Annotated in this window: 49 protein-coding genes, 1 tRNA gene and 5 pseudogenes (2 of these 55 cut by a window edge); 25 read left to right on the forward strand and 30 right to left on the reverse strand. The window is 48.3% G+C overall.

Translation table 11 applies throughout. From position 1 onward, the window contains the following. Positions 1–195 carry the 3' end of a 3-isopropylmalate dehydratase small subunit gene (locus C1A10_RS11080; protein WP_101910320.1) on the forward strand. It extends 300 nt beyond the left edge of the window, so the window shows 195 of its 495 coding nt (coding positions 301–495); its start codon lies beyond the left edge, outside the window; the stop codon is at positions 193–195. An 85-nt stretch (positions 196–280) separates the two neighbouring features. Then, complete coding sequence (locus tag C1A10_RS11085) at positions 281–1,237, forward strand: D-2-hydroxyacid dehydrogenase (RefSeq protein ID WP_101910321.1); 957 nt, start codon at positions 281–283, stop codon at positions 1,235–1,237. Positions 1,238–2,153: 916 nt separating this feature from the next. On the opposite strand, the gene C1A10_RS11090 is transcribed toward C1A10_RS11085, so the two are convergent. From C1A10_RS11090 to C1A10_RS11115, 6 genes are all read right to left on the reverse strand, one after another. After that, positions 2,154–3,110: an AEC family transporter gene (locus C1A10_RS11090; protein ID WP_101910322.1), complete on the reverse strand. Its 957-nt coding sequence runs from the start codon at positions 3,108–3,110 to the stop codon at positions 2,154–2,156. Positions 3,111–3,127: 17 nt separating this feature from the next. Continuing rightward, complete coding sequence (locus tag C1A10_RS11095) at positions 3,128–3,721, reverse strand: class II aldolase/adducin family protein (RefSeq protein WP_101910323.1); 594 nt, start codon at positions 3,719–3,721, stop codon at positions 3,128–3,130. Then, entirely contained in the window at positions 3,718–4,956 is a 1,239-nt protein-coding gene (gene otnK, locus C1A10_RS11100; protein WP_341456909.1) for a 3-oxo-tetronate kinase, read from the reverse strand. Before otnK ends, C1A10_RS11095 begins: the two co-directional genes overlap by 4 nt. 31 nt (positions 4,957–4,987) lie before the next feature. After that, positions 4,988–5,977 carry a zinc-dependent alcohol dehydrogenase gene (locus tag C1A10_RS11105; protein WP_101910324.1) on the reverse strand — a complete coding sequence of 330 codons (990 nt, stop codon included), beginning with the start codon at positions 5,975–5,977 and terminating at the stop codon, positions 4,988–4,990. A gap of 75 nt (positions 5,978–6,052) precedes the next feature. Then, the gene (locus C1A10_RS11110; RefSeq protein ID WP_101910325.1) at positions 6,053–7,378 is read right to left on the reverse strand and encodes a GntP family permease; all 1,326 of its coding nucleotides are present in this window, start codon (positions 7,376–7,378) and stop codon (positions 6,053–6,055) included. 298 nt (positions 7,379–7,676) lie between these two features. Then, positions 7,677–9,608 carry a sigma 54-interacting transcriptional regulator gene (locus C1A10_RS11115; RefSeq protein ID WP_101910326.1) on the reverse strand — a complete coding sequence of 644 codons (1,932 nt, stop codon included), beginning with the start codon at positions 9,606–9,608 and terminating at the stop codon, positions 7,677–7,679. A 256-nt stretch (positions 9,609–9,864) separates the two neighbouring features. On the opposite strand from C1A10_RS11115, the gene C1A10_RS11120 reads away from it, so the two are divergent. Continuing rightward, complete coding sequence (locus tag C1A10_RS11120) at positions 9,865–11,268, forward strand: NAD(P)H-dependent oxidoreductase (RefSeq protein ID WP_101910327.1); 1,404 nt, start codon at positions 9,865–9,867, stop codon at positions 11,266–11,268. 86 nt (positions 11,269–11,354) lie between these two features. Here the strand turns inward: C1A10_RS11120 and C1A10_RS18505 are convergent. The 18 genes and pseudogenes from C1A10_RS18505 to C1A10_RS11205 form a co-directional block, all read right to left on the reverse strand. After that, a tRNA-OTHER gene (locus C1A10_RS18505) sits at positions 11,355–11,494 on the reverse strand. A 95-nt stretch (positions 11,495–11,589) separates the two neighbouring features. Further along, complete coding sequence (locus C1A10_RS11125) at positions 11,590–12,366, reverse strand: IclR family transcriptional regulator (RefSeq protein ID WP_101910328.1); 777 nt, start codon at positions 12,364–12,366, stop codon at positions 11,590–11,592. 239 nt (positions 12,367–12,605) lie between these two features. Then, the gene (locus C1A10_RS11130; RefSeq protein WP_101910329.1) at positions 12,606–13,604 is read right to left on the reverse strand and encodes a 2-dehydro-3-deoxygalactonokinase; all 999 of its coding nucleotides are present in this window, start codon (positions 13,602–13,604) and stop codon (positions 12,606–12,608) included. A gap of 19 nt (positions 13,605–13,623) precedes the next feature. Continuing rightward, the gene (locus tag C1A10_RS11135) at positions 13,624–14,274 is read right to left on the reverse strand and encodes a bifunctional 4-hydroxy-2-oxoglutarate aldolase/2-dehydro-3-deoxy-phosphogluconate aldolase (protein ID WP_101910330.1); all 651 of its coding nucleotides are present in this window, start codon (positions 14,272–14,274) and stop codon (positions 13,624–13,626) included. Between the two features lie 27 nt (positions 14,275–14,301). After that, positions 14,302–14,766 carry a NanQ anomerase/TabA/YiaL family protein gene (locus C1A10_RS11140; RefSeq protein ID WP_101910331.1) on the reverse strand — a complete coding sequence of 155 codons (465 nt, stop codon included), beginning with the start codon at positions 14,764–14,766 and terminating at the stop codon, positions 14,302–14,304. Next, positions 14,763–15,713, reverse strand: a complete 951-nt coding sequence (locus tag C1A10_RS11145; RefSeq protein WP_101910332.1) for a dihydrodipicolinate synthase family protein — start codon at positions 15,711–15,713, stop codon at positions 14,763–14,765. Before C1A10_RS11145 ends, C1A10_RS11140 begins: the two co-directional genes overlap by 4 nt. A 15-nt stretch (positions 15,714–15,728) precedes the next feature. Further along, positions 15,729–16,892 (reverse strand): mandelate racemase/muconate lactonizing enzyme family protein, encoded by a 1,164-nt coding sequence (locus tag C1A10_RS11150; protein WP_101910333.1) that lies wholly within the window; start codon positions 16,890–16,892, stop codon positions 15,729–15,731. Further along, positions 16,889–18,832 carry a TRAP transporter permease gene (locus C1A10_RS11155; RefSeq protein ID WP_101910334.1) on the reverse strand — a complete coding sequence of 648 codons (1,944 nt, stop codon included), beginning with the start codon at positions 18,830–18,832 and terminating at the stop codon, positions 16,889–16,891. Before C1A10_RS11155 ends, C1A10_RS11150 begins: the two co-directional genes overlap by 4 nt. 82 nt (positions 18,833–18,914) lie before the next feature. Further along, complete coding sequence (locus C1A10_RS11160; protein WP_101910335.1) at positions 18,915–19,967, reverse strand: TAXI family TRAP transporter solute-binding subunit; 1,053 nt, start codon at positions 19,965–19,967, stop codon at positions 18,915–18,917. 477 nt (positions 19,968–20,444) lie between these two features. Next, positions 20,445–20,648, reverse strand: coding sequence for a hypothetical protein (locus tag C1A10_RS11165; protein WP_101910336.1), 204 nt, complete (start codon positions 20,646–20,648; stop codon positions 20,445–20,447). 94 nt (positions 20,649–20,742) lie between these two features. Further along, positions 20,743–21,091: pseudogene (locus C1A10_RS11170) on the reverse strand (transposase); the annotation flags it as partial. 363 nt (positions 21,092–21,454) lie between these two features. Next, positions 21,455–22,351: a dihydrodipicolinate synthase family protein gene (locus tag C1A10_RS11175; RefSeq protein ID WP_101910338.1), complete on the reverse strand. Its 897-nt coding sequence runs from the start codon at positions 22,349–22,351 to the stop codon at positions 21,455–21,457. 266 nt (positions 22,352–22,617) lie between these two features. Then, entirely contained in the window at positions 22,618–23,346 is a 729-nt protein-coding gene (locus C1A10_RS11180) for an RraA family protein (protein WP_101910339.1), read from the reverse strand. A 199-nt stretch (positions 23,347–23,545) separates the two neighbouring features. Next, positions 23,546–24,310, reverse strand: coding sequence for an HpcH/HpaI aldolase family protein (locus C1A10_RS11185; protein ID WP_101910340.1), 765 nt, complete (start codon positions 24,308–24,310; stop codon positions 23,546–23,548). Between the two features lie 6 nt (positions 24,311–24,316). Further along, positions 24,317–24,985 (reverse strand): RraA family protein, encoded by a 669-nt coding sequence (locus C1A10_RS11190; RefSeq protein ID WP_180951102.1) that lies wholly within the window; start codon positions 24,983–24,985, stop codon positions 24,317–24,319. A gap of 13 nt (positions 24,986–24,998) precedes the next feature. Continuing rightward, complete coding sequence (locus C1A10_RS11195) at positions 24,999–26,522, reverse strand: tripartite tricarboxylate transporter permease (RefSeq protein ID WP_101910342.1); 1,524 nt, start codon at positions 26,520–26,522, stop codon at positions 24,999–25,001. Between the two features lie 15 nt (positions 26,523–26,537). Continuing rightward, positions 26,538–27,032 (reverse strand): tripartite tricarboxylate transporter TctB family protein, encoded by a 495-nt coding sequence (locus C1A10_RS11200; protein WP_180951103.1) that lies wholly within the window; start codon positions 27,030–27,032, stop codon positions 26,538–26,540. 93 nt (positions 27,033–27,125) lie between these two features. Further along, positions 27,126–28,178: a tripartite tricarboxylate transporter substrate binding protein gene (locus C1A10_RS11205; protein ID WP_180951104.1), complete on the reverse strand. Its 1,053-nt coding sequence runs from the start codon at positions 28,176–28,178 to the stop codon at positions 27,126–27,128. A gap of 476 nt (positions 28,179–28,654) precedes the next feature. Between C1A10_RS11205 and garR (C1A10_RS11210) the strand changes: the two genes are divergently transcribed. From garR (C1A10_RS11210) to C1A10_RS11220, 3 genes are all read left to right on the forward strand, one after another. Continuing rightward, positions 28,655–29,539 carry a 2-hydroxy-3-oxopropionate reductase gene (gene garR / locus C1A10_RS11210; protein WP_101910345.1) on the forward strand — a complete coding sequence of 295 codons (885 nt, stop codon included), beginning with the start codon at positions 28,655–28,657 and terminating at the stop codon, positions 29,537–29,539. Positions 29,540–29,718: 179 nt separating this feature from the next. Continuing rightward, a complete protein-coding gene (locus C1A10_RS11215; protein WP_101910346.1) occupies positions 29,719–31,647 on the forward strand; it encodes a sigma 54-interacting transcriptional regulator in 1,929 nt (642 codons plus the stop codon). Positions 31,648–31,763: 116 nt separating this feature from the next. Then, the gene (locus C1A10_RS11220; RefSeq protein ID WP_101910347.1) at positions 31,764–32,720 is read left to right on the forward strand and encodes a D-2-hydroxyacid dehydrogenase; all 957 of its coding nucleotides are present in this window, start codon (positions 31,764–31,766) and stop codon (positions 32,718–32,720) included. 235 nt (positions 32,721–32,955) lie between these two features. Here the strand turns inward: C1A10_RS11220 and C1A10_RS18985 are convergent. From C1A10_RS18985 to C1A10_RS11230, 3 genes and pseudogenes are all read right to left on the reverse strand, one after another. Further along, positions 32,956–33,092 (reverse strand): annotated as a pseudogene (locus C1A10_RS18985) (transposase); the annotation flags it as partial. Between the two features lie 62 nt (positions 33,093–33,154). Further along, entirely contained in the window at positions 33,155–35,065 is a 1,911-nt protein-coding gene (locus tag C1A10_RS11225) for a sigma 54-interacting transcriptional regulator (RefSeq protein ID WP_180951105.1), read from the reverse strand. A 594-nt stretch (positions 35,066–35,659) separates the two neighbouring features. Beyond that, positions 35,660–36,835: an enolase C-terminal domain-like protein gene (locus tag C1A10_RS11230; RefSeq protein WP_101910349.1), complete on the reverse strand. Its 1,176-nt coding sequence runs from the start codon at positions 36,833–36,835 to the stop codon at positions 35,660–35,662. A 402-nt stretch (positions 36,836–37,237) separates the two neighbouring features. Here C1A10_RS11230 and C1A10_RS11235 point away from each other — a divergent pair, with 402 nt between their 5' ends. The 9 genes and pseudogenes from C1A10_RS11235 to C1A10_RS11275 all read left to right on the forward strand — a co-directional run. Beyond that, positions 37,238–38,260, forward strand: a complete 1,023-nt coding sequence (locus tag C1A10_RS11235; protein WP_180951106.1) for a tripartite tricarboxylate transporter substrate binding protein — start codon at positions 37,238–37,240, stop codon at positions 38,258–38,260. 101 nt (positions 38,261–38,361) lie between these two features. Beyond that, positions 38,362–38,850, forward strand: a complete 489-nt coding sequence (locus tag C1A10_RS11240) for a tripartite tricarboxylate transporter TctB family protein (RefSeq protein ID WP_101910351.1) — start codon at positions 38,362–38,364, stop codon at positions 38,848–38,850. A 21-nt stretch (positions 38,851–38,871) separates the two neighbouring features. Beyond that, positions 38,872–40,371, forward strand: coding sequence for a tripartite tricarboxylate transporter permease (locus C1A10_RS11245; protein WP_101910352.1), 1,500 nt, complete (start codon positions 38,872–38,874; stop codon positions 40,369–40,371). Positions 40,372–40,397: 26 nt separating this feature from the next. After that, positions 40,398–41,291 (forward strand): dihydrodipicolinate synthase family protein, encoded by an 894-nt coding sequence (locus C1A10_RS11250; RefSeq protein WP_101910353.1) that lies wholly within the window; start codon positions 40,398–40,400, stop codon positions 41,289–41,291. A gap of 55 nt (positions 41,292–41,346) precedes the next feature. Continuing rightward, positions 41,347–42,231, forward strand: a complete 885-nt coding sequence (gene garR, locus C1A10_RS11255) for a 2-hydroxy-3-oxopropionate reductase (protein ID WP_101910354.1) — start codon at positions 41,347–41,349, stop codon at positions 42,229–42,231. Between the two features lie 36 nt (positions 42,232–42,267). Further along, entirely contained in the window at positions 42,268–42,555 is a 288-nt protein-coding gene (locus C1A10_RS11260; protein ID WP_101910355.1) for a UxaA family hydrolase, read from the forward strand. 66 nt (positions 42,556–42,621) lie between these two features. Continuing rightward, positions 42,622–43,782: a UxaA family hydrolase gene (locus C1A10_RS11265; RefSeq protein WP_101910356.1), complete on the forward strand. Its 1,161-nt coding sequence runs from the start codon at positions 42,622–42,624 to the stop codon at positions 43,780–43,782. A 164-nt stretch (positions 43,783–43,946) separates the two neighbouring features. After that, on the forward strand, positions 43,947–44,843 hold the full coding sequence (locus C1A10_RS11270; protein WP_101910357.1) for a sugar phosphate isomerase/epimerase family protein: 897 nt from the start codon (positions 43,947–43,949) through the stop codon (positions 44,841–44,843). Between the two features lie 246 nt (positions 44,844–45,089). After that, positions 45,090–45,401 (forward strand): annotated as a pseudogene (locus tag C1A10_RS11275) (NAD(P)-dependent oxidoreductase); the annotation flags it as partial. Between the two features lie 502 nt (positions 45,402–45,903). Here C1A10_RS11275 and C1A10_RS11280 read toward each other — a convergent pair. Next, complete coding sequence (locus C1A10_RS11280) at positions 45,904–46,950, reverse strand: AraC family transcriptional regulator (protein WP_101910358.1); 1,047 nt, start codon at positions 46,948–46,950, stop codon at positions 45,904–45,906. Between the two features lie 290 nt (positions 46,951–47,240). Between C1A10_RS11280 and dgoD the strand changes: the two genes are divergently transcribed. From dgoD to C1A10_RS18775, 5 genes and pseudogenes are all read left to right on the forward strand, one after another. Further along, on the forward strand, positions 47,241–48,431 hold the full coding sequence (dgoD, locus tag C1A10_RS11285; protein ID WP_101910359.1) for a galactonate dehydratase: 1,191 nt from the start codon (positions 47,241–47,243) through the stop codon (positions 48,429–48,431). A 34-nt stretch (positions 48,432–48,465) separates the two neighbouring features. Next, a complete protein-coding gene (locus C1A10_RS11290) occupies positions 48,466–49,485 on the forward strand; it encodes a TRAP transporter substrate-binding protein (protein ID WP_101910360.1) in 1,020 nt (339 codons plus the stop codon). Continuing rightward, the gene (locus C1A10_RS11295) at positions 49,478–49,969 is read left to right on the forward strand and encodes a TRAP transporter small permease (RefSeq protein ID WP_180951107.1); all 492 of its coding nucleotides are present in this window, start codon (positions 49,478–49,480) and stop codon (positions 49,967–49,969) included. The genes C1A10_RS11290 and C1A10_RS11295 overlap by 8 nt, the downstream gene beginning before the upstream one ends. Then, entirely contained in the window at positions 49,969–51,243 is a 1,275-nt protein-coding gene (locus tag C1A10_RS11300; RefSeq protein ID WP_101910362.1) for a TRAP transporter large permease, read from the forward strand. The genes C1A10_RS11295 and C1A10_RS11300 overlap by 1 nt, the downstream gene beginning before the upstream one ends. A 271-nt stretch (positions 51,244–51,514) precedes the next feature. Continuing rightward, a pseudogene (locus C1A10_RS18775) lies at positions 51,515–52,294 on the forward strand (IS256 family transposase). Positions 52,295–52,539: 245 nt separating this feature from the next. Here C1A10_RS18775 and C1A10_RS11320 read toward each other — a convergent pair. Beyond that, a complete protein-coding gene (locus tag C1A10_RS11320; protein ID WP_145997730.1) occupies positions 52,540–52,866 on the reverse strand; it encodes a hypothetical protein in 327 nt (108 codons plus the stop codon). 306 nt (positions 52,867–53,172) lie between these two features. On the opposite strand from C1A10_RS11320, the gene C1A10_RS11325 reads away from it, so the two are divergent. The 4 genes and pseudogenes from C1A10_RS11325 (at position 53,173) to C1A10_RS11335 (ending at position 56,804) form a co-directional block, all read left to right on the forward strand. Beyond that, positions 53,173–53,442, forward strand: a complete 270-nt coding sequence (locus C1A10_RS11325; protein ID WP_101910367.1) for a hypothetical protein — start codon at positions 53,173–53,175, stop codon at positions 53,440–53,442. A 139-nt stretch (positions 53,443–53,581) separates the two neighbouring features. After that, positions 53,582–53,728: a hypothetical protein gene (locus tag C1A10_RS18510; RefSeq protein WP_180951109.1), complete on the forward strand. Its 147-nt coding sequence runs from the start codon at positions 53,582–53,584 to the stop codon at positions 53,726–53,728. A 32-nt stretch (positions 53,729–53,760) separates the two neighbouring features. Further along, positions 53,761–55,293, forward strand: coding sequence for a recombinase family protein (locus C1A10_RS11330; protein WP_101910368.1), 1,533 nt, complete (start codon positions 53,761–53,763; stop codon positions 55,291–55,293). A gap of 603 nt (positions 55,294–55,896) precedes the next feature. Then, positions 55,897–56,804, forward strand: a pseudogene (locus C1A10_RS11335) (MFS transporter). Between the two features lie 109 nt (positions 56,805–56,913). Here the strand turns inward: C1A10_RS11335 and C1A10_RS11340 are convergent. Continuing rightward, positions 56,914–57,249, reverse strand: coding sequence for a type 2 periplasmic-binding domain-containing protein (locus C1A10_RS11340; RefSeq protein ID WP_145997731.1), 336 nt, complete (start codon positions 57,247–57,249; stop codon positions 56,914–56,916). On the opposite strand from C1A10_RS11340, the gene C1A10_RS11345 reads away from it, so the two are divergent. Beyond that, positions 57,227–57,671, forward strand: partial view of an enolase C-terminal domain-like protein gene (locus C1A10_RS11345; RefSeq protein ID WP_101910370.1) — the 5' portion only. It continues 884 nt past the right edge of the window; the window shows 445 of its 1,329 coding nt (coding positions 1–445); the start codon lies at positions 57,227–57,229; its stop codon lies beyond the right edge, outside the window. The two genes, C1A10_RS11340 and C1A10_RS11345, sit on opposite strands and share 23 nt — an antisense overlap.

Consider the following 57,671-nt stretch of genomic DNA (forward strand, 5'->3'; position numbering starts at 1 on the left):
TTAGAATCACCTGCGGCAGCGCGGGAAATACAGGCAGGCGATCATATTCAGGTCGATCTGAAAACCGGAGAGATTAAGAATCTGACGCAGAACAAATCCTATTTTTCAGGCGGTTTTCCTCCCTTTATTCAAAAAATGATTGATGCGGGCGGATTGCTGTCCTATTTGGAAAATACAAAGAGCAAAAGAGGATGATTCAACAGTTCAGCCGAGATGGCCGATAGAGCGGTTCGGTTCAGCGGATGAACTGGGAATACACATTAAAAAGGAGACTGCACAAATGAAGATCGTAATACTGGATGGCTACACCGAAAACCCGGGCGACCTTAGTTGGAACGAGCTGGAAGCGCTCGGTGAGCTGACCGTCTACGACCGCACGCCTGCGGATAAAATCGTGGAGCGCATCGGAGACGCCAACGCGGTTTATACCAACAAAACCCCGGTTTCCCGTGAGACGCTTGGAAAATGTCCGAACGTGAAGTTCATCGGCGTTCTTGCCACTGGCTATAACGTCGTCGATGTCGCTGCCGCGAAGGAGAAAGGTATCCCGGTCTGCAACATCCCGACCTACGGAACTGACGCGGTCGGACAGTTCGCAATCGCGTTGCTGCTCGAGATCTGTCACCACATCGGCCATCACAACGAGGCGGTCCACGAAGGCCGCTGGGAACATAACGACGACTGGTGCTTCTGGGATTACCCGCTGATTGAGCTTGCGCATAAAACGATCGGCGTCATCGGATTTGGCCGCATCGGCCAGGCGACCGGACGCATCGCAAAGGCACTCGGTATGAGGGTCATCGCCTACGACTCCTACCCGAATGGATCCGGCGAGGCGATCGCCGAATATGTAAGCCTTGACGAACTGCTCGCACAGTCGGATGTGATTGCATTGCACTGTCCGCTCTTCCCGGAGACCGAGGGCATCGTCAACAAGGCGAACATTGCGAAGATGAAAACCGGGGTCATTATCCTGAACAACTCACGCGGTCCGCTGATCGTAGAACAGGACCTCGCGGACGCGCTGAACAGCGGCAAGGTCTACGCGGCGGGACTCGATGTGGTCTCAATGGAACCAATCAAAGGTGACAACCCGCTGTTGACCGCAAAGAACTGTATCATCACGCCGCATATCTCATGGGCTCCGAAGGAGAGCCGCCAGCGGTTGATGGATATCGCTGTCGACAACCTGCGGCAGTTCCTTGCGGGTAAACCTATCAATGTTGTTAACAAATAGAGGCAGTTTACTTCTTTTAAAAATGCGAAAATCGTCTGCAGCAAAAATCTGCAGGCGATTTTCTTGATGTCTAATCGAAAAAATGCACCGATTTAGCCGGGGGAATCGACGATGGCTTTAGCCGGATAAAAGAACCCTGCTGGAATAGATGAAGGTTAGGCCAACCGCATCAAAAATAGCAGGGAGGTCTTCTCATGAAAGAGAAAGACATAAAAAGTCTAGAACATACGACATAGAGATGTCAATATGATATTGTTTTTTCACTAAAGTATCGGCGAATGGTGATATATGGACAGCTAAAGAAAGAGATGCTTGTTTTCTTATTTGTACTTAGTCTTATCCCAACAGTTTGAACCCGGTCACTTACCTGGCTCTTTTCAGATTTAAACTGCTGCCTGCTCTTCTCAAGCTGTTCTAGATCCTGGGCTGTTTATCCTTCGTTTCATCCAAAAGCCGTTTCAGATTGGCCTGTATCTTTTTGCACTCGTCCTTATATTTCTCTATTCCACCTTTGAGAGATTCCATCTCCTTTTCTGTTTTCAAGGCACCGAGATAAACCGCTTCACCCGGGGAGCCGCATGCCGTCCGCTTTTAATGGTCTTCAGTCATCAGCTACAATTATGGCAGAAAAGATTACGAAAGTCTGAAAGGTATCAGCGATCATTTCTACCTTACTGACTCTCCCCAATATTTTGGTGTAATTGGGGTTTGGGTGGCATTTCCACTTGCTGAACTTGTAACCATTTTCATATCAAGTGGTCTTATAATGAAGAGCTACCATTATCTTTAAGACATTAACATCCATGGCGGGAAATAATAATCTGATGTATATTTTCATTTTTCTGAAAACATACGCACTAAGTTTGTGGAGAGGGATTGCTCCGGGGTTATATAGAGAACTTCTAGCTCAAAAAATTTAATTATAAATAAATACATTCTGCAGCAGCCACGCAAAGACCGGAATGGTGACAACGCCGATTACGGATGAAATCGCAATCCATGCGCCGGTGAATTCCGAATCGCTGTGATAACTGTGCGCCATGATGCCAAGCTGAGTCATTGCGGGCATCAGCGCAAGAATATAAAACACTTGTCGGCTTTGTACACTGATGGGCAGCACAAAAAAGATAAGTCCCAGCAGTACCGGCATTACAAGATACCGCGCGGCAAACAGCACTACGATATCCCGCAGGAATCCCTCCTTGAGAGGCTTTGCGCTGCGGATGGACGCGCCGACGAACATAAGCCCAAGCGGAGGACAGGTAGCCGAGATGTTTTTTATAGATGCAGCCAAAAAATCCGGCAGCGGCAAACCGGTCAGGCGTACTGCCACCCCTGCCAGAAGCCCGATCATCGCGGGCGAGAAAATGCGGATTAAATTTTCTTTTCGAAAGAACCCCTTTTTCTGCCCGCCGTCCACGCGCAGCAAATAGGTGCCAAGCGTCCAGAACAGCAGGGTGTTGGCAATATAGAAGACCATCCCATCCGGAATGACCTTTTCGCCAAACACGCTTGTAACAACAGGAAAGCCCAGAAATACGATATTCGACAACGCGCAGGCATCAATAAACGCGCCCTGCCGCCCCGCCTGTACGCGCAAGACCCTGCATAATGCGAAACCGGCCAGATATTGCGCAAGAATCACCGCTATCGGAACAAACAGCCCCGCCAGCGTAACAAGCAATTCGGTGCGGGTTGAGAATGCCGACAACACGTTGTAAAAAAGATAGATCGGGATCGCCACTGCCGACAGATATTTGTTCAGCACCTGTTCAGCCCGGGCTTCCCGATAAAATCTGCTGCATGCGATGAAAAACCCTACGGCCATCACCACAAGCATTTCGGCCACACTGTAAACAGCGTTGGCGATCATCACAATCCCTCCGCCTCTTATTCCAAAGTAATCCCGGCATTCCGCAGCTCCCAGGCAATACGGCAGCTTTCCTCCAGTTCCTCCAGCCCATAATAAGCCTGCGTCAGCGTTTCTCCCGGAACAACCGGGCCATGCCTGCGCAACAGCCACGCGTCGGCGCGGAAAGCCTGCTCTGCAAATGCATCAAACAGTTCCCGGCTTCCGGGTTTTGCATAGTTCACCAAATTTACTTTACCCACCTTCATACGCAGATAGGGCGTGTTCGGCGGTACGCAGTCCTCTTGGGCGAGTCCCGGCACACAGCTCCACAGGACAGAGTAGGTACTATGGACATGGATTACCGCGCCGGTCTGCGGACGCGCCGCATATACGCTGAGATGCAGCGGCCATTCCTTGCTGGGTCTGGGCCCCGTAAGAAGATCTCCCTGCAGATTCAGGCAGGAATAATCCTCCGGGCACAGTGTTTCGAAACAGCTTCCGCCTGCCGTAATGTACACCTGGTCACCGATACGGAAACTCAGATTGGCGCTGCTGCCCGAAGTTTTTCCGCGGGCATAAAGAGAGTGTGCAATCCGGCAAGCCTCCGCGCAAAGCATTTCAACATCTGTCATAAATCTTCACCTTTCTTTTTGCGGCAGGTTCTGTCCAGCGCGCGCCGGAAAAAATCCGGCTGGCCGAAGTTTCCTGACTTCAGCACCAGCCTCAGCGATGGGTCGGCAACCGGCGTCATGACCGGCACGCCCGGTGCAATGCTTTGGCCGATTTCATACGCGTTAAACCCCAGCTGACGTGTCACGGCACCGCCCGTTTCGCCACCTGCAACGATCACGCGCCGGATACCATCCTGTGCGGCAAGACAAGCTAATTGTGCAAACGTATTTTCCAGCAGCACAGCCACCTTTTCCTGACCGTGAGACTGCATTTTTCGGACATTTTCAGGTGTATCGCTGCTGTAAATCAAAACGGATTCCCCGAGGCAGTCTTTTGCCTGCCTCCATAGTTCTTTTGCATTGGTCGTTCCATCCAGCAGCGCCATCGGGTCAAGTTTCAGGCAAGCCCCGCCCGCAGCGCGGTAATTTTCAATTTGCTCCCGCGTGGCCACGCTGCAGCTGCCCGCCAGCAGAAGTGCGGGCCCGTCGGTTCCGGCATCGGGATGGGAAACCACACGGTCCTCCATCAGAATCCGTGCAAGAGGCTCCGCGATACCGCTTCCGCCCGTAAGCAGGCGAAGCCCTCCAAAGCAGGCGACGATCGCATCCGCATCGGCGTCTGTTTCCATGTCCGGCACATAATAGCCATGAGCTGCTTCCAATCTAGGCAAGGCGTTGCCGTAAGCACGGCCAATGGTACGGCAGGGATATTTGCTTTGCGGCGCCATCAGTTCTTCGATCGAACTCGCCCACATCGGTGTCAGCGGATGGTTTTTCATCGGACTTTGTTCCAGCGGTACACCGTTTACAAACAAGCGGCCGCCCCGCACCACCCGTCCATTTACTGGAAGTGCAGGGCAAAGCACGGTATAGGGTGCCTGCAAAAACTCCATCGATGCATCGCAGATCGGGCCGATATTTCCCCTTGGCGTAGAATCGAAAGTCGAGCAATACTTGACATAAAAGCGCTTTGCACCCTGTTCATGCAGCCATTTCAGCGCAGTTAAACTGTCTTCCACTGCGGAAACGGTCTCCTGCGTGCGGGTCTTGAGCGCGATTACAGCCGCATCGAAATTTGCCTCACATGTATCCTGCGGCACACCGTTATACAGCCGGGTGCGCATACCGCCTTTCGCAAAAAATGACGCGATATCGCCCGCTCCGGTAAAATCATCTGCAATGCATCCTAAAATCACAATGACCGATGCCTCCTTCGTATGGTTTTGCTTACGGACGGAAGCAGATTTTGATCGCCGTATCGTCCTTGTCAGCCAGGTCAAAGCCGGCCTTGATGTCGTCGAGCTTAAATTCGTTGGTGATCAGCGGTTTAATCTGGATCATCCCCTGAGCCACGGGGCGCAGGGCCTCGGGGCACCATACATAGCGCTGCTGCCAGGTATGGTGTACAAGGCAGGTATTGATAAATTCCATCCCATCGTCATGCCAGCGGCTGACATTCAGCGTGACCGGCTGCGTGACCCAGCTGTAGAACACAAATTTACCGTTGTGTTTGAGCATTGCCGTCGCTGCATTGAAGGAATCCGCGGTTCCGGCCGCCTCAACGACGACGTCCGCGCCGATACCGCCGGTCATCTTTTTGACCTTTTCGACGGGATCTTCCTCGCCGAGACGGATGACCTCGTCCGCTCCAAGCTGCTTTGCAAGCTTGAGTTTTCCCTCCAAAACGTCTACGACGACCACGCAGGCCGCACCCTTCTTTTTGGCGCACTGCGCAATGATCTGCCCCGCAAAGCCGCCGCCCATCACCACGACGAAATCACCCAGATTGACGCCGCAGTTCAGGCCGGAATACATTGCGCAGGCGATCGGTTCGCCCAGAGAAGCGATATCCATGTCCAGATCAAAAGGGACTGGCTGAAGCTGAAAGCTTTTTGCACAGAAATACTCGGCAAAATTATTGTTCCATCCAAATGCCATGACCTGATCGCCCACTTTATAATCCGAAACGCGGCTGCCCACCGCCACGACTGTACCGCCGCTTTCATGGCCCAGCAGAAACGGAAACTCGGGAGGCTGGCGAAACTCCGCTGTCTGCGGCGGCATGCTGCCACGGTAAAAGCTCTTATCGGAACCGCAGATGCCCATACGGTGATTTTTGACAATGATGTCATCTTCCCCGCATACCAGTTCCCGTTCAATCAGTTCAATGTCGTACGGCCCGTTCAGACGGGCCGCCCTTGTCATATACTTTTTCATTATATACCTACTTTCTTTTTCATGGAATACCGCTCTTGCAAAAAGATACGGTTGGGTGTCCGGTGTTTTGAAAACTCAGATCACATGGAAAGCCCACAGGAGACAGGTCAGCGCCGCGCCGATAAAACCGGAAACGGTGGACGCTCCGCCGACAGCGCGGATGCCCTGCTTTACATCCATATTGGACATCGAAACCGTGACCCAGAAGCCGGAGGAATTGGTATGTTTAAACATCAGAGCACCGGTGCCGCAGGCGAGGAAGGCCGCAAGGGGGGAGATTCCCAGTGTGGAAAGCATGGGCTCGACCAACGCTGCGGCTGTCATAACCGCCAGAGCATTTGAGCCAGTGATGACATGGATCAGCATTGCAATGATAATCGGGATCAGGATTGCGGGAAAACCGGAGCCCGCAACTGCGTCCGCAACCGTATCCGCAACGCCGCAGTCTTTCACAAACCAGGCAAGCGCGCCTCCCATGCCGGTAACGATAATCGGCATCGCGGCACTGTGACACGCTTCCTCGACCCAGTTATTAAGCACTTCTTTAGTCTTCCACTTTGGTCCTGTGAGAACCAGAGACATCAGGCATCCTGCAAAAAGCGCTGCCAGCGGGCTGCCTAAAAACGCCATCACATTTGTAAAACCGCTTTCAGGGGAAAGAAGAGTTGACACCGTGCTGATACCAATCAGGATCAGCGGAAGAAGGATCGGCATCAGAGACTGGGTCAGGCCGGGCAGTTTTGCTTCATCCGTGTTTTGCGCGGCAAGAACATATTCCTGCTTCGGAAGGACAGGATCTTTTAAAGTCTTGCAGTAAAGGGTAGCACCGATGACGCTGGGAACCGAGATCAAAGCGCCCCACAGAATTGCCTGGCCAAGCGGCACACCCAGCAGAGCCGCGGCGGAAACGGGGCCCGGAGTAGGCGGAACCAGCGAAGCGGTCGTGAGAGCGCCAAGGTACAGCGCCGTGCCGTAACTCATCATAGATTTGTTGGTCTTGACGGCCAGCAGAGAAACGATCGGGATCAGCAGGATTACCACGCTGTCAGCAAAGATGGGAATGCCGAGAATGAAAGATGAAATGGCAATTGCCCAGATGATATTCTTCTCGCCGACAAGGTCAATCGCCCATTTTGTAATGCGAACGGCAGCACCTGTCTTTTCAAGTACGGTGCCAAGGATACAGCCCAGAAATATAACGATGGCCACGCTTTTGATCGTACCGGAGAAGCCGGAGTTGATATTGCCCTCAATATCCGACCAATTATAACCGAGTGCGATTGCAAGAATGATGGAAGAGACCAGAATACCGATGCCTGGATGGACATGGAACTTGGAGATCAAGACGATCATCAGTACGATGACCAGTGCAAAGGAAACCAAAATGTACGCCGTAGACATAAGCGAATCCTCCTGCTCATTTGTTTTTTGCATCTGCCATTCCGGAAAATGCATTCTATAAAACAAGCAGCAAATATCGTGCCACGTTCCGCAAATTCTCCACTTATTTTATTTTAGTGAATAATTTTGATAAAATTAGATAATCATTTTCTGCCAAACTTGTCTAATCGGCGAAGATAGATCGATATATTTCCAGAAACAGTCTTCTTTTCTTCTCTCATTTCACAATATTTCTTTTCCTTCTTCCGGCATGTCATTCGAACGCAACATGTTGCAACGATGCAACACCTGCAACGCTTTATTTTTTGCACAGATCCGGATATTTCTGCATTTTGCGCCAGAGGGTTGTACGGTCGCATCCGAGCAGTGCGGCGGCCCGGCTGCGGTTGTATCCCGACTGCTCCAGCGCCCTGCGGATAAGTTCTTCCTCGCCGGCATCTGAACCGCCGGCCGATATCACAGGCCCCGGCTTTTTTTCAGGTATCAGGCGCGGTACCGGCACATCTTCAATATGCAGGGCCTTTTGGACATCGCCGCAGGCAACGCAGTTGTTTTCACAGCGTACAAAGACCCGTTCAGCCAGATTACAAAGTTCGCGTACATTCCCCTCAAACGGATATCCATGCAAAGCAGCCAGCGCACCTTTCTCGATCTGAGGAGCAGGCATATTGTTCTCCTGCGCCAGCTGCCGGAGCTGATTTTGGAACAGCAGCGCCGCATCACCGGCACGCTCCCGCAGCGGCGGCAAAAATACACGCAGAACGTCCAGCCGATATAAAAGGTCATGCCGAAACAGCCCCTGCCGAACCATCTCGCGCAGGTTCTTGTTAGTGGCGGTGATAACACGTACACTCACAGAGACCACCTTATCGTCGCCAAGGCGGCGAATCTCATGCTCCTGCAGCACGCGCAGCAGTTTTATCTGCATGGAAAGCGAAATCTCGCCAATCTCGTCCAAAAAGATCGTGCCGTTGTGCGCCTGTTCAAACAGCCCGATTTTGCCGCCTTTTCCACTACCGGTAAACGCCCCCTCCACATAGCCGAACAGCTCGCTTTCCAGCAGATTTTCCGGAAGAGCGGCACAGTTGACCGCAACAAAAGGGCCCCGGCGGCGCGGGCTGGCATTGTGAATGCTCTGCGCAAACAGCTCTTTACCGGTTCCCGTTTCTCCAACAATAATAATGTTTGACGAGGTGGCCGCATAACGTTTTGCGATGCGGATCGTCTCGTCCATTACTTTAGATTTGTGGAGGATATCGTCAAATGTATATTTCGCATAAAGGCCTTTGCTGCTGAGCTTGCGGCGAATCTGCCCCTCCAGTTCCTGGATAACCGTGATATCCGATACGGTGATAACAACACCGCTCACGCTTTGATGTACAATCACAGGGGAAAAGCTGCATGCAACCGTCAGCCTGCCCCCTCCCAGTTTATGCAGTTCATTCTGCTCGGCCTGTCCCGTTTTTAAAACGCGGCGGTATGTCTGGCAAAGAAAAGGAAGCTTTTCGGACAGCGGCCGGTAAAGCAAACTGACGTTGCCACCCAGCATATCGCGCACGACATGGTTCCGCACCTGGATCACGCCCTGGTCGTCTACAAACAGAACCCCGTCACGCGAAGCATAAATGATCGTTTTATAGGTCTCGGCACGCACACGTTCGGCGCGCATGGAATCCGCCATACTGATAGCCGCGTTTACCGCGTGCAGGAGGTTGTCTTCACCGGCGCGGATCACCGTAGCGTGCATCCCCAGCGTCTTGGCAGCTTGTGCTATAAAATAACCGCCAATCACCGCCTCACAGCCGCTGTTTTTTGCGCTGCGCAGCGTAGTATCCAACTCGGTGTGGCTTTTGGTCAGGTAGACTTTTGCTTCCACATGAAACAGCCGCGCGATCTCTTCAACCTCGTACAGCTCGGAAAAAAAGCCGCAGATTGCAATTTTTTTAGGATGGTACTGTTCCGTACATCTTGCAATCGCCTGTACGATATCATAACCCGAAATCGACAGTTCTACAAACGGCTGTGCGGGGTACAGTTTCTGGATTTTCAGCGCCGTATAGCCGCGTGCGATCACCACGTCAAACCGGCCCTCTTCGACCTCCGGCGTCTGATCTACGGTATTCAGCGCTATCGTTGCTTCCAGCCGGGCGGCTTCCGGATGGGCTCTTAAAACCCGCTCAAGACGCTCTTTCATCTCGGGATAAGGGGCAAAAAATAATAAACGGATCATGGCTTCTCCTTTACTGTTGAAACAATTTGTTGCAACACCCCAAGTTTAGGCGGGCAGGACACCGGTGTCAACTGCGGAATCCGCCTGTATCAAAAGATTGGGGATTTTCACAATTCATTCGGAATTTGATTGTGGATTCTTCTGGATTTTTAACTCATACGATATATTTTTATGGAATCGCATTGGCTGGCACGATTTTTGCTGTGTTAATAAGAAAAGGAAAAATGTTTCCACACAGATTCAAAGGAGGATATCTATGCTTTATCATCACCTGTTCCAGCAACACAAGGGCGAAGAAGTTCAGGCTGCCATTATCGGCGCCGGCCATTTTGGTACCGCTGTTGTGACCCAGCAGTTGTATACCCCGCATCTGCGGGTTCCCGTCGTAGTCGACTTAAATCTGGAGAGTGCCAAAAGCGCGTTTCTGAAGGCCGGTATTCCGGAGAACAAAATTTTTTATACGGCTGACGCCGACGAGGCGCAGCGACTGATAGCAGCCGGCAACTATATTTATACCGACAGCAGTGAAATGCTTATGGACATCCCGTCTATCCGTGTAATTTGCGAAGGGACAGGCGTACCCGAAGCCGGCGCGGCCAACTGCCTGAATGCGATTCGCAAAGGCAAATGCGTTGCCGCTATCAGTAAAGAAATGGACAGCGTAGTCGGGCCCATTCTGAAGAAACTGGCAAAGGACAACGGCGTTGTTTATTCTCCCGTTGATGGCGATCAGCCCGCTCTGCTGATGGCAATGGTAGAATGGGCGCGCACCATCGGCTTAACGGTCATCAGCGCCGGCAAAGCCCGGGACGGTGAATTTATTCTGGACGAAGAGTCCGGCACTGTTTCGATCAAGGCCGACGGCATCACCGTGCACGATGATTATGTTACCCACATTGCTCCAGAAGATATGAAGTATTTCCGCATGATTCCGGAAGGGAAAGCGGAAGAATATGTTGCAAAGCGCGCCGAACTTTTGAAAGATCTTCCCGGGGCCGGCGCATTTGACCTGTGTGAAATGACCATGGTCGCAAACGCTACCGGCATGCGTCCCGCTTGTCCGGATCTGACCGACGCGGCGCTGCGCATCACCGAACTTCCGGTCGCCTACTGTGCCAAAAAGAATAAGGGCATTTATGAAGGCGAGGGCGTTATTGATGTACACACAAACTTACGCCGGCCGGATGAATCCGGCATGGGCGGCGGCGTATATATGGTCGTGCGCTGTGATAACGCCTACTCAAACTATATTTTGACCACCAAAGGCCAGATTCCGAACTACGATTGCTCTACAGCAGTCATCTACCGTCCATACCATCTTTGCGGCGTTGAAGTGTCGACTACGATCCTTTCCGCGGCGCTGCTTGGGCTGGATACCGGTACGCTGGAATATAGACCTTACTTTGATTTGGTAAAACGTGCCGAGCGTGATATCAAGGCTGGTGAGCCGCTTGGCAACGACCATGACCTGAAGCTGAAAGCTATGATTATTCCGGCTACCCGACGTGCACCCGCAAGCGCAGTCCCCGGCCATATGATTACCGGCAATGTGGCAATCCGGGACATCAGAAAAGGGGAAATTATCACTTACGACATGATTGAAGATCGTTCAAACAGCACTTTGTGGACACTGCGCGTGCAGCAGGAGGAAACTTTTTAATAAATTCCTTAGACCTTAGACGAAGCTGTTTCCTGAGTGTTTCAGCAAAAGAAAACCCGCATAAACACACTGTTTATGCGGGTTTGTGGCGAAAACGGTGGGATTGGAACCCACGAGACCTTGCGGTCTACCTGAATTTGAGTACTATTTTTCGATATTATTTACTCATTTCGCTTTATAAAATGATATTAATTGATGAGGGAAACGGCTTCATTTAGCCGTTTCCCTCATGATTATTTTTTTGACTTAGATCTTTTTATAATGAAATGCAGGAAAGCTTGGCGCCACCAACACCGTTAAAAGGAAGGATACCTTAGAAATTTAGAAATATCCCATTTTATGGGAAATAATATTTGCGGAATTGATGACGATACTGGCAACCTCGTCTTCGCGTTCAAAAAGTTTGCACTGGCTGTACTGACCGGAGACGCTTAATCCTGCAATAACCTTACCAGTACAGTCACGAATGGGGGCGGCAATGCAAGCGCTTCCCAATGCGTGTTCCTCGTACTCTGTGGCATAACCGAGAAGGCGTATCTTTCCGATCTGCTCCATAAGCAAATCTTCACTGATAATGGTGTTGCGTGTAAAGGCTGGAAGTTCGGCCTCTCTAATGATTTCCTTGATTTCTTCGTCAGATAAAGAGGCCAGTAGTACCTTTCCGATTGCAGTACAATGAAGGGGATTGGTATATCCAATCATTGTATACATTCTCGGAGAACTTCGGCTGTCCACATGAGCAAGATAATACATTCCGGTTCCTTTGCGAATAGCCAGATTGGCACCTACGCCGTATTCCTGCTCCAAAAGAAAAAGTTCAGGCAGCGCCTGCTTACGAAGTTCAATGCTGTTGAGAGCAATACTTGAAAGAGTAATAATCCGGGTTCCCAAACGGTAGTACCCGGTCTCTTCATCCCAACTCACAAATTCGTAAGCAACCATGGTTTTTAGAATACGGGAAATATTGCTTTGAGTGATATTAAGACGTTTAGTAAAATCAGAGACTCGGAGCTGTGGAGTCTCCGGGGAAAAGCAAGCCAAAATATCGAAGGCCTTGCAGAGACTTTGCGTCATCCCCGCCGATTGATTACTATCCATGTAAACCCCTCTTTTCCTTGATTGTATTTATTTAATCACAAATTCCTTAATATTGCAATTAATTTTGATGACTTATTTAAAATTAATTGGTGTATTCTGTTTATCCACTAAAGAGAAAGCTGCTCCAGCCGTACTACAGGTACGCTGAAGCAGCTTTGCGGTCGATTGCTCGTCTACATTGGAATCATTTCATAAGCATAACCCGGAGCGCCAAAACGCCGTTCGAAAGAGCAAGGTTCTCAATGTACATTCATGATAGTCCACGCACCCAGAGCAGAAAGAGGGATGTCGGATTGCGGTATGTAGGCGTGAATGTTCCGAAAGTAACCGTCATATTCCAGAATATCCGATATAGCTTGCTGCACGGGCATATTGCCCGCAATCACCACTTCGGTCTGTTGCCTGACGGTCAGGGCACCAGAGCTCCGAATGCTGGTCACATCACTCTGAAGAGCCACACCTAAAATGTAATTTGAAAGCATCTCAGAGCTTTGCCCGGAAAATTGGCTAAGGATACGGGCCGAAAAGCATGCCCGACCTATACCGGTTTTCCTTGCGGTCTCGTAGCCCAAGAGTACCATTTGGCGGTCATAGGTTTCCGCAGAAGCAAATTTCCGATTGACTGCATCTGCGATTATGGTATCGTTTGTAATGCAGGAAAGCAATTCACCGCTGATGCTGGTAAGGCATCCGGTGATTTTCCCACCGGCATTCACTGAAACAAATTTCATGTGTGAGCCCGGCAGTAAGAACAGATATTCCCGTCCCTGAGGGAATATTTCCATAAGTGCGGCGCTCTCAACTTCCTCACCACGCATAATATCCATAGACTCGAAATTAGTCAGGTCAACCGTTTCAACGGCATTTTTGACGCCGGGAATAAAGGTGATGGGTACGGAACAGACTTCGGGAAGAGATACTTGTTTCGCTGCGGCAGCCAAATCGCCGATACCGACAGGAGCCACACAATGGGGAATCTCCACCAGCCCAACGTTGGATGAGATCATGCCGCTTGCCAATACGCTCTTTAAGTCAGATTCCCCGAGTCCGGACTTGGACAGGACTTCATGGATACAATCCTTTACGCCCTCCCTGAGTTTCCTGTTGTTGCCGTCGATGGCGGTATTGCGCACGCCGACCTCCCGCTTTGCCCGGGCGACTACCCGGCGGTCATCATTCCAGAGAAAGGCGCGTGTATTGGTAGTACCGCTGTCGATCGTGATGATGTAAGAGCCCATCAGCTTTTCTCCTTTTCCATTACTGCGGCAGCTTTTCAGTGAAGCTGCGCGCCAATTTGCATAGGCCTTCAAAGTCGCCTTTCTCGATCAGTGAACGTTTCACGATTGCGGAGCCGATTCCAATACCGGTCACGTTTGAAAGAGCCAGATAGTCGTTCATGTTGGCCAAATCCACTCCTCCCATGGGCAAAAGCGGGATATGTCCCAGAGGAGCCGCCATGTCTTTTAGATAGGGGATACCAAGCTTTCCCGCCGGGAAGAGCTTGACCATAGAGGCTCCGGCCTCCCAGGCTGCCGCGACCTCGCTCGGAGTAAAAGCGCCGGGAATGGAAGGAACATTCAGTGCGCGGGCGGCTGTAACCACGGTGGGATCAAAATGCGGGGACAGAAGGTATTCTGCACCGGCCTCCACAGCCACTTTAGCCTGGTCAGGAGTCAGGACGGTTCCGGCACCGACCAATATGCGATCGGTAAATTCTCGGCGAACGGCTGAAATGGCATCTGCGGTCTTAGCTTCGGTATTTGGGTCCGCTTGGTCAAAAGTGATTTCCAGCAGACGGATTCCTCCGTCATAAAGGGCGCGGGCGGCAGCCGTTACATCCTTCGGCTGAATCCCCCGCAGAGCGACGATGATGCGATATTTACGCACCTGTAAAAGAATATCTACCATATTTCAAACCTCTCCCCCTTTCATATATCATAAAAGGTCCACATTAATCTTGACTACAACTTTGCGGTAATGGCCCGGTATTCCTGCGCACACGCCGGGACGGTGTAAATCGCCCGGAAAAAACACCGCATAGCAGCCGGGCACTGCGTGGACAAAGCTTTCATTTCGGGCAGATTCGTAAAGCCAGATATCCTTATCCTGATCTGCACGAATCAAAGGTCCTGCATCAATATAAGGTGCAACACCAAAATACTCTTCTCCTTCGGGCCAAAACTGCACATCCACATATTTCTCATGACGCTCAGGATGGGCATTGTCCAAAGGCTTGCTGGTAAAATCCATTATCATGGCGTACATGTTCTCACCGTCCAGATTATAAGTCCCGGCCGTAAGAGAGGAAAAATCGGTGTGGGCGCAGTAGTCCACCGCCTTCTGAAGGGCAGCGGAACCGATCATGCCATAACCGTTTGCGTATATGCTGGAAAAAATCATGAGTTGGGCTCCTTTTCTCCATGTTTTTCACTCCAGGAGAGAGCCAAGAGGGGATTTCCCTCCAAAGTCTCCATGGTCTGTCTTTTCAGCGCTTCATCCGCGGGAACGCATGGATTGCGGACAAAAGCGGAACGAATAACGCCGCCACGCTTGAGAATCTCTTTATGAATCGACATCGCGTAGCCGCCGGCCAGAGTTCCCATGCGAATATAGGGCAGATAACGAGCGAAAAGACTACGGGCTTCCTCACGATTCCCTTGAAAGAATGAATTATAAATCTGCACCATTACTTCAGGGAATTCAGCTGCCGGCATACAGCCCACGCTGCCATAGCAAAATTCTTCATAGCAATAGAGACCATTTGCGCCCCCCATAACCGTAAGCCTGCCCTCAGCTGATTCCAAAATTCTCTGCATTTTAACAATTGTGGGGGGGCCTTCCTCTTTGACATACTGTATGTTGTCAAAATCCTTTGATAACCGAATCATAATATCCACAGGGATGGCAACACCACAGGCGTTGGGAGCGTCCTGCAGAATGATAGGTATGGATACAGCGCTGGCAATGGCAGCGAAATAATCGTACATCCGCTGAGGGTCCGGCTTGATCATATGGGGCGGCATAATCATAAGAAAATCGGCGCCGCTCTCCTGCGCCCACAGGCAATTTTCCACAGCGGTCTCAAGACCGGCGCCACCGGCACCGAAGACCAGCGGGATGGCACCTGCAACTTCTTCCCGTACTGTCTGCGCAATTTTCACTTTTTCCACCTGAGTAAGAGAATAGCCCTCGCTGGCGTTGCCGAAAAGGGCGATGCCGTGCACGCCCGCTTCCAGAAGGAGCCGAACCACATTGCGCAGACTTTTATAGTCCACCTGCCCGTCGTCATGAAATGGAGTAGTTAAGATGGGGCAGATACCCCTGAAACGTTCATTGTAATTCCACATGGAGGATACCTCAATTCATAGTTTTACTGCGTGATGACGAACCCTGTCTTCGTCCAGAGAAATACCTAGTCCGAAACCGTCCGGTACGGCGAAGATTCCGTTTTCACACGTGATGGGAGCATTCAAAAATTCATTGGCGACAGGAAGTATACTCGGTTGATACTCCTGCAGGCCATAGAAGTTGTACATCGCGGCACAGCATTGAAGGGTTGCGGCGATACATACCCCCTGTCCCACACTGAGGTGGGGAGCAACTTTTTTATGGAAGGTGTCAGCCAGTTTTGTGATGCGCATCAGCTCGGTTATACCAGTGCGGCCCACATCGGGCTGGAGAATGTCGCAGCTGTTGCGCACAAGGTGCTCGCAGTACTGAAAGTGGGTCCGATCGCTTTCCCCCAGTGCCACAGGGATGTCCAGAGAATGGCTAAGCTGTGCGTAACCGTCGATATCCTCAGGGTCTAAGGGGCATTCCAGAAAGCGTACATGCAGCGCTTCCATGGCCCGGCCCAGTTGTACCGCGTCGGCAACGGTGTAATTCCAATGCGCATCGATCATCAGGCCAAAATCGGGTCCGAGCGCTTCCCGCAGAGCGGTCATAATTCGAATGTCCTCCTGCATCCCGTAACCGATGTGCAGCTTGATGGCGGTAAAACCCTTAGCTTTCCATTCCCGTGCCAGATTTACTTTTTCCTCCAGCGATTCCACTGGCAGTCCGGATATGTAGGCCGGCACATTTGTCCGATAGGCTCCGCCCAACAGCTTGTAGATCGGCTGTTTATAGTATTTTCCGGCAATATCCCAAAGGGCGATGTCTACAGCGGAAACGGCATCCACCATAAATCCGGTGAAATAGCCCCGGTCGCGCATCGTGTCGTAGAGGAGATTCCAGATTACATCGATATCCGTTGCCTCCCGGCCCAGAAGGAAAGGAGTGAACATCCGCTCGATGATGATCCCGGCGACTTCCGGAACCACAGGGGCGAGCGCTTCTCCCCATCCTTCGATGCCATCGTCGGTCGTGATTTTCACCAGGAGTGTCTCCATATTTTTGGAGTAGGGACAGCGATAGGAGGGTCGAAGATAATAGTCGTAGGGAGTATCCAAAGCAGAGCTGTTGCCTAGATAAACATGGTCTTTTCTGATCTTTATTGGAAATGCTTCAATTTTTGCAATTTTCATGCCGGACTCTCCTCCGTTTGCATCTCATTTTTATTATGGTGAGCTTGCCAGAGGTTTAGGACGGAGATAGCTATTACCGCTGCACAGCACACCAAGGTGATCATCATCTGAGGAGTCACCACCATTACAATGGAGCAAGCAAGAATGATTGTTCGTGAGATCCCGCGGAGAGGAATAAACATGCATCCGATGGCTCCGGCGGCGATCCCCCAGACGCCAACAAGGGTAATAAGGATGATACCAAAAATTTCGAGCAGGGTTCCCTGCAGGATAAGAGCATTATTGAAAATTAAAGCGTAGGGGATAATAAAGGCGGGAAGAGAAATCCACATGGCAAGCCCTCCTGTCTGCATAGGCTTGGATCCCGCCAGTCCGGCAGCGGCGAATGCAGAAATGGCCACCGGAGGAGTAATACCCGAAAACACACCGAAATAGAGGGCAAACAAATGCGCGGCCAGAACATTAATCCCCATCTGGGTCAGCGCGGGAACAGCAATGGATGCCACCATGATGTAGGCTGCGCTTGTAGGCAGCCCCATGCCCAGAACAAGGCTCGCCAGCATTACCATGGGGAGAATCAGGAAAAGGTTTCCATGGGCAAGCCGGATAATAGCGCTTGCAAATTTTATACCGATACCGGTTTCACTTGATACGCCGATGATGATGCCGGCGGCAGCACAGGTAACAGCGATCATGACTCCGCCTTTGGCCCCTTTGGCCAGGCAGACCACAAATTCCCGAACGCTGACCCGACGTCCGGTCAGAATGCTGTTAATGAGAACGAGAATCACGCAGCTCACGATAGAGTAGAGTGCGGCACGGTAAGCGGGTACCCCCAGTACCATGGTCACAATGATTACCGCCAAAGGCAAGGCAAGATAGCCTTGCGTTAAAAGAATTTTTGTCCAAGGAAGACCATTTTCATTTTCGGCACCCTTTAGATTGGTACGCACGGCCTCGAAATGAACCGCACAAAACACTGCGACAAAGTAAAGAATGGCTGGAACTGCCGCCGCAGCACACAGAGTGATATAGGAAATTCCCACATATTCTGCCAGCAGGAAGGATGCCGCGCCCATGACAGGAGGAAGAATTTGCCCACCGGTTGAGGCGGATGCCTCAACTGCTCCGGCAAAGACCGGCCGGTAGCCGACCTTTTTCATCAGTGGAATTGTGTAAGTTCCGGTGGAAGTCACATTGGCTGTGGAGCTTCCCGAAACAGTGCCCATGAGGCAGCTGGCAACAACAGCCATTTTGGCCGGGCCGCCACGGGCTTTGCCCGTGAGTGCAAAGGCAATGTCGATAAAGAATTGTCCAGCGCCTGAAAATTGAAGGAACTCTCCGAAAAGCATAAACATGAAGATAAAGGTGGCGGATGCGGCAACGGTAGAGCCGAAGATGCCTCCGGTGGATAAGCACATCTGCTCCGCCATACGCAAAAGCGTGGTTCCGGTGTAGCCAAAATCCCCTTGGATACGGTTGCCAAGAAAAGCGTACGCCAGGGCAGCAATGCAGATAATCACCATACCCCAGCCTACTGCACGGCGGGTGGCTTCCAAAACCGCAACCACCAGAAAGACAGAGACGATAAAGTCAATATAATAGAAAGGTGTTACAAACGGAATACGCATGATCAGTCGTCCGTAAGCAATTTGACTCAGGTAGATGAGACTGAACAGTGTGGCAAAAAACCATAAGAAATCCAGCCAGGTCTGCTTGGCGAAATACCCCTTTTTGCTCATCGGAAACATGAGAAAAGCCATGGGAAGCATGAACATCATGTGCAGGGTTCGCATTTTATAGGCCTCTAAAACGCCGGTGGAAGAAACATAAATATGAAATATGGCGGCAGCGAGGCCTATAAAAAAGATAACATATTTTGAAAGCTCGGACAGGGATAAACGAGGCTTGCATTCAAGCGTTTGTTTGGTCATTTCCATACGAAGCGTCCTTTCCTGTTGCAATGGTAGCAAAGAGCATCAAGCTGAAAAGCCCCAGGCTCATTGACCTGCGGTGCGAGGCTCAGGCTACACCGGCTTCTTTGTAATAACGCTCGGCACCGGGATGAAGAGGGATGTCCATGCCGGCCACACCGGTTTTCGGCCCCTTCATGTAATCGGCAAATCCGGAATTGACGGCTGACATGGCGGTAATCCCCTCTTCCGAATTCAGATACTTGGTTAGCTCATAGATGACAGCTTCATTGGCGTTTTTGCTGGCTATAATGGATATGGATACGCCGACGGTTGAAATGTCCTGATCCTGTCCCTTATAACTTCCTGCCGGGATGGTCTTGCTCAGATAACCTTGGGTGAGGAGCTGGTCTTTGACTTTCTGGGGCACGTCCAGAAATTTGAGCTCGCTGCTGGTAGCGACTTCCGTGATACCGGAGTAAGGAACGCCAGCCAAAATGGTAACGGCATTTAGCTGCCCGTCCTTAAAGGCGTCCGAGGCATCACTCATACCGAGAAATTCAATTTTACCTCCCCAGGATTTAATATCGTCATATGTAACACCATAGGTAGAAAGAATTTTTCGAAACAGACTCTCGATTCCCGAACCCTGAGTACCGACGGAAATTTTTAAGGGGTATTTTTGCTCAATTAACTGGTCCAAAGAATCCACAGGTACGTCGGGTGAAACGGCCAGGTGGAACATGGATTCCATAATCGTGCACACCCCGTAGACACTGTCCTTCTTCTCGTTGAAATTCCCGATGCCGTTGGCTGCTTCATAGAGAAGATCGCTTTGGGTGTGAGCAATGACGGTTTGTCCCGCATTGACTAACTCAATATTTGAGGAGGCCGCACCGGTTTTGACTGTACAACGGATATCGGGAGCAATGGAGTTGAAATATTCGCCGATCTGTACTCCCATAGAATAGGTGGAGCTGGTTTCCGTACCAAGGGTCATTAGCAAATCATAGCTTTTTGGAAGGACGCCGGGAGTTTCTGTTTGATTGCTGGAAGTTGGGGCACTTACCGCAGAGTCGCTCATGCTGACAGTTTGGCTGCACCCAGTCATCAAACTGCCGCAGATACAAAGGCTGAGAATAGCTAAAATCAATTTTTTCATAAAATTCCCCTTTCAATACATTGAAAAAATTTAGATGTAATATTCAAATTACATCAATTTATGTGTAATAATAGCATTATTAATTTAAATAGTCAATTAAATATAAAACATTTTTATATATTATATAAATTAAAATAGAAAAAAATAGATGATACATCCAAATATTTTTTATACCCGAAAATCCAGCTGACTCTGTGCCGGTAGGAATCAAAGAAAGAAGAACGAAAAAGATTGTTGGATCAGCTTTTGTATCAGATTCGAGTACACCCGCGCACCAAAGAAGAACATGAGAATTGTCGGCAGTTGACTGAACAATATTAACAGTTTGTTTTCCATTCACTTCATTCGGATTCAATGGCACAGTATCGTTTGAAGATTTTTCATTCTCACCAGTATGGTTGATGATTATTTTTCGCCAAAGCTATAACAGCAAACAGCCAGCTGTACAGAAAAGTACAGCTAGCTGTTTAGAGGATGTTATTTGCGGATCAGATGATCCCTGATATAATCAAAATTGATGTCCCAACCCATACCGGGGGTCTGCGGAACGAGGACATTCCCTGCTCCGTCCAGTTCGTCAATGCTCCGATTGAGCCACGGCGGAGTTGCCCAGTCGAAAAACGGATGGACAAGCCCATATTCATAATATTCTCCGGGAGTTCCAGATGATCGCACAGCCATTTGTAGAAACTCACATTGTATTCATCCATCGGTTCCTCCGGCCATGCAAAACGGGCCTTTTCAAGCTCTTTTCCGAGTCTCAGTGCATCGAACCGATCATAGTAGTGCTACGGCTGATGGTGGTATCTGAAACCTCTATTCCGTAAATATCCTGGATATGGGCTTCTATGTTGCCGGTGGTCATGCCTTTGGCGTGCATGGACAGGATCGTTTCCTGGATGTCCTGGCTCACACTGGTCTGATTCTTTTTCGAAACCTGCAGCTCAAACTCGCCCTTACGGTCTCGAGGAACAGAGACGTCTACATCTCCAAAGCTCGTGCGCAAAGTTTTGCTGCTGTGCTCGTTCCAGCTGTTATCCGTGTCCTTGTTCTTGTAGTCGTACTTGCTATAGCCCAGTTCGTCATCCAGCCGCCTCCAAGCTGTTCTCCATGAACTCGGCGACGCTCATTTTCTTCCGGGATTCGATTCTTTTTTGCCATAATGTAAACCTCCATTGTGGTGCTTCTATTTTATACCATAACGGTGGTTTACACAAAATTGGGGGCGGTCTCATGTATGCCAAGGAGATGACGACCGGCTAGATAGAGGCGCATATGGAGGAATGGGAACCTGATTTCAAAACGCGAAAGAAATGTATCATGAGGCGCCTTTACTATAAGGTTCTTTGAAGACCGGCAGAATAGCCGTTCCATTTTGTCTATAATAGCGGCTTGCCCACTGCCCAATATTTTATCTTAACCTGATTTGGACAATGCTTTCCCTGCCTGATCTTAATGGCATTTTGTGACCAGTGGGTATTTTCATATTATAATAAACCAGCTTTCTTGATCTCATCTCTCATCTGTTCCAGAATTGTGCCTTTTGTTGGCAGATTCGGGCGATAAGGATCGCCAACATCCAGCCCCATAATATTTGCCATATCCTTGGTGGCAACAGGGAAGCTTGCCTTATCCATCATCAGGCGTACGGGATTCAGTCGATACTGCGCTTCCAAGGCGCCGTTCAAGTCCCCCGCGACAAACTTTTTGTAGATGGAGGTTACCAGTTCAGGGAACATATTCGCAGTCGTTGCGACAGCCCCTGCCGCCCCGTGAACCAGTGCGCCGTAGATCAGTGTATCCTTGCCGCCAAACACCTTGAAATCAAGGTGACGGGTACGGCGGATAAACTCGCTGGTCTGTGTCATATCACCGCTGGAATCCTTCATTCCTACGATATTGTTCATCTCTTCCGCAAGCTTAAGTACCAGATTGGAACTTAATGTGTAGCCAATTCTTCCAGGATTGTTGTAGAGCAACATTGGCGTGCCGGAGATGGAAGCCGCAATCGCCTTAAAGTGCTGATACAGTTCCTCCTCAGTAGGTTTGAGAAACATAGGCTGCAAAACGGATACCCCGAAAGCACCTGCTTTTTCTGCCATCTGGGCAATGCGGATACATTTCTTTGTCTGGATTCCGCCAATTCCCATGTATACCGGTATGCGCCCTTTCGTTTCGTCCACCATAATTTTTAAAGCGCATTCCATTTCATCTTCTTCTGCCATATAAAACTCACCGTTGCTTCCAAAGGCAAGGATTCCGTTTACGCCGCCCTCAATGACGTGGTTGACCTGTTTTCTCAACTTTGCTTCATCAATTCGTTCATCCTTGTCAATTGGGGTAAGGATGGGGGGAATAATTCCTTTGATCAATTCAGTATTCATTTGATTTAGCCTCTCATTTTTATGATGTTTTGCAAATACTAATCGGATTTTTGTTTCAAAAATTATCGTATAATACTCCGCTAGCGTATTGCGGTAATCCTGGCCATGCTTACCAGTATGGAAGGGCTCGGTTTTCTTTCAGAAACAGGCGCATCAATGAGGAGGACTCCCTCTGCCGCACACGCTTTTTCAATTATCTAAGAGGCCAGGGAAGTATTCAAATGGCTCAGTTTCGTTTTGTTGCAGTTCTCGATTCTAAAGATTAATTAAAAACTTTTTTCGAAACCCTGTCGTTTTTGTATCATTGCGAGTCTCCATTCATGCAATTCCTTGTCATTTGGCTTATACCCGTCACGAATTGCTGTCCTGCATGGTTCCAGCATCGGTAATTCGGCTTCTTCAGCCCTCCTGCAGGCTTCCGCCAGTCTTGGGGCAATTTCATGTGGAATCTCCACAACTCCATGACAATCTGCAAATAGCAAATTGCCCGGTTGGACTGTCAGACCGCAGACCTCGACGCTACAACCAGATTCCACAACATGGGTATAACCATGTGAGACTAGAAGGTGAGTAGAGAAAAAGCTGAATCCCATTTTATCCACAGGTTCCAGATCCCTTACGCCTCCCTGCGTGATGGTTCCCACTACGCCAAGCGACTGATGAACAGTCGCCTGCACTTCACCCCAAAACGATCCGATAGGGTAAGAATCCACATCCTGTATGACTGCAATCGTGGGATCATACATTTCACGAGCGGCGGCGTAATAAGCCATTAATTGATCCAATTCCGCAACGCCACCGGGATGCAGCGCACTTACCTTTGCCGTAACTGCATAACCTACCATGCGTTGGCTTTTGCATGTACGCTGGGTCATCCCGGCATTCATAAAACCTGCGGTTCTGGGCCTGATATTAAAGAATTCGATCGCATTACAGACCGTGGGTGCATCAAATTGTTTCAATTCTTCAAGCTGCTCTTTTGATAGTAAAGCCACGGATTTGCTCCTTCTTTCTTGTTATGTTACCATAAGATCGTATTTCAGAAGTTCTTTTTGACTTCTTCGGTGACAGCCGTGTTCGCCCTGCTGTTATTTGAGCAAATCCAACGTATTTGCAGTTTCCTTACAACTGGATCTTATTTCCCCAGGACTGTTTCATATATAGCGAGAAGGGCGTACGCTATGTATGATGAGTTCAGCCTTTCAAAGTACGAATGGCGGCCTGAGCATCATTCATCAGCATGGATACCTCGTTGCTGTACAAATTGAATGTCATTCCCTTTGCGATCCATTTTTTCAGAGCAGATGCATTCATCCCGTGTGTGCCGCAGTATTTTCCGGCCTTTTTACTGGCCGCAATTACTTTATCAAGAGATTCGATATAAAGCGGGTTATCCTGCTGTCCAAAAATTCCTAAATTCTGGCAGAGATCGTTAGGCCCCATAAACGCAATATCAATGCCGTCGACAGATAGGATTTCTTCAATATTCTGAATACTTTGAGCGGATTCGATCTGTGCGATTAACAGTGTTTCTTCATTCGCTTTTTTCATGTATTCTATTGGTGACGCGACCGGTATGTAACCGTTATGTCCGCGCATCATGGAAATTCCACGGTTGCCCAAAGGGGCATATTTCGCGTAGGATACCATCTGGCGCGCTTGCTCGGCAGTGTCCGTATTGGGCAGCATCAAACCATCAGCACCCATTTCCATGAACCGCATGATGCATTCGCGGGATGCTTGAGGAATGCGTACAAGCGCCGCAATATTCATTTCTTTGGCCAGCGCAATCATTGCTGCGGCTTTAGAATATTCCATATAACCGTGTTCACAATCTATGATAAAATAATCAAACCCACAAGTTTTAAAAATTTTTACAAAATCAGGATGATCGACAATATTGATCATTGTTCCTATGATTTGTTCCCTGTTTTTTAATCTTTGTTTCAAATTAGACATTGATGATTACTCCTTTTTATCCCCATTAATTGGACGCGTAACTTTCTTTTTATGTGATATCTTAATGAGATCCTGCATTTCGATTCCATGCTTGATGGCCTGATCCATTTCCAGCTCTACCTGCGAAACCATCTCTGCCTGGTAGATGACATCGTCTATTCTGGCCTGCGGCAGAGAGATCACGCCGTCTACATCCCCCACAATATAATCACCGGGCTCTACAACAGCGCCCCCACAGACGATCGGAACCTGTACCGCGGTGATTTGAAAATCAGAGGGTACCATAATCGCGGGCCCGCGCGAAAAGTGCGGTATGCCAGATTCCATAATCACACCCCAGTCCCGGGTTCTTCCATCCAGAACCATTCCGGCAATTCCCTTGCCGGCCAGCGCAAACATCATATTTTCTCCGACTACGGCGCCGACGTGAGGGGCGGAAACCACCACGACATCACCCGGTTTGCATTGATCAAACACTGCATACATGTTATATGTTTTCTGCATAGGATCGCGAACCGTAGAAAACTGGAGGGTGAACGCCCGCCCGCAGATTTTGGAAGAGGGATTGGCCGGATGAATTCCGTCCATCCAGCCGCAAATGCCGATCAATTTCATACCATCGGTGATCGCACCGGTTTCTGTTCTTTTTAAAAATTCAATTCGTTGGTCTTCCATCTCATTCTCCTTTTTAATCCAAAATTGCATCGCTTGGATTCGTTTTTTTCTTTGCATCTTTCAGCTCATTGCGCACAGTCAAAACAATTACAACGCAGGTTAAAATAAGGAACAGCGCGGCAATCGGTGAGGTAAGAATAGGAATAAAGCTACCGTTTGTCCGCATAAGTGAGCGGCGAAGATTTTCTTCAAGCAGCGGGGCAAGAATAAATCCTACCACCAAAGGCGCAAGGGGATATTTAAATTTTTTTAAGACATATCCAATAATTCCGAAAAGAATCATAACCATGATGTCAAAGACGCGGTTATTTGCTGAGAAAGAACCAACAAAACAGAAAGCAATTACAATTGGCAGCAGGAATTCTGTGGGTACACACAGAACCTTGGCGAAGATCGGCAAGCCAAAAAATTCACCAATCAACATTATAATATTTGCCAAAATATATGCAGCGAAAATCGCATAAACGAGTGCCGCACTGGTCTTAAAAAGCAGTGGTCCGGGTGCAATTCCATGCAGCTGAAATCCTGCAAGTATCATAGAGGTTGCGTTATCGCCAGGAATACCAAGGGTGAGAAGAATAATCAGCGCACCGCCGATTGTGGCGTTATTGGCTGTTTCCGAAGCCACAATTCCATCCAAAAACCCCGTTCCGAATTTTTCAGGGGTCTTGGAGCGCTTTTTTACATAGGCATAGGACATCAGATTCGATACATTTCCACCAATGCCCGGTAAAATACCAATTACCAAGCCAATCAGTGCAGATGGAATTGCATTTGGCAGTTGAGCGACAAATTCTTTGAATGATATGCCAAATCCTTTCACTTTATCAGTTTGAGGAATGACAACACAGGAGGTAGCCTCTTTGGTGTTTCTCTGAGCGGCGGTTTCCATAATCTGAGAAACTGCGAACACACCAATTAGAAGCGGTACCAGATTGAAACCGGCGTCAAACTGGCCAAATCCCAAGGTATAACGGGTGTAAGAGCTCAGCTTGTCAATTCCTACAAATGCTAAAGACACGCCGAGCAGGCAGGAAAGCAAACCCTTGACGATATTTCCTGCCGAAAGGGAGGATACAGTAGTGAGCGCAAGTAAAATAACGGCAAAATATTCATAAGGGCTGAAACGTAGTGCAACCTGAGCAATCAGAGGCCCCAGATAGGTCAGTACAATCGCGCTGAAGATGCCGCCAACGAATGAAAAAAGTACGGCAACCCCCAAAGCTTTTTTTGCCTGACCTTTCTGAGCCATCGGATAACCATCAAAGCAGGTTGCGATTGAGGACGGGGTACCCGGGATACCTAATAAAATGGCCGAAATCAACCCGCCTGAACAGCCCCCCACGTAAACAGCGACCAGAAATGCAATTCCATTCACTGGTTCCATGGTAAAAGTCAAAGGCAGCATAATTGCAAGCGCAGTAAATGCCGACAATCCCGGAATCGCTCCAAAAACGATACCCACAATGGTTCCACCCAAAAGAAGGCTGATGGTCAAGGGATGGAACACAGTAATAAATCCATTTATTAATGCCATATATAGTTCCCTCCTTTAACCTAATAAGCCCGCAGGCAGGAAAATCATGAATACTTTATAAAACAGCATATAAATACAGACCGGAGCCACGATCGATATGATGGTGGCAATGGTTAAATAACGCTTGTTTTTGATCGACCCTTTTGGGAGAAGCAAGAAAATTTGACAGAACAGATAGATCGTTGTAAGAATAATAAATCCTACATATTCAAGTAGCAGGAAGTAGCCTGCTAATAAAACGATTGTCAGTATGAGCGGAAGATTCCAAGAAAATTTTTTTTCGACTGCAGATTCACTTTGCATAGTTTCTTTTTGACTTGCTTTTTTGATACATTTGAGTATTTGAATAATAGATAAAACCGCCATTACAATAGCAACCATGCGAGGAAAAAACTGGGGACCGAGTGCATCTGCTTTGGATAATTTAATCGCAAATGATTCTGCATAAAGAAATATGGAGAAAAGAAAGAAAAAAATTCCTGAATACAGGTCTTTTCGTATGCTGCTCAATTGATTCCCTCCTGCTTTTAAGATTATTTAAAAAGTTGCCAAAACCAGCTGCAAACCGGCTTTGGCAACCATTGAACAATTCTGTCTACTAGTTTATTGCGCGGCCAGGAACGCATCCTTATAGGGAAGCATTGTATCTTCATAAAATTTATTTGCATAGTCTGCTGCTGCCTGCTTGCTCATAAAGGTTGCAGTCAGATAATTAGCTTCCATATTCGCCACAAAATCCGGATCTTTGCTGGCCTTTTCTAATGCATCAGCAAGAATGTCGACAACCTCATCAGGAGTATCGGGATGAGTACCAACCCAGAAGAATTTGCTGAAATCAACATTCTCATAACCCATATCCGATGCCATCGGCACTTCGGGCAGCAATTCATTTTTTTCGGCACCGAGAAGGACTAAAGGAACGAATTCTCCGGAAGAGAAATAATCTTTTGCCAGCGAATAAGAGATATTGACCACATCGGTCTGTTCTGCCAGTAATGCAGTCATTTTTGCTGCGTTGTTGCCAACATCCACAAATTTAAATTTAGATTCCCAAACAGAATTCATTGCCACTCCACAGATTTGGTTCGTAGCACCGATTTTGCCGCCATATTCAATAGAATCGGGAGCTGCTTTTGATTTCTCAACCAGGTCCTTCAAATCTGTATAGCCGGAATTTTTATTGACCGCCAGCACAGTGGAGTTATCAACAAGCGGGATGCCCACCGTCTTGAAGCTGTCAATGGAGATATCGGTAGATCCCATCATAAAAGGTACGAACATATCGGTTCCATTAACAACCAGTGTGTATCCATCCGGAGCCGCATCCAAACACTGCTGCATACCCATGACAGTCGCCCCGCCGTCAACATTAGTAACGACTACCGGAGTGTCTAAATATTTCTGCAGCGCGGTCGCTAATACACGGGTGTTGCGGTCGGTATCGCCTCCTGCTTTAACGGGGCAGATAATTTGGATTGGTTTCGTAGGATAATTTACCGCCGTCTTCGAAGCTTCAGAACTTGCTGCCCCGGAAGAAGCCGCGGAAGGAGCAGACGAGGAAGCGTCAGTCTTGGTTCCTCCCCCGCATCCGCCGAGGGACGCTAAAATCGCAGCTGAAGTCAGAAGTGCAAAAAGTTTACAACCTTTTTTCATCATTTTTACTCCTCTTTCATTGAAATAAAGTTTCTTGGTACAAAAAGCCATGAAACCCATTCGCAAAAGCATAACTTTTGTTCGATTTCATTATAGTGACCAAGGCTTTGTTTGACAATTGACAAATAAGCCAAACAATATTTACAAGAATCTATTGATCCTATATTATTTAAAAAAATGAAACAATACATTTCATTTTTCGTTTCATTTATTACATATATAAAAAACGGGAAAAATTATATTTTTTGTAAATAAATCTGAACTTTGTGAAAAGATTATAACTTTACCGGTAAAATGAAATAAATGAAACTCTAATCTGAACGATATAATGCAAAATCAGAATGGTTGTGGATAAGAGGAAAAGTGGGAGCGTAAGTTTATTCCATTTGACAATTGAAAAGATAGACTTCTGCTCTTTATAATTAAGAGCAGATTCGGATATATACTTAAAATGTAGCGGAAAAGGGGTTAATGAAATAATGAAAGTTGGATTTATCGGACTGGGAATTATGGGCCGGCCTATGAGCAAGAATCTGCTGAAAGCTGGTTATAACTTGACGGTACTGGATTATAATGAGTCGGCAGTCAAAGAACTTGTTGCGTTGGGAGCATCATCAGCTCCGACCGCATCTGAAATCGCAAAGCAATGCGATGTAGTGGTTACTATGCTTCCCAATTCACCACATGTAAAGGCGGTTGCACTTGGCGAAGGTGGGATAATAGAAGGAGCACGTCAGGGATTGACGTTCATTGATATGAGCTCCATTGACCCAATGGCGAGTAAAGAGATTGGCGCCGCTTTGGCAGAAAAAGGGGTGGATATGCTGGATGCCCCGGTCAGCGGCGGCGAACCGAAGGCAATTGACGGCACAATTTCCGTCATGGTTGGCGGGGAAAAAGCAACATTTGACCGCTATTATGATTTAATGAAAGCAATGGCGGGATCGGTTGTCTATGTTGGAGAACTGGGCGCCGGGAATGTTACAAAGCTGGCGAATCAGGTGATCGTAGCGTTAAATATTGCTGCTATGTCGGAAGCAATGATTTTGGCTACGAAAGCAGGCGTGAGCCCTGAATTGGTCTATCAGGCTATACGGGGCGGTCTCGCCGGTTCTACTGTGCTGGATGCAAAAGCGCCGCTTGTAATGGATAGAAAGTTTAATCCCGGATTTCGAATTGAGCTGCACATCAAGGATTTGATGAATGCTTTAAATGCGGCGCATTCGCTATCCGTTCCTCTGCCGTTAACATCACAGGTAATGGAAATTATGCAGGCATTAAAAGCGGACGGTCTTGAAAAAGAGGATCACTGCAGCATCATAAAATATTATGAAAAGATTGCTAATATCACGGTTGGGCATTAATTTCAAAAACAGGTACTTTAATTGAATAAGCTCGCTTCCTGACCTCACCCAGAGGAAAACACGGACAGATAGGAGATCCTGTCCGTGTTTTTCTGTCCGGGATATCATGTATTTACTTTTTTTATTTGGCCCTTATAATAGAAGATATTATCCGGACAATACGGCAGGGAGGGTTATGAATGGCTAATATTGCATATCTTTTGCCTAGTATGGAAATGGAAGAACTGGCCCAGAAAGTCATAGACAAAATGGGGATCCGCAACGTAACCATACTGGAATATGTACCCAGCGGACATGCAATCGAACGTGGAAGGGAAGCCGTCCGAAATGGCGCGGATATTATTGTTGCAAGAGGACTTCAGGCCTCACAAATTAAAAGAAGCAACACGGTTCCTGTAGTAGAAATGATGATGACCGGCCAGGAAATGGGTTTATTAGTTGAAAAAGGCAAAAAAATGCTTAAGAAAGAGCATCCTGTTTTTGGCATTGTAGGTTATGCAAATATGTTCAGTAATATGGACTATTTTGATGAAATTTATGGGGTTACGATCAAATATTATTATGTATGGGATTCTTATAATGGCATAGAAAGCCTTAAAGAACGAGCCAGGGAAGCTGTTAACGATCAAGTGGATCTGATTATAGGAGGAGAAGTCGCGGTTACGCAGGCACAGGAGTCGGGCATTCCGTGTCTGTTTGTTGCTGCCACGGAAGATTCTATTCGTGAAGGTCTGCGGGTAGCTCAGCGGGTAGCTTATGCGAGTGATCTGGAAAAGGCCAATACAGCAGAATTAAAAACTTTATTGGACAATTCCTTCGGGGTTTTGGTAAAGCTGGACAGCAAAGGCAAGGTAGTCATTATCAACCATGTTGCAGAAAGTCTGCTTGGGTGGCATCCTCAGGAGGTCATTGGCCGGCCGATTGCCGAACTGACCGATGCGTTTGATGAGTATGCGCTGCAATCTGTTCTTGCTGAGGGAAAAGAGATCTATTCCGTTTATATTTGTATCAACAAAGTATCTATGGTCGCAAATTTATCGCCCATTAAAGCTGGTGTGGAAATAACCGGCGCCATTTTTTCTTGTCAGGAAGTAAAAAGATTGGAAGAAATGGGAGTAACCGCACGAAGAGAGCTGTATCAGCAGGGCTACTTCGCCAAAGCAAATTTTGATGTTTTGGACAGCTCTTCCGAGATGGCGCAAAGCGCGGTGGCAATGGCAAGACTGTATGCGCAGTCGGATGCTCCTATCCTGATCTGCAGTGAATCAGGAAATGAACAGGAATTATTCGCTCAGTCTATCCACAATGCGGGCGATCGTAAAAACGGACCATATGTATCTGTTGGGTGTGCACAGTCGCTCGGTGATGAACAGTTGAATACTTTGTTTGGTCTCATCGACAGAATTCAACCGCAAAATTCCAGGAAAGGGATTATTTCATCTGCACATGGGGGTACTATCTTTCTGAATGGTGTGGAATACTTGAGTCCGTCATGCCAATACCGTCTGCTATGTTTACTAAAAGATGGTGTTGTAATCAGCGATGGGGAGCAGCGCCCGCTTCCTGTTGATGTCAGGGTCATTGCATGTGCAGGAAACGATCTTCCTGTTCTGGTTCAAAATGGCGAATTTTCGAAAGAACTGTTTTACGCACTGAATAGTCTTTATTTGGATATTCCGCCGCTGCGGGAACGTCCGGAAGATATTTTAATGTGGGTTGAACGCTATATGAAGCTGTTTTGCGATCGCTATAAGCGATATATTTCACTGACGGCGGGCGCGAAGAAAAAACTGCAAAGTTGTATGTGGGAGGGAAATCTGAATCAGCTTTCCAGCTTTTTTGAAAGAATCGTATTGACCGCGCCGCACCGATCAGTTGATGAGAATTTCATTGATCATCTATATTGCCAGATGTACCCGATCATTCGACCCGTAAAAACGTCAGCAGTATCCGTTATTTATAAGGACCCGGAAGCGGCTGTCATTTCTGAACTGCTGGAAAAATACAAAGGCAGCCGCACGGATGTTGCGAGAGAACTGGGTATCAGTACCACTACGCTTTGGCGAAAAATAAAAAAGTATGATATCGCCAATAAGTATAAAATCTAGGGAACAGGCTGGTCAACAAATCATAACTAAGCATGCCATATACTGTTTTGTGGCTGAGAACGAATGAATTATCGAGACCCGAATTGAAAGGTAATGTAACAGAAAGGAAAATAAAGATGAAAATTGTTATTTTGGATGGACACACTGAGAATCCGGGCGACCTGAGTTGGGAAGGATTCGAAAGACTGGGGCGGGTCACGGTCTACGACCGCACTCAGGAAAACCAGATTGTTGAGCGTATTGGTGACGCGCAGGCTGTCATTGTAAACAAGACGCCGCTTTCGCGTGAGACATTGTCAGCTTGCCCAAGTATCAAGTATATCGGCGTGTTGGCCACCGGTTATAATGTAGTAGACGTTGCTGCCGCCAAAGAAAAGAATATTCCGGTCTGCAATATTCCGACTTATGGTACGACAGCGGTAGCTCAGTTTACCTTTGCGCTTTTACTCGAAATTTGCCATCATGTCGGTGCTCATGATTTATCGGTACACGAGGGAGATTGGGCCTCCGGCGAAGACTGGTGTTACTGGAATTATCCGCTTATGGAGCTGGCCGGAAAGACGATGGGAATCATCGGATTCGGCAGAATCGGTCAAAATGTTGCCAGGATTGCGAAAGCTTTTGGCATGAGGATTCTGGCGGTTGACGATCATCCCTGTGCTGCAGGTACAGAGCTTGCCGAATATGTCGGGCTGGATGAACTGCTGTCGGAATCGGATGTCATTTCATTGCATTGTCCGCTGTTTTCGACGACGGAGGGAATGATTAACAAGAACACCGTTGCAAAGATGAAAAATGGTGTGATTCTGCTTAATACGTCCCGCGGACCGTTGGTAGTGGAGCAGGATTTGGCTGACGCATTAAACAGCGGAAAAATCTATGCGGCGGGTCTGGACGTAGTATCCACCGAACCGATCAAAGCGGATAATGTCCTGCTTAGCGCCAAGAACTGCTTTTTAACTCCGCATATTGCTTGGGCGCCCAAAGAAAGCCGCCAAAGGTTGATGGATATCGCTGTTGCTAATTTACAGGCATTTATTGATCAAAATCCAATTAACGTTGTTAATCCGTAATAGTAATTAGCGATTATCTAAGCAGGAAAATTGTTATTAGCCAACTCTGGCTCCAGTAAGCGCATGAAGAACCATATGATGACAGCGCAAGCCGTTCTTTTAACCAGTTTCGCCGCTGTTCGGGCCACTGCTAAGGAGTTTCAAGTACATAAAGACGCAACAAAATGGACCGGATATTCCAACTGGAATATCCGGTCTTGGCATTTAGTACCGATAAATACACTCTGTTTGTATGGTGCTTCTTCACCAGTTGAGACTCAAATTCGCTTTTTTGGTCACAAGGTACCTGGATTTCGATGTCACCAGACTGCTTTTCAGTGTTTTCCCGCTGTGTCCGTTTCGGCTGTTATCCGTTTCTTTGGCCCAGTAGTCACTACGTTTATGGCTGATTTATTAGATTAGTCCTTAAAAGATTGAAAGCCGGCGTGAACCTTTTACTGATTCAGTTCCTCATCAAAGCCGGCCTTTTTTAAATATTTCCAAAGGGTCGTCCTGCTGATGCCAAGCATGCTAGCCATTAGTTGCCGATTTCCCCGGCACTGTTGAAAAACATTGTCTAGCTCCGCTTTTGTAAACAGTTTTCCCTTGATCACCGCTATCTCCTGGTTCGTGGGACCGGCATTTGAGAAATCTGGTTCTTTTTCCGACGTCATTGGAGTAAATTCGAAACTGCTTTTTAGTTGTTGACGGATAAAGGAACTTTCAACAGTTGAGTCATCAGATATGGCGGTGACTCTCTCACAAAAATTTTTCAGTTGCCGGAGGTTTCCATCCCATTCAAAATTTTCAAGCTCGCGCAGTGCCGCGGCTGAAAGAATAATGTTTTTTCCGAACTGCCGATTATAGGATTCAACGAAATAGTTTGAGAGCCTCGTAATGTCGCCGTGCCTTTTGCGCAGGGGAGGAATTTTGATAACCAGTACACTGAGGCGGTAATAGAGATCCTTCCGAAATTTATTTTGCTTTACCCTTTCGTACAGATTCGTATTGCAGGCTGCAATGATTCGGACGTCGATAGGAATATTGCTGTCGCCGCCGACCCGGCGGATTTGTTTTTCCTGCAATGCGCGCAGCAGGATAACCTGTCCCTGAGGGTCCATTTCTGAAATTTCGTCCAGAAAAATGGTCCCGGAGTGGGCAAGTTCAAAAAGTCCCATTTTTCCACCTTTTTTGGCTCCTGTAAAAGCCCCATCCACATAGCCGAACAGCTCGCTTTCCATAAGGTTTGCCGGAATAGCGCCACAGTTGACGGCGACGAACGGCCCGTTACGCCGTACGCTCGCGTTGTGGATGCTCTGCGCAAAAAGCTCTTTTCCCGTTCCGGTTTCTCCAATAATCAGGACGTTGGACTGCAGCCTGGAGAAATTTCTGGCAGTATCGATGGCACTACGGATTTCTTCAGACCCCCCTTTAATATCGTCAAAAGTGTACTGCGCCACATTGCCCTTTTGGTAAAGTCCCCTCCGGACGATCGCTTCCATTTTCTGAAGCGCGTTGACTTCATGCAGCGTCACAACGGTGCCGGCGGTCTTTTTTACAAGGATGATCGGGACGATTCGGATGGCATACTTCCTCCCTTGGAGTTCCACGATGCTCCCCACAATTTCTTCGCCCGTTTCCATGACCTTACGGATCATATTCTCTTCTTTTGAGTCGAATATTTCGCGGATATGCCTGCCTTTGATGACCCTGAATTCGTGGCCGAGAATGATTTCGGCATATTGATTCATCAGCGTCAGCCGGCAATTTTCATCGATGCTGATAATCGCGTCGGATACAAGATTGAAGATCGTATTTGTCTCTTCCAGCTTTTTCTTTTCAATTGTCACCGCACGTTGCATTTCCTTCGCCTGCCGGTAAGACTCTGATACGGATTCATAGGATGACTCGATCGTTACGGCTTTCATTCCGGCGGCTCTGATCATATCGCAGCTGAGCACCCCGCCGATTAACACATCCACCCGGTCCCGCTGTGCCTGAAGGATCTGCTCCTGGGTGTCCTTTGTCGTATGGATTTCATAAAGCTTTATCTTGATGTTCATGATTTCCAAAAAGCTTTTCAAGGCGGCGATGATATTCTTAAAGCCGATAAAGCCGATCAGCGGATCATCCATACCGGAAGCTTCTCTGGCCTTTTTGATGCTCTCAATGATTTCCACGTTGCTAACCGGCATTTCAACCACCGGAATCGGCAGATTGGAGTGCCTTAAAAGGTCTGCGGTCGTACCGCGGGCGATGATCACCTCGGCGTCCTGGCTTGCCATTCTTTTGGCGATCCGAACGGCGTCTTCCATGTGTGCGATAATAATTTCCAGATCCTCAGGATCCGGAAGAATTTTTTTCAAAATAACCCCTATCTCCGCGATCCGCTGTCCCTGCGCAATCATTACGATCCTTGACGTAAAAATCCCTCCCAACTCGCAAATCAAAGGCTGTTACAGGACCTTCTAAAAGATTCCGTTCCTCCCCTGTTGGCCGGAGAAGCCCGATTTGCCATACGCCGGGAAAAGACAGGTTTCCCCGGTACAGTTGTGCGCCAACTGTGACAGTTTTACGCTTCATCACAGTCGGGCCTGGCTGGTGTCCAATCGAAATCCATCCATATAAGCCGATTCCTGACGGTCCGTTTTTATTGCGGCTTACGCTTCAGTTAAAGTGAGTATCCTTACAGACGTTTGTCTTTAGAACTTAAAAACATGTTCCATAGTATCGATCGCTGATAGTTATAACCATGCTGAAGACAGCATGTGACTTTGCGGTTCAAATGCCTGCATTATATCATATATCTCCTGTAAACACAATCCGACCACAGGAGCCCCGGAATTCGTCAAAGTGTAGGAAAACCGCCCGGTTTTTCCCGGACGGCTCAGCCTGCAGGCAGCGCGCTGCCGCGCTGCAGAAAAATCTGCAATATGGGAAGTGGGTCTTATTTGTTGCGATTACTTTCCGAACATGTATTTTTGAGTCGTATGGGCTTCCAGCCAATCCCAGTCATAGGTGACGCCAAGTCCCGGGCCGTCCGGAATAGAAATGTTTCCGTCCGCATCGATTGAGTCGAGTTCGTCCTTATATCCACAGGCATAACAGGGTGGAGTGACATTTTTGAGCTTTGGCCCTACTTCGGCAAGCTCATAGAAATTCGTATTACGAATCGCGCCGATGAGCTGCCGGTGAGCCGGCCCGCAGGCGTGGACCTCGACGTCAAGCCCCAGCGCCTCCGCCATCCGGGCTGTTTTGATCGCGCCGGTAATACCCATATCGTATTCCGGGTCCGCACGGATAAAATCGGTTCCCCCGGCAAGAACGAACGCGCATTTTGCTTCCAGCGCACGTACATGTTCCGTAATCAGCAGAGGCGTTTTAATAAGAGAGCGTAGCTTTTGATGCGAGAACGGGGACATTGAGTTGTCGCGATAAGGATCCTCATACCAGAAAAGGTTGGCATCGTCACAGGCTTTTCCGACAAAAAGCGCATCCGCAAAGGTCTGCAAATCAGAGGCCCCATCATACATCAGCGTCATATGGTCCCCAACTTTTTCACCCAGTTTGCAGATGAGTGAGGCTTCCTTCTTTGCATCCCCGTCGAACCATCCATGATGCTTGAATGCACGGAAGCCTATGCTATAGCAGTATTCCGCAAAATCCGTGAATGCCTCGATGCTGTCCAGCATTCCGGAGTGATCACCGTGGAACGTACTGGCGTAGGCCGGGATCTTTGTGCGGAACTGCCCCAGCATGCCAGCAATGGATTTGCCGCACTGCTTGCCCGCAAGATCCCAGAGTGCAATATCCACCGGTCCTTGACCCATATGGTCCATATGACACAGGCGGCGGTTCCACTCATTGTAAAACGCTTCGCGCATGTCGGAATCCTTGCCGGGAAGATCACAGACCAGCTGCAGCGTCTGGGCCAGAGCGGGGCGCGTCCCCCCCCACTGTGTTACATATTCACCCCGTGACCCATCTTCACATTCAATAACAATCGCATACTTAGACACCGGCAGTTTTCCGCCTTTTAAGTATCCAACATGGTTGTGAGCGTTTGCAAACGCCGCACCCATGTCTTCAATCGTATACGTGAAATCAAATACTTCGACCTTTCTAATTTTAGCCATTGATTTGCCTCCTTAAGTTTCCGGCCTGACTGAGGGCCTGTTTTTATATAGATATACAGCAATTCCCGTGCCAAGTCGAAAAAGTCCGAAAATCCATATCAAGCTGTCAAAATTGATGTCCATTTTTTAAAACACCGAACGTTTATGTTTAAATCTTTAAACAAAATTAAACAGCTTCTCCCCATCGCCCGACTGAAAAACGGCTATGATTAAGATCTGAAAAATTTTTAATTACCGGCAAGAACCCTGAAATAAGGCTAATATCGCTGATGTTCTAGTTCATTTATCATAAAATTTTATAAAAATCATAAAAACTTTTTTGCTTGGCACCAATTTTGCTTTTATTTTAGTTGGCGAGTTTGCAAAACATACTACACAATCATGACAGGAGGATTCAAAGAAATGAAAAGGTCAAAAACAATTACGGCAGTTATTTTAAGCGTTCTCATGGCATTATCCCTTTTAGCAGGATGCGGATATAAACAGATGGCCGATCCCGGCAGCGCCGGTGCTTCTGGTGCAGCCTCTACGGCCGCAACGGACTGGCCGAAAAAGACGATTCAAATCGTCTGTCCGTTCGCGCCTGGCGGAGATACCGATTTTAACGCCAGGACAATTTCAAAATATTTGACAAAAGAACTCGGCGTCGACACTGTTATCGTTTCAACGGAAGGGAACGGGGGAGCGGTCGGCAGCCGGAAGGCAAAGGAATCGGCTAATGATGGGTATACGGTTCTGATGAGTTCGTCAGCGTTTATTACGAATCAGCTGAGTGGGGCGACCGATTTTGGAATCGATGCCTTCGAGTTCTCCGGCATTTTTGGACAGGGCCCTGGGAATGTGGTCTGCGTTAACCCAGACCTGGGCGTCAAGGATATTGAGGGATTGATCGAATACTCCAAAGCAAACCCTAAAAAGCTGAAAATCGCCGCTAATACCGGCGCTACCACCCATGTAATTGCGCTGATGCTGCAAAAAGCCGGAATCGACGGTAATATCATTGATGCAGGCGCATCGGCGGACCGTATTGCCGCCCTGCTCGGCGGACATGTCGACGTGATTATTAACTCTTACGGTTCTGTGAAAGATTACATCAGCAGCGGTAAATTCGTCGCTTTAGGGCTTGATTCCCAGGAAGAGCCGGAATTTATCACTGGCATTCCCACCCTCACTTCTCTTGGATATGACATTGCGTTTCCGAGTTATTACTTCTTTGCATTCCCCAAGGGTACCGATCAGGCAATCGTGGATAAATTCACAAAGGCCGTGGAAAAAGTGGTAACCACAAACGCCGATTATGCCGCCGACATCCAAAAAGGATATTATCAGTCCCCCCAATTCTACGGCGGCACCGAAGGCCTGGACAAGTTTAATGTGGCAAAAGAAAAAATCCAATCGTTCCAGACGCAGCTTTCCGGGAAATAGGCTGGTCTTTAAAAGTTCATCTGTGGAAATATGACGCGGTTTGGCAGTCTGAGCATGCGGCCAAACCGCCGTTTCCGGCAGTGTGATGAAGGAGGATTTCAATGCTTACAAAACATAAAGATCTAATCTCCGGGATTTTTTTGCTCATCCTCGGTGTAGTCATGTTTGCTTCTGCGCAGACAATTCCAACGGGAGCTGAAATGGGTGCAAGCTCAGCTTTTATGCCCAAGGTGGTTTCGGTTATGCTGATCATCTGCGGGGCCCTGGTCGCAATACAGGGACGCCCGCGAAAGGAATACGTTCCATCCGAGGGAGGCAAGGCGAAGGACAGCGGGAGATCAAATTATAAAGCCTTGGTTCTCTCACTGATCGCCCTGGTAGCTTATATCGCGCTGATGCCTGGCGTCGGATTTATTATTACAACGATTGTTTATCTGTTTGTACAGATTTTGATCTTTGCTCCTAAGGAAAAGAAAACGAAAAGGAATTTGGTACTGTTTGGGATCGTTTCCATCATTTTCGCCATAACGGTTTATTTTATCTTTGTGTACGGCTTTGCGCTGATGCTGCCTTCCGGGATATTAGGGTAATAGGGAAAGGAGAAATTTTATATGTTTGCTGCGGGACTTTCCTTGGTCATGAATCCGTTCTGCATTGCTTTGATTATCGTCGGCGTTATTGTCGGCATCATTTTCGGCTCACTTCCGGGGCTGACCGCTACCATGGGGATCGCGCTCTGTCTGCCGCTGACGTTTTCGATGGAGCCGATTCAAGGCCTGTCGCTGATGATGGGGATTTTTATTGGAGGGATCAGCGGCGGGTTGATTTCCGCGATTCTCATCAAGATTCCTGGTACGCCGTCTTCGGTGGCAACGACGTTTGACGGCGGTCCGATGGCGGATCACGGCGAAGCCGGAAAAGCGCTGAGCATCGGCGTGTTCTACTCCTTTTTGGGCACTTTGTTTTCGATTGTAGCGCTGATTTTCATCGCGCCGTCGCTGGCAGACTTTGCTCTGAGATTCGGGCCTTACGAACTTTTCGCCATAGGGGTATTTTCCTTGAGCATGGTGGGTAGCCTGGTTTCGGGTTCCGTTGTGAAGGGACTGACCAGTTGTGTGCTGGGATTGCTACTGGCGCAGGTAGGTGCTGCTCCGAGCAGCGGGGCGTTGCGTTATACGTTTGGCTTTCACGAGCTGGACGCAGGGTTCGATATCCTGGTTGTCCTTGTCGGTCTTTTTGCTATTTCCGAGGTGCTGGCCTCCGCTCAAGAAGGGATAGGCACGAACAGCGGAACCATCCGGAAAAAGTATAAAATTTCCTTGACTGGTGTCACCTGGAAGGAGTTCAAGGAACAATCCTTAAATATGATCCGTTCTGCCCTGATTGGAATCGGGATTGGCATTCTCCCCGGGATCGGCGGCGGAACCTCCAATATTATTGCTTATGCCGTAGCTAAAAACCAGAGTAAGCACCCTGAAAAATTTGGCACAGGGATCCCGGATGGCATCATCACCTCCGAGACCTCCAACAACGCTTCGGTCGGCGGTGCTTTAATTCCTCTGCTGACCCTTGGAATACCGGGGGATACCGCCACTGCATTGCTGTTGGGCGCGTTTATGATATTTGGCATCACGACCGGACCGATGCTGTTTCAGACCAACGGGGATCTGGTCTATGGTATTTTTGTGGCGACGATTATCGCGACGATCGCCATGTACATACTGGAACTTGGCGGCATGAGAATTTTTGTGAAAGTGCTTTCCGTTCCACGCTACATTCTTCTGCCGATCGTCGTCGCTCTCTGTGTTGTAGGAACCTTCGGCAACAATAGCCGCGTTTTTGATGCGTTCGCGGCGGTATTGTTCGGCGTGGTCGGGTATATGATGCAGAAATTTGAGTTTCCGCTTCCGCCGTTCATCCTCGGCTTCATTCTGGAAAGTCTGATCGAAACCAACCTGGTCCGCGGCCTGATGGTGTCGGGCGGGAGCTTCCTGCCATTTTTGAGCAGCCCGATCGGGGATGTGTTCCTCGCCATTGCGGTGGCTTCCATCGTTTTCGCTGTACGCAAGGAAATCAAAAACAGAAGAAAAACGGTAACTGCTGCGGACTGACGTAAGAAAAGGAGAATCATTTTATTATGGATACGGAGTTTATTAAGGGTGTCATCGTCCCGATCCTGACCCCGATTGACAAAGAGGAACATATCAACGAACCGGTGCTGCGGAGAATGGTCAACTACGTAATCAACGGCGGGGTTCACGGGATTTTGCTGTACGGCAGCAATGGCGAGTTCTTCGGCGTGGAGGACGATGAATTCGCGTACGGAATTGAGGTTGTACTGGACGAAGCGAAGGGCAGGGTCCCGGTCTATGTTGGGATCGCTTCCGTCACGACCCGGCGCTGTGTGAAAAACGCCCGCATCGCTGCGGAAAAGGGGGTTCAGGGGATCTCTGTCCTTCAGCCCATGTTTGTCTCCCCCAGCGAGGAGGATCTGTATCTGCATTACAAGACCATTGCGGACGTTGTGCCCGAACTGCCGGTACTGATCTACAACAATCCGCGCGTGGGCTATGGAGTCAACCCGCAGCTCGGAGCCCGCTTGAATGAAAGCGTTGAAAATATTGTCGGTGTGAAAGACTCAAGCGGAAACATATCCATTCTTGCGGAGTATGTCCGCCTGACATGCAATACGAACTTCCGGGTGCTGGCAGGGAAAGACACGCTGATTTACGCTTCTCTGGCGCAGGGTGCGGTTGGCTGCGTTGCGACCACCGCCAACTTCCTGCCAACCTATGTCGTGGATATTTACCATTACTTTATGTCCGGCGATTGGAAGAGCGCATTGGACGCTCAATTCAGGCTGACGCCGATCCGCAACGCGCTCGACTTAGCGAAATTCCCGGTCGGTACGAAAGATATTGCCAATCTAATCGGTCTGGATGTAGGGGCCCCCTATTTGCCCAACCGGTCGTCGGAAGGCGAAACGCTGGCAAAAATCAAGAAGGTCCTTCTTCAGGAAGGTGTGCTGTAACCGCCGTGGCTTCCCCGGCATTGTTTAAACAGAGTGAAAGAAAGGGATGGAACAAATGAAAATCGGATTTATCGGTATGGGTATCATGGGAAAGCCGATGGCGAAAAACCTGCTGAAAGCGGGGCACGAAATTGTCGCCTTTGATCTTATGAAGGAAAACCTGGAAAATGTGGTGCAGGCTGGGGGCAGAGCAGCCGCTTCTTCTAAAAGTGTGGCGGAAGAATGCTCGACAATTATCACCATGCTGCCGAATTCCCCCCATGTCAAAAGCGTCGTAATGGGGCCGAATGGTGTACTGGAAGGAGCAAAGGTGGGGACGGTTTTGATCGACATGTCGTCGATTGCGCCGCTCGCCTCTAAGGAAATTGCTGGAGCATGTGCCGAAAAAGGCGTCAAAATGATCGATGCGCCCGTTTCCGGAGGTGAGCCGAAGGCGATTGACGGCACGCTGTCCATCATGGTCGGCGGGGATAAAAGCGTTTTTGAATCCGTAAAGGACATTTTGCTTGTGATGGGTGCTTCCGCCGTTTACTGCGGCGAGGTCGGCGCGGGCAATACGACAAAGCTGGCCAATCAGGTGATTGTCGCATGCAACATCGCGGCTACCGCCGAGGCATTTACACTGGCCAAGAAAGCCGGAGTCGACCCCGGCTTAGTATTTGACGCCATCAAAGGCGGACTTGCAGGCAGCACCGTGATGAACGCAAAAGTACCGATGATGATCGTGGAAGATTTTAAGCCGGGCTTTAAAATCGACCTGCATATCAAAGATCTGAATAACGCGCTGGAAACCGGCCATGGCGTCGGTGCTCCTCTGCCGCTGACGGCGGCGGTTATGGAAATGCTGCAAACCCTGCATGCGGACGGATGCGGTCATAAGGATCACAGTGCGCTGGCCGAATATTATGCCAAAGTCTCCGGAACAAAAATCAGCGGGTGAATCAGCGGATCACACACGCGGAAAGGAGTTGACGTTATGCAAATCAATGCGGTGCTGATCGATCCGAAAGACAATGTCGTAGTGGTTACCCGGCCTCTGGATGCGGGAGGTACGGTTGCATATTTTGCGGAAGGAGAAATCGAAACCTTCCGGCTTTTTCAGCCGGTTCCAATTTACCACAAAGCTGCGCGCCGGGAGATGAAAAAGGGCACCGTGATCGTGAAGTACGGCGAAAAGATCGGAATTGCCGCCTGCGATATTTCGCAGGGCAGCTACGTCCACATCCATAATATCGCGGGGCTGAAGCCGGAGGAACAGAACTAAAATATTCTGGCCGCTTCTGGAAAATTTACCAGATATGGACAATTAAAGTAGGAGAGTCAGACACTTATGGAACTTACAGGATACCGCAGGCCGGACGGCCGTGTGGGGATTCGCAATAAAGTATTAATCCTTCCCACCTGCTCCTGTGCCAGTAAAACCTGTGCCATGGTCGCAGAACAGGTCGAAGGGGCAATTACGTTTACCAATCAAAACGGGTGCTCGCAGACAAAAAAGGATGTACAGTATACCCTTGATGTGCTCACTGGCTTTGCGGCAAATCCCAACATTTATGGCACGGTCATAGTTGGCCTCGGATGCGAGGTCTGTGCGGCAGAAAGGATTTACGGCCTCATTAGAACCCGTACCAACAAACCGTTGGAGCAGGTCGTGATTCAGGAATCGGGAGGCACCATCGGGGCGGTTGCAAAGGCGGTAGAATATGCCCGCCGGATGGCTGAGGAAGCGAGCAGAGTGAAACGCGAACCGATTGCCTTGTCCGAAATAATTTTCGCGACAGAGTGCGGTGGGTCGGACGCAACCTCCGGCCTTTCGGCGAACCCCACGGTGGGAAATGTCTGCGATAGGGTCATCGAGGCCGGCGGTACCGCTATTCTGAGCGAGACGCCGGAATTCATCGGTGCGGAGCATATATTGTCAAATCGGGCCGCCACCCCGGAAATCGGCTCTCAAATCCTGCGCATAGTCGACCGTTTTGAAAACTATATGAACATCCTGCATACAAATTTAAGGGATGCAAATCCGGCGCCCGGAAATATCAAGGGCGGGATTTCCACTCTGGAAGAAAAATCGCTCGGCTGCATCTATAAGGGTGGTAAAACTGCAATTACACAGGTTGTGGATTACGCGAAAGAAGTTACTGCAAAAGGGCTTGTCGTCATGGACACTCCTGGCAATGATACCGCTTCCCTCACAGCAATGGCCGCCGGCGGCGCGCAGATTGCCGCATTCACAACAGGCAGAGGCACTCCGGTAGGAAACCCGATCATGCCGGTGATCAAGGTGACGGGCAACCGCGAAACCTACCGGAAAATGACCTGCAATATGGATTTTTGTACAGGAGCATCCATCGACGGGGACGAAACCATCGAGGAGGTCGGAGTGAAATTATATGATTTAATCATGGAAGTCATCAATGGGCGTAAAACCAAGGCAGAAATCCTTTTTACGGATGATATCGCTATTGCCCGATTTTGCAATTATACGTGAGATAACCATGGATTCAGGGATAAACCGGTTGCAGCAAAGAAAATGAATGGTTGGCAGGCTGACTGCTATTTCCATCAGTACGGAGTAAATTTTCACAAAGAGTGGAATTGTGAATGCACGCATTCACAGTCAGCCGGGCGAAAATATGTTAAGGAGGATTTCAGATGAAAGAATCGATTCACAAATATTTTCAGGTGGGGACCATCCAGTGGATGAGCCATCCCAGACGCGATATACTGGAATCTATTCGTACCATTGCGGCCGACGATTTTTTTGACGTGCTGGAGGTCACCAGATTTGTGGACGAAGAGACTCGCGCCGCGGCAAAAAAGTTATTTGAACAGTCACACCTGAAGGTCTGCTACGGCGCGCAGCCTCGTTTGCTGGGGCCGAAGCTGAACCCGAACGACTTAGATGAATCAGGCCGCCAAAAGGCGGAGGCCACCCTGCTGGAGGCCGTGGACGAGGCCGAGTATCTCGGCGCCGGAGGCATTGCATTCCTGGCGGGCAAATGGGCGCCGGAAACCAAGGATCAGGCATATGCTCAGCTGCTGAAAACCGCACGCGCCATCTGTGATCATGCCGCAACAAAGGGCATGACGGTGGAACTGGAGGTGTTCGACTACGACATGGATAAGGCCGCTCTGATCGGCCCCGCACCATACGCTGCAAGATTCGCCGCGGATATGCGCACGACCCATGACAATTTTGGTCTGCTGGTGGACCTGAGCCATTTCCCTACCACCTACGAAACTTCCCGGTTCGTGGTTCGGACCCTGCGTCCCTACATCACCCATTTCCACATTGGGAACGCCGTGGTGCAGAAGAGCTGCGAGGCCTACGGCGACCAGCACCCCCGCTTCGGATTTCCCAACAGCGCCAACGATGTGCCGGAACTCCTCGACTTTTTTCGTGTGCTGAAGGAAGAAGGCTTTTTCAGCGAGGAAAAGCCTTACGTCCTGTCGTTCGAGGTCAAGCCCTGGGGCGACGAGGAGGAAGACCTGATTGTGGCCAACACCAAGCGGGTCATCAACCGTGCCTGGTCGTTGCTGGAAAACTGACTCAGGCGGCCTCCCAATCAGAAATATACTGATGTAGAAAGAAATATACGGTATGAAAATTGTTATCTTGGACGGATATACGGAGAGTCCCGGCGGCCTGAGCTGAAGCAAACTGGAAAAGCTGGGCGAGCTGACCATCTACGACCGCACGCCGGTCAACGATGAAAAAGAGATCCAGATGCGAATCGGCGACGCCGAGATGGTCTACACCAACAAGACCCCGATCTCCCAGGCCACTATCGATGCATGATCAACAAAAGCTCGATCGCAAAAATGAAGGATGGCGTGATCATTTTGAACAACAGCCGCGGCCCGCTGGTGGTCGAGCAGGATCTGGCGGATGCGCTGAATTCCGGCAAGGTATATGCGGTAGGGCTCGATGTGGTGTCTACCGAACCTATTAAGGGCGACAACCCGTTGCTGAAGGCCAAAAATTGCATTATCACACCCCGCATCAGCTGGGCACCGAAGGAAAGCCGACAGCGCATCATGGATTGCGCTGTGGAGAATGCGAGAGCCTACCTTGCCGGCGCTCCCACCAATGTGGTGAATAAATAAACTGCTGAGATGGACTGCAGCACCTTCCGCCAAAGCCGGCGAAAAAAAGGCGTTGATACAAACATTTGCTTACGGTAGAAAACCGCCCTATACACCCTGAATGTGTATCTAAATTGAGCAAATAACAAAACAGGACATAGCTTTCCGCCAAGGAAGCTATGTCTTTTTATACGCGGGGGCATAAATTTGGAATGATCATGTTTTATCCACTTGTAGATGGTTATGAATTCTTTTTGCCGCAACGGAAAAGGATGACCGCATGATTGTTTCGAAAGCAGATTTAATGCACACTGTATGCAGGCTGGGAGTAACTTGGGTGGATCCATTATTAAAGAAAGTTTTTATGGCTGCGATTTTGTAGTTTTTACGCACCGGGTTTCTCTATATAGATGACGATATACCGTTTGAAGACGAACAGTCCGGGGCATACCGAGGGGCAGCCCCAACGGCAGGAGGCGGTCGGTTTATACTACGCCGCTGTTTTCTGAGCTTTTTATAGAATTTATATTTGCAGCAAAGTTCCCAACTGCCGATAAATATCATTTACGCCTGACCGGAGCTGATCCAATTTGGCTTTTGTGCCGTCATCGGTTTTTATGATTTCTACGTGAGGTGCAGGCAGAATTAAGTATTCTTCCAGCTTGCTTTTGATATTTCCATAACCAATTGGAAGATAGTGACGCTCCTCCTCAGAATTGAGCTTAACAGGGTCGTCACATACCGATTGCCGGTATTGATTAGGCGTTTTTTCAAAGTATTTATGGAAGTTCGTGCTGAATGTTTTCAAATCAGGAAACCCACTGTCAAGCGCTATTTGTGTCAGTGTTTTTTGTGTGGTGTTCATTTCGTAGATTGCATGACGCAGCCGAGTTCTTGTTAGATAGTCGTAAAAATTAATTCCCACGTTTTCTTTAAAAAAAGTAGAAACATAAATGCGGTTGTATTGTGCTATCTTTGCAATTTCATCCAGCGTAATTTTTTGACGGTAATAGCTTTCAATGTAGGTTATCATACGCTGGATTACCTGACGGTGGCTCATCTCATTCCCCCGGCCATCTGTATGCAAATGCTGAGGAGGAAATTTTTCCAGAAGTATTCCGCACAACATTTGAAATGCTCCTTCTGTCACTAGCTGGCTGTAGGGAGCATTTTCCAATTGTGTATACATCATGCGAGCCATATAATATCGGATCATCCGGAAGTCCTGTTGGTGTGCTTGATCACCTACAGACAGGCAATGAAAATCCAGCTTCGTATAGTCTTCAAATGCAGACCGGAATATGATCGGGTCAAATCGAAGAACCATGGCAATTCCGCTTGTGTCCCGCAGTAAGGACGCATGCCCCATATTGGAGTTAACCAGCAGCAGGTCATCTTCTTGGAGAAAATAGGTTTTTCCTTCAATACTGAATTCCACTTTCCCGTTGAGAACCAGAGTAATTTCTATTTCTCTGTGCCAATTGAATCGGTAACGATTGATATCGTGAATGTATTGTCGCAGGTTGATCCCTTTTGTGGGCTCTTGTATGGTTGTATAATATTGCTTCATAGCATTTGTCCTTCTTTCTGTGCAAATTACGAATAATCGTCATATGGAATATATTTATATTAAAAAATCAAATAAATGATTCAAATATTCATTTAAACTGGAAATATCAATGTTCAATTAGGGATATTATTCAGAAAAAATAATTTAATAATAAATATACTATATAAAATATATCTCTAAACTACAATTATTTTATGAAAATATAATGGGTGAAAAATATTATAACGTACAATATACTATAGAAACAAGGTATATTGCATTGAACTGAACTAAATTATTGGGAGGAAATTATGAAAATTACAGATATTAAGGTGATTCCGGTCAATCGTTTTCTGTTTGTGGAAGTTCATACCGACGAAGGTTATGTAGGGCTTGGAGAATCCGGCACATGGGGATTTTTGGACGCGTCAGGGCAAGCGGTCGAATCTTTTAAGACTTACCTGATCGGAAAGGATCCGCTGCGTATTGAACATCACTGGCAGTATATGTACCGCTGCTTTCACTTTCGAGGCGCCGCTATCATGGGCGCAATCAGCGCAATTGATATCGCTCTTTGGGATATTGCGGGTAAGTACTATAATACCCCTGTCTATAATCTGTTAGGCGGAAAATGCAGGGACAAAGCCCGTGTTTATTATCATGTCGGCGGCACTAATATGGAAGACATGATACACAATTTAAAAGATGCAAAAGCCAAAGGCTTTACCGCAGTTGGACATCTTTCCCCATTTTTGGACGAAGCCCGTAGTATGCCGTACTATGAAACCCATGCACAGAAAATTGGCAACGCGATTGAGCGGGTTGCAGCTTACCGTGAAGCTGTAGGCGATGAGGTAGATCTGTGTGTAGAAATCCACCGACGGTTAAAGCCTGCTGAGGCAATCGCACTGGCGAGAGGGATTGAAAAATATCATCCATTTTTCTTTGAAGACCCCACGACTCCAGATAATTTCGATTCCATGGGCTGGATTGCGGATCATATTGACATTCCGATCGCAACTGGAGAACGGTTCCACACACCTCAGGAGTTTGCGCAGGTCATCCGCAAGAACGCGGTGGCATATGTTCGTCCTGATGTCTGCCTGTGCGGCGGTATTACAGGAGCCAAAAAAATAGCGGCTTTAGCTGAAGCAAATGATATTATGGTTGTTCCTCATAATCCACTTAGCCCTGTCTCAACTGCGGCCTGCGTCCAAATCGCCGCCTGTATCCCCAACTTTGCTTTGCAGGAATTTCCGGGAGACGACCGGCCCTGCACCACTGACCGCTATATCTCTCATCAGATTGAAAAAGGCGCAGAGACTTTCGCACAGGGAGACATCGTCAAAAAGACATATATGTGCGAAAACGGGTATATCATCATTCCCGATTCTCCGGGTATCGGTGTGGAACTGGTGGAAAATGCGGCAGAGCGTTTCCCCTATTCCCGCCGTATCGTCGAAACCCGTTTGAGCGTAGACGGTTCCGTGGTAGATCAGTAAAATAGTGCTGTAAGAGAAAGTGAGGAGGTTCCAGATGAAAAAGCTGTTGTGCATTCTGATAATCTTGGGCCTTGCGGCAGCCGGCGTGGGATGCAGTTCATCTTCAGGAAAAGAAGACGTGGTTTATGACTTAAAAATGCATCACGCCGGACCTGAAGGGCATCCCTATTATTTGGGGGCGGAACGATTCAAAGAGCTCGTTGAGGAGAAATCCGACGGAAAAATCCGTATTGATATCTTTCCGAACAATGAAATATCGGCAGGAGCTAAAGCGATAGAAGCCGTACAGATGGGGACGCTTGACATTGCGCTTGAATCATCAATGGCGATAGGCGGCTTCGTGCCGGAAATGGGCGTTCTGGATCTTCCGTTCCTCTTTGGGAACCGCGAAGAAGTCAAAGCTGTGATGGATGGTGAAATCGGCGCGGAGCTTTCAGCCCGGGCGGAAGAGAAAGGGTTTAAAGTACTATATTATTGGGACAATGGATTTCGCAATATCAGCAATTCCCATAAACCGATTCTGACCCCGAATGACCTGCGCGGCCTGAAAATCCGGGTGCCGGAGAGCAAGATTTATATTGCGACCTTTGAAGCGCTGGGTGCCATCCCGACTCCTATGGCTTTTAATGAACTTTTTACCGCGCTCCAGTTGGGAACGGTTGACGGCCAGGAAAATCCGAATGGGCACATGATTACTTATAATCTTTACGAGGTGCAAAAATACTTCTCGATTACCAATCATATTTATACCGCTGAACCGCTGATTATCCGCGGTGATCTGTTTGACAAAATGCCTCCGGAATATCAGCAGATTTTGCTTGATGCGGCTCGCGAAGCCGGTGAATACCAGCGTCAGCTTTCTGCCGACAGGGAAGCCGATTATCTGAAACAGATTACAGAAAAACAAGTGGAAGTTTCCTATCCGGAACTGGAACCTTTCCGCGATGCGGTAAAGCCTGTTTATGATGTATACAGGCAGCAATATGGCGATCTGGTCGACCGCATCTTCGAGGCTGAGGCTTCATTATCAGAAGGAGGGGAAGGAAATGCATAATCTGGTTGACCGGTTTTACAGCAGACTGGATATTCTTCTGAAATACGTATCGGCGATTGCGTTTGGCAGCATGACGGTTGTTATTTTTATGCAGGTTATCTCCCGATATGTACTTAAAAGCTCATTAGCCTGGTCCGAAGAACTGGCACGCTATCTATTTATTTGGATTACCTTTGTGGGCGGTATGGTTGCCGCTCGAAAACACCAGCACATCGGTATGGAAATCGTTCAGGATCTGTTCCCAAAAGGTGTACGGAAATATATGAAATCGCTGGCTTCGCTGGTCTCCGCCGTCTTTTTCTTCGCGGTAGGAATCAGCAGCATCTTTGCCTGGCCTAAACTGATGGCGCAGGTCAGCGCCGCCATGGAGGTTCCTATGGCTATTCCGTATCTTGGCATTATAATCGGAAGTCTGCTCATGGGCCTGTGGTATCTTACTTATGCAGTTCAACTGTTGACATGGAAGAAAGGAGAGCTGGAATAATGGCCATATTGCTTTTCGTTGTTTTTTTCCTATTGCTTGCAATTGGCACACCGATAGCTGTCTGCCTTGGGCTGGCAGCTATGGCGACCTTGGCATTGGGAAGCGCAGTTCCCATATTTGCAACAGCGCAGACCATGTTCAGCGGAGTAGATTCCTTTCCTCTGATGGCAATCCCGTTTTTTGTTTTGGCCGGCAACATTATGGCTTCCGGAGGGATTTCCAAGCGGCTTGTAAATTTTGCGAATATTCTTGTAGGAAAGTTCACCGGCGGACTGGCCTTTGTGGCTGTATTTGCCTCTATGATTTTTGCGGCGATTTCAGGATCATCACCAGCGACAACCGCTGCTATCGGCAGTGTTATGATGCCGGAAATGAAAAAAAGCGGATATGATGAATATTTTGCCGGTGCTACTGTGGCTGCGGCAGGAACGGTTGGACAGGTAATTCCGCCAAGCGTACCGATGGTTGTATTTTCTGTACTGGCTGGTACCTCACTGAGCAAAATGTTTTTGGCCGGAATTGTTCCCGGAATTCTTATGGGGCTCTTCATGATGGTGGTCGCATATTGCTATGCAAAAAAGAATGGCATCAAATCCGAGGTGGAAAAAAAGAGCGTCAAAGAAGTGTTGAAGACTTTTGCTGACAGTCTTTGGGCAATTTTGATGCCGGTAATCATACTTGGCGGCATCTATCTGGGTGTTTTCACGCCTACAGAAGCGGCTGCAGTCGCGGTGATCTATGGTGTCATTGTTGGATTGTTCGTATATAAAGAAATTAAAGTTTCTGATTTGACTGGTATTCTGTGCGATTCTGCTGCGGGTACCGCAGTAATTATGCTCATTATGGCAGCAGCCAGTACTTTCGGTTGGGTCCTTACGCGTGAGCGGATTCCCCAGGCGATTGCTACGACACTCCTTTCAATAACAGATAACAAATATCTGCTTTTACTTCTTTTTAATGTGATTCTTCTGATTGCGGGATGCTTCCTGAACCCGTCCGCGGCAATCGTGCTGTTAACGCCCATCCTTCTGCCTGTACTGACTTCGGTTGGGGTCAATCCGTTGCTGATTGGAATTGTAATGGTTGTCAACCTTGCTATAGGCCAAATTACGCCGCCAGTCGGGTCTTGCTTATACGTAGCCTGTAATATTGGTAATTTAAAGATCGAACGGCTTACCAAAGTGATCACACCATATTTAGTGGCACTGATTCTTTGTATATTATTGATTACTTATGTTGAACCGGTCAGCTTGTTCCTCGCGAATTTTGGATAATCCTTTACAATGGTTTGTTTTCACAAGGTTCTCACTAAATCATGATCACTTAAAAAATGTGGAATATTCCTTTGAGAAGGATGCAAGCAGGAAGAAACTAGAATCAGCCTAAGAAATATCAAAAGCCACCCCGATAAGTGAACAGCCCAGAAGAAATAGATAGAGAAAGAAAATCCTCTCGTAGAATATTGTTGAATTACGCCGGCTGGCACCTCTTTTCAAATGGTGTCAGTCGGCATTTTAATTGCAGGCGTTCAAAGTTGTAATAGAGATGGACGACAACCGGGTTAGCAAGATAACAGACAAGCTGCTGCCAGTGATCCGTGAGTGGCAGGAGCGTCCCTTGCAGAGTGTGTGCGCAATGGTTATACTGGATGCGGTACACTACAGTGTCTGTGTAAACGGGGTTGTTACGAAAAAGGCTGCTTATGTTGCCATCAGCATGGATTTGGATGGAAAAAAGGACGTTCTGGGCATCTGACTTGGCGCAACGGAGTCAGCAAAATATTAGCTGGATGTGCTGACCGGCCTGAAAAACCGGGGTGTCAAGGATATTCTGATTGCATCTGTTGACGGACTTTCCGGGTTTGTCGAGGCAATCCATGCCGCATTCCCGCAGGCTGAGATTCAGCGCTGCATAATGCGCCAGATGCGGGCCTCCACTCGCTATGTCAGCTACAAGGACATCAAGGCTTTCTCGGCGGAATGAAGCCCATCTACAAGGCTGCGACTAAGGAATCCGCTCTCTGGCGGTTTTGGACGAGTTGGAAGCCAAATGGGGCGCAAATATGCCCTTGGAGTCAAAAACTGGCGGGCCAATTGGCCGGAGCCTTCCACCATGTTCAAGTATCCGCCGGAAATTCGGACGCTCATCTACACCACTAACGCCATCGAGAAATTCAACCGCCAGCGCCGCAAGGTGACCAAGGCCAAGAGCGCCTTCGTTTCCGATGATGCTCTCATGAAAATTCTCTATTTGGCAACCATGAACATTACCGAGAAATGGACGATGCCCATTCGTAATTGGGGACCATTCTTGACTATCTCATGATTTATTTCGGTGACAGGGTGTCGGTTACCCTTTAATTACAAATCCTTTGACTTGGGACTTTACACATAATTTTACTCACTACCAAAAACACCGCTGAAATTGTCCGTTTCAGCGGTGTTTTCGTCTCAAAACCCGTTCCAAAATCTATGTATCAGTACTTATATGTTTTTGAAACGATATTCTTGCGGAATCATATGTTCAAATAAATTAGCGGCATAGGGAAAACCCTGTGCCGCCTATGTGTTTCATTGTGCCTTTTTTAGACCGTTGATCTGATCGGTATGGCTTGCCACCACCCGCTCGAGTGTTCTCACTCTGCCCCGAAGCTCGGGTACATCGCTGATAGATTCGAGCTTTTTTGCAATATCAGTGTACTGTTCCGCAACTAAACTGATATTGTGATCCAGATGCTCGACAAGGACGCGGGTCTGCCGACTATCTTCTTCAATCCGATCAAGCCTACCGCTCATGCTGTCAAATCTGGAGTCCATACTGTCCAGCTGCTCATAGATCGGCTTATTTTCTTCCCGAATCATCAGACGGATTGCATTAAGCAACTGTTTCTCGTCCATCCCCTGCAGCCCCTTTCTTGCGTTACTGTCAATTATACCCCATGTCTTGGACATAGGCAAGAGTATTTCTCTCCTTTCACAAGGCTCAATATTCGATTTCCCCAATATAACTCCCTGCTATCAGCAGTGTTATTGTGGCCCTGACTATTTTGACAAACGTCTTCCAAATCTCATATATAGATACCATCGTATTGCTGCCCATATCGATTATCCAAGAGCCATAGAAATAAGGCAGCGAAAGTTACCGACTGATGGTATGGGCGGCGTATGCAGCAAATCTTGGCTTCCAACGGAGGTTTATTCCCGTTGAACATTGGCTACGAGGAGGGCGCCTACTGGTGGCTCAATCCATACAAATGCCATAGATCCGTTGTTCGGTTCTGGCAACAAAACGGCAAATATTTTGCCCTGTCTCAAAGCAAAACACATGCCGCATTGTACAGTGCCGGTTGCTTGGTTGTTCCGCAGCAAGACAAGGTCACAAAGTATTTGTGCCGGACATCCTTTCCACCAAGGCCTTACTATCTAAAAATGAATCGAGATGCCATGCTCGCCTTGCTGGAGTTAAACGAGTAAAAGCAATATGTGAGTGCTGGATCACAATTTTTCACTTGCATATTATTTGAATAGGTGATGAAAAGTGGTCGTAATCTGGAATGTTTTTCATCGGGCGAGCATAGTTATGGGACAAATAACACAATAGGAGGGGACAGGCGTGAAGCATAAGATTGTATTTGTGAATGACAATCCGCCGGGCGCAGCCGACCAAGTGCTGCCGGCAGTTCTGGCGCAGGCGATTCTTAACCGGCTGGAACGGGACAGGCAGGAGCAGAAAGACTACATAAAGAGCAAAGCAAGTTAAAAATGCTGGCTTCCAGATGATTTTGAAAGGAGGTGGAAGCCCTGCGGAACAATCTGCAAAAACCGAAGGTGGCAGCCTACTGCAGGGTTTCCACCGACAAAAATGACCAGTTGATGAGCTTGAAAGCCCAACAGGAATTTTTTCAGGAATATGCACAGAGAAATGGGTTTGAACTGGTGCAGCTCTATACGGACGAAGGAATCAGCGGAACCAAGCTGAAAAATCGAAAGCAGTTTAACCGTATGATGGAGGATGCGCGGCGTGGGCTGTTTGAGCAAGTCTATGTAAAAGACGTTTCCCGCCTCGCGAGGAATGTGGTGGATTTTTTGCAGAGTATCCGCCAGCTGAAGGCACTTGGCATCGACTGCAAATTTGTGACTGCCAATATGTCCTCCAACGATGGGGAACTGACATTGACCATTCTTGCCGCGGTTGCACAGGAGGAAAGCGCTAATCTTTCCAAGCGTGTGAAATTTGGAAAAAAGAAGAATGCAGAACACGGAAGAGTGCCGAATCTGGTATTTGGCTATGATAAAACGCCGGGAGAATACTTTGATCTTGCAGTAAATGAAAGGGAAGCGGAAGTCATTCGACGAATATTCAACTTGTATACGCAAGGCGGGTTTGGAGCAAATAAGATTGCGCAGCTTCTCAATCAGGACGGTATCCAGACCAAACGGGGCTGCCGCTGGTCGCAAAACGCAATCTGCCGTATCCTTCAAAATCACCTCTACACCGGAGTTGTCGTCAACTGCAAAGAGCGCGTGGAAGATTTCTTAACCGGGAAACGGGTGCGGACAAGCCCGGAAGAACGTTTTGTTGCTGAAAAACCCGATCTGCAGATTGTATCGGACGAGCAGTTTGAACTTGCTCAACAGTTACTGGGGAAACGCATAGATACCTTTAAAGCGGATAAGGTACGGCAGTCAAATAAATTTCCGCTTAGCACGCTGATCCGATGTGAGGACTGCGGACGCAGCTTCCGCCGCGTTTGCCATAAGCGGCAATATGGAGATTACATTAAATGGGCCTGCAGTACCCGCAACAGCGAGGGAAAAGACGCCTGCGGCAACCACACGATTGTGGACGAGGAGGAACTCTTGGAGGCAATCCGGAAATATCTTGCGGATCAGGTTTCCTCTCCGGAAAAATTATTGGAACGTACGGAAGCGGAGCTGCGCAAAAAATACCGGCCGGATAGGGAAGAGGAAGGAGAGGAGGCGCTTCTTCTTCAACTTTCGAACCTGAAAAAAGCAAAGGCGAAACAGACACAGATGTTTGAGGCGGATATCATAACGCTGGAGGAGCTGAAGGAACGCACTTTGCAGCTCAACCAATCAATTTCCCGCTGCGAGGCACAGCTTGCGCTTCTGCGTGATGGACAGGGCGTTTTAAACGGGTTGGAGCAGATGGTCAAAAAATATTGCAGCAGCATCCGCGATGTACTGTCTGCGGAAATGGTAGACAACGCGATGCTGAAAAAGGTCATCGACAAAATCACTGTCTCGAATGACGGCACCATTCGCGTTCATTTAAAATTGTTTTCCCAGCTGGAGCTGGATTAAAAAGAGCAGCCGGAGTTACGGCTGCTCTTTTTGTATAAACCCGTGTTAGATGCGGGGTTCGGTAGAGCTTTAGCGATAAGACATAACAAAAAACTCCTTTTGATGTTTCTTGCGGTCTGGCAACTGCAAGAAACATCAAAAGGAGGACTGACACACATCGTTTATCACATACAAGTTGGAACTGCAAATATCATGTAGTTTGGACACCGAAGTATTCCCCGCAGTAGCGAAACGGGTTGGAATCCAGCGATTCCGGATCGGTTTCGATACCAAACGCATCATATTTGTAATTTTTTAGCGGATTGTAATTGGCATCATACCGCTGGATCACATCGCCATTACAGAGGAAATAATCGGAGAGATGATTTGCGAAGATAGAATATGGGCATCATTCGCTGCCTATTGGTAGCATTTTACCTGCTGTTGTGGTAAAATGGTGGAAAAGTTACTTTTGATTGGAGATTTCTTATGAAGCTCTGCATTGACACGGCTCCGTGCAAGGTCTGAACCGGACGAAGCTGCACGGAGCGGACTCATTCTCGCTCGTTGGGCTTTGCACTTTTTTAAAAATCACATTATTTGATTTAAAAGAGGAGCAAAGTCGTGAAAAATAAAATTTTAACCGATATCAGGGAGCTTCGCACCTTCCTGATTTTACGGGTGACCCAGCCCCTTTCGACACTGGGCAGCTCTATGACGAGCTCTGCGCTGGTCATCTGGTCCTATCAGCAGGAAGGTTCGGCGCTTACCACCTCGCTGCTGGCTGTCTGTTCCTGCGCACCCTATGTTCTTTTGAGCATCTTCGCAGGCGTTCTGAGCGACCTCTGGAACAAAAAGCTTACCATGCTGGCAAGCGACAGCTTTGCCGCGCTCTGCACCGTTTCGGTGTTGGCGCTGCTGGCAACCGGCCACCTTAAGATTTGGCACCTGTATGTGATTAACATCCTAAATGGATTGATTAACACCGTTCAGTAACCAGCGTCTGATGTGGCGGTCAGCCTGCTGTCCCCGCAAAAGCACTATCAAAAAGTCAGCGGGATGCATTCTTTTCCCATTCGCTGATGACAGTGCTTCCCGCACCAAAAAGCCGGGTACGGGTGCTTCTTAACGCCCTGTTGTTTTCCATGAGCACGGAGAATTTCATTCTGGCGTTTGGCAGGAGCACGCCGGTGTGGTGCTTTGGCGCTGTCCTCGGATGGGTTTTTATTTCGGTAATGAGCGCCAACATGGATGTTCTTTTCCGCACCAAAGTTTCCATCGAGATGCAGGTGCGTGTCTATTCGGCAAGGAAGGCCCTCCAGTTTTTCACCATTCCACTGGGATATTTATGCGGCGGCCTTTTGGTGGAACGGGTATTCGAGCCGTTTATGGCGATGCCGCCCGTGGGTAGCCTGTGGATAACGCTGTTTGGTTCCGGAGCGGCCTTTTTATTTTTGGTAATCGGATTTTTCGGATCCCTGTCCTGTCTGCCGTTTCGGGCAGACAAACATATTCGCAAGCTGGAAGAATAAGCAAGCAATTGTTAAGACTGTGTGCAGCCGGACTAACCCCGCTGCCCATCCCAGGAACGGCAAATCCGAAAATGGAATATAAAATTCCGGCAGAAAAAAGCAACGGAATTTAATCGGTGTTTTCCAGGTGAAACAGCGGATACCCTTTGATTAGTTCAACAAGGAACTTTTCGGGTTCGAAACTGCCTTTGTTTTTAACTCCCTGTGCGTAAGGGATGGGCACAAAAGCAATACCTGCGCCTTTCGAAACCATTGCCAGCGTGGCGCGGTTACTGTTGAGCTCACAGATGACATTGGGTTTGAAAAGAAGACTTTTAAACAGCTCGTCCTCCACTAACCGTATGAATTGGAACCTCAGCTTTTTAACGGTATAATAGAACACAGAATCAAGTGGAACTGAGATATAGAAAGGATGCGCTTTTATGACCCCAACCATCGCAAACATGGAAGTATTCCCTGTGGCAGGCAAGGACTGCATGGAGCTGAATCTCTCCGGTGCCCATGCTCCCTATTTTACCCGCAACATTGTAATTCTGACCGATTCCGATGGACGTACAGGTGTAGGCGAAGTCCCCGGCGGCCAGAAAATCACTGCCGCACTTGAGAGCGTGAAAGAATATGTGGTGGGTACCAGCGTCGGTACTTATAAAAATACCCTGAAAAAGGTGTCCGATTGGCTGAATGCAAATATTAAGGATGACATCCGCGGCCTGCAAACTTTTGACCTGCGCACGGGGGTCCATGTAATCACTGCGATTGAAGCGCCTATGCTGGACTTGTTTGGCCAGTATTTGGAGGTTTCTGCAGCGGCCCTTCTTGGAGACGGTATTCAGCGGGACCGCGTCCGCTTTCTCAGCTACCTGTTTT

Origin of the sequence: Marasmitruncus massiliensis (genome assembly GCF_900186535.1) — a bacterium.
Taxonomy (GTDB): Bacteria; Bacillota; Clostridia; order Oscillospirales; family Ruminococcaceae; genus Anaerotruncus; species Anaerotruncus massiliensis_A.

What these genes read in the sequence shown, in the direction of transcription:
- C1A10_RS11300 (WP_101910362.1), top strand. Translation starts at nt 49,969, where the DNA reads ATGGCCATATTGCTTTTCGTTGTTTTTTTCCTATTGCTTGCAATTGGC.
- C1A10_RS11110 (WP_101910325.1), bottom strand. Translation starts at nt 7,378, where the DNA reads ATGTCTACGGCGTACATTTTGGTTTCCTTTGCACTGGTCATCGTACTG.
- C1A10_RS11195 (WP_101910342.1), bottom strand. Translation starts at nt 26,522, where the DNA reads ATGGCATTAATAAATGGATTTATTACTGTGTTCCATCCCTTGACCATC.
- C1A10_RS11205 (WP_180951104.1), bottom strand. Translation starts at nt 28,178, where the DNA reads ATGATGAAAAAAGGTTGTAAACTTTTTGCACTTCTGACTTCAGCTGCG.
- C1A10_RS11265 (WP_101910356.1), top strand. Translation starts at nt 42,622, where the DNA reads ATGGAACTTACAGGATACCGCAGGCCGGACGGCCGTGTGGGGATTCGC.
- C1A10_RS11105 (WP_101910324.1), bottom strand. Translation starts at nt 5,977, where the DNA reads ATGAAAAAGTATATGACAAGGGCGGCCCGTCTGAACGGGCCGTACGAC.
- C1A10_RS11270 (WP_101910357.1), top strand. Translation starts at nt 43,947, where the DNA reads ATGAAAGAATCGATTCACAAATATTTTCAGGTGGGGACCATCCAGTGG.
- C1A10_RS11130 (WP_101910329.1), bottom strand. Translation starts at nt 13,604, where the DNA reads ATGGGCTCTTACATCATCACGATCGACAGCGGTACTACCAATACACGC.
- C1A10_RS11095 (WP_101910323.1), bottom strand. Translation starts at nt 3,721, where the DNA reads ATGACAGATGTTGAAATGCTTTGCGCGGAGGCTTGCCGGATTGCACAC.
- C1A10_RS11090 (WP_101910322.1), bottom strand. Translation starts at nt 3,110, where the DNA reads ATGATCGCCAACGCTGTTTACAGTGTGGCCGAAATGCTTGTGGTGATG.
- C1A10_RS11115 (WP_101910326.1), bottom strand. Translation starts at nt 9,608, where the DNA reads ATGATCCGTTTATTATTTTTTGCCCCTTATCCCGAGATGAAAGAGCGT.
- C1A10_RS11190 (WP_180951102.1), bottom strand. Translation starts at nt 24,985, where the DNA reads ATGGAAGACCAACGAATTGAATTTTTAAAAAGAACAGAAACCGGTGCG.
- C1A10_RS11160 (WP_101910335.1), bottom strand. Translation starts at nt 19,967, where the DNA reads ATGAAAAAATTGATTTTAGCTATTCTCAGCCTTTGTATCTGCGGCAGT.
- C1A10_RS11125 (WP_101910328.1), bottom strand. Translation starts at nt 12,366, where the DNA reads ATGGATAGTAATCAATCGGCGGGGATGACGCAAAGTCTCTGCAAGGCC.
- C1A10_RS11245 (WP_101910352.1), top strand. Translation starts at nt 38,872, where the DNA reads ATGTTTGCTGCGGGACTTTCCTTGGTCATGAATCCGTTCTGCATTGCT.
- C1A10_RS11260 (WP_101910355.1), top strand. Translation starts at nt 42,268, where the DNA reads ATGCAAATCAATGCGGTGCTGATCGATCCGAAAGACAATGTCGTAGTG.
- C1A10_RS11280 (WP_101910358.1), bottom strand. Translation starts at nt 46,950, where the DNA reads ATGAAGCAATATTATACAACCATACAAGAGCCCACAAAAGGGATCAAC.
- C1A10_RS11120 (WP_101910327.1), top strand. Translation starts at nt 9,865, where the DNA reads ATGCTTTATCATCACCTGTTCCAGCAACACAAGGGCGAAGAAGTTCAG.
- C1A10_RS11220 (WP_101910347.1), top strand. Translation starts at nt 31,764, where the DNA reads ATGAAAATTGTTATTTTGGATGGACACACTGAGAATCCGGGCGACCTG.
- C1A10_RS11175 (WP_101910338.1), bottom strand. Translation starts at nt 22,351, where the DNA reads ATGAATACTGAATTGATCAAAGGAATTATTCCCCCCATCCTTACCCCA.
- garR (WP_101910354.1), top strand. Translation starts at nt 41,347, where the DNA reads ATGAAAATCGGATTTATCGGTATGGGTATCATGGGAAAGCCGATGGCG.
- C1A10_RS11135 (WP_101910330.1), bottom strand. Translation starts at nt 14,274, where the DNA reads ATGGTAGATATTCTTTTACAGGTGCGTAAATATCGCATCATCGTCGCT.
- C1A10_RS11340 (WP_145997731.1), bottom strand. Translation starts at nt 57,249, where the DNA reads ATGTTTGCGATGGTTGGGGTCATAAAAGCGCATCCTTTCTATATCTCA.
- C1A10_RS11230 (WP_101910349.1), bottom strand. Translation starts at nt 36,835, where the DNA reads ATGGCTAAAATTAGAAAGGTCGAAGTATTTGATTTCACGTATACGATT.
- C1A10_RS11145 (WP_101910332.1), bottom strand. Translation starts at nt 15,713, where the DNA reads ATGTGGAATTACAATGAACGTTTCAGGGGTATCTGCCCCATCTTAACT.
- C1A10_RS11140 (WP_101910331.1), bottom strand. Translation starts at nt 14,766, where the DNA reads ATGATTTTTTCCAGCATATACGCAAACGGTTATGGCATGATCGGTTCC.
- C1A10_RS11165 (WP_101910336.1), bottom strand. Translation starts at nt 20,648, where the DNA reads ATGGCTGTGCGATCATCTGGAACTCCCGGAGAATATTATGAATATGGG.
- C1A10_RS11085 (WP_101910321.1), top strand. Translation starts at nt 281, where the DNA reads ATGAAGATCGTAATACTGGATGGCTACACCGAAAACCCGGGCGACCTT.
- C1A10_RS11250 (WP_101910353.1), top strand. Translation starts at nt 40,398, where the DNA reads ATGGATACGGAGTTTATTAAGGGTGTCATCGTCCCGATCCTGACCCCG.
- C1A10_RS11295 (WP_180951107.1), top strand. Translation starts at nt 49,478, where the DNA reads ATGCATAATCTGGTTGACCGGTTTTACAGCAGACTGGATATTCTTCTG.
- C1A10_RS11240 (WP_101910351.1), top strand. Translation starts at nt 38,362, where the DNA reads ATGCTTACAAAACATAAAGATCTAATCTCCGGGATTTTTTTGCTCATC.
- dgoD (WP_101910359.1), top strand. Translation starts at nt 47,241, where the DNA reads ATGAAAATTACAGATATTAAGGTGATTCCGGTCAATCGTTTTCTGTTT.
- garR (WP_101910345.1), top strand. Translation starts at nt 28,655, where the DNA reads ATGAAAGTTGGATTTATCGGACTGGGAATTATGGGCCGGCCTATGAGC.
- C1A10_RS11215 (WP_101910346.1), top strand. Translation starts at nt 29,719, where the DNA reads ATGGCTAATATTGCATATCTTTTGCCTAGTATGGAAATGGAAGAACTG.
- C1A10_RS11290 (WP_101910360.1), top strand. Translation starts at nt 48,466, where the DNA reads ATGAAAAAGCTGTTGTGCATTCTGATAATCTTGGGCCTTGCGGCAGCC.
- C1A10_RS11150 (WP_101910333.1), bottom strand. Translation starts at nt 16,892, where the DNA reads ATGAAAATTGCAAAAATTGAAGCATTTCCAATAAAGATCAGAAAAGAC.
- C1A10_RS11320 (WP_145997730.1), bottom strand. Translation starts at nt 52,866, where the DNA reads ATGGACGAGAAACAGTTGCTTAATGCAATCCGTCTGATGATTCGGGAA.
- C1A10_RS11155 (WP_101910334.1), bottom strand. Translation starts at nt 18,832, where the DNA reads ATGGAAATGACCAAACAAACGCTTGAATGCAAGCCTCGTTTATCCCTG.
- C1A10_RS11235 (WP_180951106.1), top strand. Translation starts at nt 37,238, where the DNA reads ATGAAAAGGTCAAAAACAATTACGGCAGTTATTTTAAGCGTTCTCATG.
- C1A10_RS11185 (WP_101910340.1), bottom strand. Translation starts at nt 24,310, where the DNA reads ATGTCTAATTTGAAACAAAGATTAAAAAACAGGGAACAAATCATAGGA.